The sequence below is a fragment of the Pseudomonas rubra genome (assembly GCF_028656935.1).
Lineage (GTDB): Bacteria > Pseudomonadota > Gammaproteobacteria > Pseudomonadales > Pseudomonadaceae > Aquipseudomonas > Aquipseudomonas rubra.
This window is the reverse complement of record NZ_JAMDGZ010000031.1, coordinates 1-56,847: the sequence shown is the minus strand read 5'-3', so window position 1 is coordinate 56,847 and position 56,847 is coordinate 1. Positions and strand designations below refer to the sequence as shown.

The window sequence follows — 56,847 nt, the reverse complement described above, 5'->3', positions numbered from 1 at the left end:
AGCACCGCGAACAGCTCGACCAAGCCCATAGCCCAGCCGCTGTGGCGCACGGCCAGCAGCAGCGCCAGGGTCAGCAGCAGCCAACCGGCCACCCGCAAAGCCTTGAGCTGTGCACTGCCGGGCTTATGCCCAAGCAGGTCCTTGTAGTGTTTTTCCATGGCCAGGCACAGGGCGGCGAAACCGGCGAAACCAAACAGGGCAATGGCCAGCATCAGTTCACCTCGCTTTCGATCAGCTTGCCGGGCGCAGCCTTGGGCGCACGCTTGGCCGCAACCACCGGCGCCCGCCACATCTTGCTGGCAGCCCAGGCCAGGAACAGGCCGCTGGCCAGTGCGGTGAGGTCGAAGCCGGCCATGGCCCAGTCACCCACGGCAATCGAGTGGTTCAAGCCCTGGCCGGTGGTCAGGCCGTTGAGCAGCGGCAAGGCCGCCCACATCAGCGCGCCCAGGCCCAGTTGCTCGGCCCAGGCACGGCGGCCCGGGCGCAGCATGGCGTGCAGCAGCGACAACGCCCAGAGCAGGAAGAAGCTGTTGATCTCCCAGTCGGCGCGGCCTTCAACACCGATTGGCAGCAGGCGGTTGGCCCAGAAGAACGCCGCCACGCCGATCAGCAGGCCGCTCATGCTGGCGATATTGAGCACCTCGACCAGGCGCAACTCGAACGGCTGGGTGCCGCTCTTGGCATGCTTGAGCTGACGCTTGCCCAGCCACATCACCAGGCCAGTACCGATCACCGCCGTACCGGCCAGGCCGAAGAAGAAGTACAGCCAGCGCAGCCAGGGCCCAGCGAAAATGCCCATGTGCAGGCCGTACATGCCACCGGAAATCAGCATCGGCGTGGCCTCGATCTGGCTACCGCCCTCGAGCGTGCCATTGACCCCGTCGAACAGCCAGCCACCGCCACGCTGGTGAGCGATGCGGTCACCGGCATGGCGGGCGAAACGTACCCGGGCGTTCTGGTCACCGGGGTTCTGTACCTCGACCCACGCAAGATTGGCCCCGGGCGCCTGCTCCTGGACCTTGGCGTACAACTGCGGCAAAGGCAGCAGCGGCGCCGGGGTGCCAGCGGCCTGTACCTGGCTCTGGCCGCCGAACAGATCATTGAAAAAGCCACGGGTGTTGTCGCCATAGCTGGCGATGATGCTGGCCGGCATGACCATGGCCATGAAGATCACCAGGCTGCTGTAGCTGATCATCAGATGAAACGGCAGCACCAGCACGCCAATGGCGTTATGCCCGTCGAGCCAGGAACGCTGGCCCTTGCCCGGGCGGAAGGTGAAGAACTCCTTGAAGATCTTCTTGTGGGTAATGATCCCGGTCACCAGGCCCAGGAGCATGATGAACGCGGCAAAGGTCGACAGCCAGCGGCCCCAGGGATGAGGCATCTCCAGCTGGAAATGGAAGCGGTAGAAGAACTCGCCGCCACGGGTTTCGCGCGCCTGCAGTTCGGTGCCGGTGGCAGGGTCGAGGGTCTTGGAGATGAAGTCTCGGCGCCCGCCACCCGCCTTGGGCCAGCTCACGCTCAACGCCGGTTCACGGGCGTTGGGCAACTGGATAAACCAGCTGCCTGCGGTCGGCGCATGCTCCTGCAAGTAGCGCTGGGCCAGGTCCAGGCTTGCCGCCGGGTCCAGCGCCCGGCTGGGCACTTCCGGCTGGGTCCAGTGGCTGATTTCTTCCTTGAAATAGGACATTGTCCCGGTCAGGAAAATCGCAAACAGCAACCAGCCGAAGATCAGCCCGGTCCAGGTGTGCAGCCAGGCCATGGCCTGGCGAAAGCCCTCTTTCATGGGTTTTTCATCCAGTAGACCAGTCCGTTGATCATACCCAGCACCAGGCTTGGCAGCAGTACACCCAGCCAGGCCTGCCAGGCGCTACGACAGGCGAAGCACCAGAGAAAGGCCACCAGGTAAAACAGGAACGACAGCATCATGCCGCTGATCACCGCCTCGGCACGGGGCACCGGCAACAGCAGGGTGATGCAGACGCTGGCCATGGCCGCCAGCAGGTAACCACCGAACACGGCAGCCAGGCTGCGGGAGGTCACGGCCAGGCGATAGCTGATGGGTAGCCTGGCGGCTTTGCTTTTCATGGCATCCGTCCATTACGAGAAGCGCACAATAGTAATGATTTATATTCTCACAAGCAAAGCCGCAGGCCAGACGGATCAGAACGACAGGTCTACGCCCATGGTGTAGCGGCGGCCGTCCAGTACGGTCTGGTAGTTGTCGTAGTCCACTTCCTTGTTGAAGACGTTGTACACACCGGCCAGCAGCTTGACGTTCTTGGTCACCCGGTAGGTGCCGCCAAAATCGACGAAGGTGTACGACGGCGTGCCGTCGGACATGGTGGTACGGCCCAGGTAGTCCGAGGTCTTGCCGCGGTAGTTCAGGCGCGCCCAGGTGCCCAGCTGATCAGTGGCCTGCCAGTCGAGGGTGGCGTTGAACATGTGCCGTGGCATCTGGTTCAGGGCCTTGCCCTTTTGCGGGCCGCTCTTCTGCTCGGAGGCGGTGAAGGTGTAGTTGGTGGCCAGCGATACGGTTTGGGTGATGTCCCAGTCCAGGGTCGCTTCAACGCCGCGCATCTGTGCTTCGTCAACGTTGACCCGGTCACTGATGAACTTGTACGAGGTACCGCCGATCTGGCACTGGCCCGAGGCATTGCCGGTGCTGTCGGTGCAACGGCGGGTCTCGGTGATCTTGTCCTTGAAGTCGGTATTGAACAGGGTCAGGCCGGTGGAGAAACCTTCGAGGTTGTCCCAGATGAAGCCGATTTCCTGGCTCAGGCTCTTCTCCGGCTTGAGGCTGGAGTTGCCGACGATGATTGCTGGGTCGCCGCCGCCACCGGTGATCTGGCCCCAGTCATCCACGGCCGCACGGATGTCCGGCGAGCGATAACCACTGGAAACACCACCCTTGATGGTCCACTGCTCGGTCGGGTGGTAAACCCCGTACAGCCGTGGCGACCAGTGGGTGCCGTAGTTCTCGTCACGGTCCATGCGCAGGCCGCCGGTCAGGGCAAAGGCCTCCGTCAGGCGCCATTCGTCTTCGGCAAACAGCGCCCAGGACCAGCGGGTCAGCTGGTTGACGCTGGCCGCCGAGGCCAGTTGGTTGCCTTCATCGCTAAGATCTTCGTACTTGTACTGGCCACCGAAGGTGGTGATGTGCGAATCGCTGAAGAACGACACCTGCGAGTTGAGCACGGTGTTTTCCAGCTCCATGCGTCGGCCCGGGTTCTCGATCTTCTCGCGCTGCAGGTAGCTCTCGCTGGTGATGCCGTCCCAGCGCCCGGAGTGGGTCACCGAGAAGTTGGTGCGGTCGTAGTCGTTGCGGCTGTCGGATCTGCTCGCCGAACGGCCTTTGTGCGAATTGCGTTCCTGCTCGGACTTGCCCGCTTCCAGGGTGATGTCGTTGTGCTCATCCGGAGTGAACGACAGCTTGGCTGTTGCGCTGTCGGTGCTCTGCTCGTTGAAGCCGTTGACGATATGGTCTTCGTCGCGGCGCGAGCGCTGACCGTACAGTTGCAGGCCGACCAGGTTGTCGACCAGCGGCCCGGAGATGAAGGCGTTGGTGCTGTTGTAGTCACCCGAGTCGGAGCGGTCCTGGAAGGTCGTTTCAGTACGGATGCCGCCGTACCACTGCGGAGTGACCTTACGGGTGATGATGTTGATCACCCCGCCCATGGCATCGGAGCCGTACAGCGACGACATCGGCCCGCGCACCACTTCGATGCGCTCGATGGCTTCCAGCGGCGGCATCCAGCCCTGCTCGATACCGGCGCCATCGCTGTTGGGGCGGGTGGCGCGCGAGTCCTGGCGTTTGCCGTCGACCAGCATCAGGGTGTACTTGGAGGCCATGCCGCGAATGCTGATATCGCTGGAGCTGGCACCGCCGGTGACCACCACGCCTGGCACATCGCGCAGGGCATCAGTGACGTCGCGGTAGGACTTGTTCTCGATCTGCTCGCGGGTAATGACCGAAATCGATGCCGGTGCATCCTTGATCTGCTGGGAGAAACCCGACGCGGTCACCACCATGTTGTCCAGCTCCAGCGGCTGGGTCTGGGCGGTGGCGTGGGCGCTGTACAACGAGCAGAGGGTGAGCGCGAGGCAGGATTTGCTGAAAGTCGGGGACACGAGGACCTCTCCCTGAGAAATGTAAATGTTGCGTAAATTCATCTAGGGAGTGAATGCTATTTATTCTCAAATGAGAGTAAAGCGTATTTACGTTTTTTACATTTTCCCGATCCTCTGCTACGCCCGTCAGTCAGGCGCCGATTGCCGAGGGGCAGCACCTTTCACTACAATGCGAACAATTCTTATTCTGTTGCGCATCCTGGCGCCGGAGTGTTCACGGTGCCCAGCGCTCCCTCTTCCTCGCTCGAAGGCCTCTACGTCGACCATCACAACTGGCTGACCGGCTGGTTGCGCCGGCGCCTGGGCTGCCCCGACAGCGCCGCAGACCTGGCCCAGGACACCTTCATGCGCCTGCTCCAGGCCCGCGACACGCCGCTGCTCAACGAGCCGCGGGCGTTCCTCACCACCGTGGCCAAACGGGTATTGTGCAACCACTACCGTCGTCAGGACCTGGAGCGTGCCTACCTGCAGGCCCTGGCGCAGTTGCCTGAAGCACTGGCGCCGTCGGAAGAGCACCGGGCAATCATTTTCGAAACCCTGCTGGAGCTCGACCGCCTGCTCGACGGCCTGCCCCTGCCGGTTAAACGGGCCTTCCTGATGGCCCAGGTCGACGGCCTGAGCTACAGCGAGATCGCTGCGCAACTGGGCATTTCCCTGGCCACGGTCAAGCGCTACCTGAACAAGGCGGCCATGCGCTGTTACTTTGCCCTGTGAACGGCCATCAGGAGTTTTCCCCGCAGGTGGCCGAACAGGCTGTGCACTGGTTGATCGAGATGCAAGGCGGCGCCCTCGATGCGCGTCAGCAGCAGGCCATGCAGCAATGGTTGCAGGCCGATGACAACCATCGTCGCGCCTGGGAGCACATTGAGCGGATCAACCAGCGTTTGCGCGGCCTGTCCTCACCCCTGGCCCATGCGGCCTTGCAGGCGCCACGTTCGGCCAGCCGCCGACGGGCGCTGAAAACCCTGCTGATCCTCGGCGTCGGCAGTGCCAGCGGCCTGGCCTTGCATCAGCACAGCCCGCTGCCAACCCTGCTCGCCGATTACCGCAGCCCGGTGGGCGAACGCCGGCGCCTGGACCTGGACGACGGCAGTCTGTTGCAACTGAACACCCGCAGCGCCGCCGACGTGCGTTTCGATGCCAGCCAGCGCCTGGTGCGTCTGCTCGAAGGTGAACTGCAACTGACCGTGGCCGGTGATACGCGACCACTGCAGTTGCTCACCGAACATGGCCTGGTGAACCTGAGCAACGGTCGCTACAACCTGCGCCAGTTCCCGCAGTACAGCCAGTTGGCGGTGTTTGAAGGCAGCGCCAGCCTGGCCGGCAAGGTCCTGCAAAGCGGTCAGCAAGCGCGCTTCAACGGCCCGCAATGGCAGGCCAGCCAAGCCCTGGACAGCAATGCCGGAGCTTGGGTCGACGGCATGCTGATGGCCGCGCACATGCCCTTGGGCGCATTCCTCGAGGAACTGGGCCGCTACCGTCGCGGCCAGCTCAACTGCGCGCCCGAGGTGGCCAACCTGCTGATCTCCGGCAGTTATCCGCTGGCCGACAGCGAGCGCATTCTCGACCTGCTCGAAGTAGCGCTGCCGGTGCGCGTGCGGCGCTTTACCCGCTACTGGGTGACGGTCGAAGCGCGGGCCTGAATCTTTTTTCAACTGACCTGAGCCGTTTTTGAATCTCGCGTGACAGAGAAGGCAGAACCCTTTGCTTCGACCTTCTCAAGGACCTCCCGCATGCCCCTTCGACCGAGTCCACTTGCCCAGGCCCTGCGCACCCTGCTGCTGGGTGCCAGCCTGAGTTTCACCACGCTTGCCGCCCTGGCGGCCGAGGCCCCGGCGCGCACCTACCAGATCGCCCCGAGCAGTCTGGAAAACGCCCTGAATCAGTTCGGTCGCGAAAGCGGTGTATTGATTTCCTTCGGCTCGCAGGTCACCAGTGGCGTGCAAAGCCCCGGCCTGCAAGGCCAGTACAGCCCGCAGCAAGGCCTCGACGCATTGCTGCAGGGCACCGGCCTGCAAGCGCGCGCCGAGGGCGAGAATGCCTTCAGCCTGCAACCGCTCGCCGGCGCCAACGCGCCGGTCGAGCTCGGCGCCTCCACCGTGGTTGGCGACTGGCTGGGCGCGGCGCAGCAGGACAACGTCTTCGAACACGCCGGTGCCCGTGACGTGATCCGCCGTGAAGAATTCGAACGCAGTGGCGCCACCACCGCCCGTGAAGTGCTCAACCGCATCCCTGGTGTCAACGCCCCGGAAAACAACGGCACCGGCAGCCATGACATGGCAATGAACTTCGGTATTCGCGGGCTCAACCCACGCCTGGCCTCACGCTCCACCGTGCTGATGGACGGCATCCCGGTACCATTCGCCCCCTACGGCCAGCCACAGCTGTCGTTCGCCCCGGTCAGCATGGGCAACATGGACGCGGTGGACGTGGTCCGCGGCGGCGGCGCCGTGCGGTACGGCCCGCAGAACGTCGGCGGCATCGTCAACTTCGTGACCAGGGCGATCCCCGACGAACCAACGGTCAAGGCCGGCTTCCAGACCCAGACCAGCCCCTCGTCCAGCCATGACGGTTTCAAAACCAGCGCCAACCTGCTGGCCGGCGGCACCAACGCCAACGGCCTGGGCGGCGCCCTGCTCTACTCCGGCACCCGTGGCGGCGACTGGCGCGAACACAGCGATACGCAGATCGACGACCTGATCCTCAAAGGCAAGTACCAGCTCGACGAAGCCAACAGCCTGCACGCCATGGCCCAGTACTACGAGGGCGAGGCGCAGATGCCCGGCGGCCTGAGCGTTGCCGACTACGATGCCGACCCGTACCAGTCGACCCGACTGCAAGACAAGTTCTGGGGCCGCCGGACCATGTTCAACTTCGGCTACGACTACAAGGAAGACGCCCGCCAGTTCAGCGTCAACAGCTTCTTCACCAAGACCCTGCGCAGCGGTTACCTGGACCAAGGCACTTTCGTCTCGCTGTCGCCGCGCGAGTACTGGGTACGCGGCATCGAAACACGCTTCTCCCAGGGCTTTGCCCTCGGTGAAAGCTGGCATGAAGTCGGCGTCGGTTACCGCTACATCAACGAAGCCGGCCATGAACTGCGCTACCGCGAGCCGATCGCCGCCAACCAGCTGCCAACCACCGCCAGCCGCAACGACCGCGACACCCGTGGCGGCACCCAAGCCCATGCGATTTTCCTCGATGACCGCATCGACATCGGCCAATGGACCATCACCCCGGGCATCCGCTACGAGATGATCGACTCCGAGCAGTCCAACAAGCTCACCGGCCAGCGCTACCAGGGCGACTACAACACCGCCCTGCCGGCGCTTAACGTGATGTATCACCTGAGTGACAGCTGGAACCTGTACGCCAACACCGAAGGCTCGTTCGGCAGCGTGCAGTACAGCCAGATGCCCAACCGGGTCAGCAGCGGCGAAGTGAAACCGGAAAAAGCCCGCACCTGGGAGCTGGGTACCCGCTACGACAATGGCAACCTGCAAGCCGAAATCGGCGCGTTTTTGATCAATTTCGACAGCCAGTACGAAAGCAATCAGACCAACGATTCGGTGATCGCCCGCGGGGAAACCCGCCACCAAGGCATCGAGACCAGCGTCAAGTACGCCCTCGAAGGCCTGAACCCGGTACTGGCAGGTTTCGACGTGTACGCCACCTACGCCTTTGTCGACGCTAAAATCCGTGAAGATGGGCCGAACAAGGGCAATCGCGTGCCCTTCTCGTCCCGCCACAAAGGTACCCTGGGCATCGGTTACACCGAGGGCCAGTGGAAGCTCAACCTCGACAGCACCTACCAGAGTGACCAGTTCGCCGACAACGCCAACACCTCGGCCGAAAGCGCCGATGGCAGCACCGGACGGATCCCCGGCTACATGCTGTTCAGCAGCCGCGCGGCCTACGACTTCGGCCCGCAACTGTCGAACCTCAACGTCGCCGTGGGGGTGAAAAACATCTTCAATCACCAGTACTACACCCGCTCGTTCGACGACAACAACAAGGGCAAGTACGTGGGAGAACCTCGTACGGTATACCTGCAGACCTCCGTCGCGTTCTGATCCAGCGCATGCAAAAGCCCGGCCGCCGCCGGGCTTTTTGCTACAAGATATTTTTATTTCAAAAGGGCTTGAATTGTTCCGCCAACTGCCTGACCTTGTAGTCAAGAGGCGATGGTTCTCACAGGCCGCCAAGGCCCCATCGATTCTCTTGCGAGCTAGCTGAATAAGGGATTGAACTATGCAAATCCAAGTCAATAGCGACAACCATATTCAAGGCAACATCCGGCTGGAAGAGTGGGTCCGCAGCACGGTAGAAAGCACGCTCGAACGTTTTGAAGAAGACCTCACCCGCATCGAGGTCCACCTGCGCGACGAGAATGGCGACAAGCCAGGTCCGCATGACAAACGCTGCCAGATGGAGGCACGCCCAAAAGGCCATCAACCGATTTCCGTAAGCCATAAATCCGCATCCCTCGACCAGGCTGTCGAAGGCGCCGCAACCAAACTGGACCACGCCCTGGAGCACTTCTACGGCAAGCTGCGCAGCAAACGCGCGGTCGCCCAGCAAAGCATTGACGGTGCCCCGAATGACGGGCTGTTGCAGGAAGAATTCCTGGAGAACGAGCAAGCTCGACTCAACGGATAAGCCGTAACGCAGACGGTAAAAAGGCGAGCCCAAGGGCTCGCCTTTTTTGTAGGAGCGGGCTTGTGGGAGCTGGCGTTGCCAGCGATCGAGCGCGAAGCGGTCGTCACTCAGGCAACACATGATGTGCTGGCTGTACCGGCCTCATCGCCGGCAACGCCGGCTCCCACAAAGCTCTATGTACACCGGACAATCATGGAATCTCCCACAGAGTCCTGCGCCTGTTACTTCGCTTCCTCGATTTCCTTGCCATTGGCATCAATAGCCTTGGTCGACGGATAGCGGTACGAGGCATAACGCACCACCAGGATCGCGAACGCCAGCAGCAGAATGCCGCCACACACGTACAACAACCCCACGTCAGGCGCCTTGTGGTGCGAGACATCGCCAATCAGCAGGCGGGTCAGTGCAGTAATGGCCACATAGAGCAGGAAGCGGATCGGCATGTGGTTGGTCTTGAAGTAGATCCCCACCATGGCGCCGAGTTCGAGGTAGATGAACAGCAGCAGGATGTCGTCGACGCTGACGCCCTTGCCGAGCATCTCGATGAAGGTGACCACGGCCGCGTAGGCGGTAATGCCACCGATGCCGAACAGGGCCAGGTAATGGAACGACTCGACGCACAGGTTGCCCAGCGAGTCGGCAGAGCCATGCAGGCGCTTGCGCAGTTTGTCAGCCCAATTGATGCTCACGATACGGTTTCCTTGATACGGCTGGAAGGATGATGCGCCAGGCGCATGACGCTTTGTCGGTATGCAGTAAAGAGGCCAGGCCCCCTGCTTGAGAAGGCGACCGAATGCCGCAAGGCACAGCCATCGCTGGCGGTGCCTTCATCCTTTCAATTCGCGGTTACCGCAGCGCGTTCATTCCAGGGCCGACGCCGGGCCGAAGAACTCGTAACGGCTCTGTTGCTCGGGCACGCCCAGGCCCTTGAGGTGGCGCTTGATGCTGGCCATGAAGGCTTTGGGGCCGAGGAAGTAGGCATCCACATCACGCTCTTGCGGCAGCCACTGACCGAGTTGATCGGCGCTGAGCAGGCCCAGCGCATCCGCCGGCTGGCTTTGGCCATCGTCTTCGGCATAGCAGTAGAAGCGCTTGACCTGCGGGTGGCGCGCCGCCAGTTCATCGACCCAGTCACGGAAGGCGTGCACCGCACCGTTGCGCGCACAGTGAATGAAGTGCACCAGGCGCCCGCTGGCCAGCGCAGCTTCGAGCATCGGCAGGGTCGGAGTGATGCCAACGCCACCGCTGATCAGCACCAGGGGCTTGTCGCTGGCGCTCAGGGTGAACTCGCCCGATGGCGGGAACAGGTTGATGGTATCGCCCACGACGAACTGCTCGTGCAGGTAGCTGGAGACCTTGCCACTGGCTTCGCGCTTGACGCTGATGCGGTACTGGCCGGCATTGCTCAGGGCCGACAGCGAGTAGTTGCGGCGTTGCTCCTGGCCATCGATGACCAGTTGCAGGCCGATGTACTGACCAGGCTCGGCCTGCAGGATCGCCCCGCCGTCGACCGGGGCGAAGTAGAAGGAGACGATTTCACTGCTCTCCTCGACCCGCTCGACCAGCGTGAATTCGCGCGCACCACGCCAGCCGCCAGGGGCCGCGGCTTTTTGCGTGTAGATATCGCCTTCAGCACCGATGAGGATATCGGCCAGTTGCTGATAGGCCGCGCCCCAAGCGGCAATCACTTCGGGGGTGGCGATGTCTTTGCCGAGGACTTCTTCAATGGCGCGCAGCAGGCAGCTGCCGACAATCGGGTAATGTTCCGGGAGGATCTGCAAGGCCACATGCTTGTTGATGATCTGCCCGACCAGGCCACCGAGCTGCTCAAGCTGGTCGATGTGCCGGGCATACATCAGTACGCCATTGGCCAGCGCCCGGGGCTGGTCGCCACTGGCCTGGTGCGCCTGGTTGAACAGCGGACGCACTTGCGGGTACTCGCTGAGCATCAGTTTGTAAAAATGAGTGGTCAGCGCTTCACCGCCGCTTTCCAGCAGGGGTACGGTGGCTTTGACGATTGCACGATCCTGGGCATTGAGCATGGATGACTCCTGAGCCTGTGGCTTCTTGATGAATGCCTGAGCTATTACAGCTTTCGTGCCAACTATTAAGTAGTTATAAATCAATGACTTATAAAGTAATGAGTCATAAAGACAACAACTGCGATATAGTCATTTAGACTTACAGGAGTCTTTATGACCGCAAAATCCTTGCTCACCGCCTTGCTGCCGCTGGTCAGCGACCTGTCCCGCGAGTTGCCCGAGCGCGAGCGCTACCGGCGCCTGCTCGAAGCCATGCGCAGCCTGCTGCCGTGCGATGCCGCCGCCCTGCTGCGCCTGGACGGTGAATGGCTGGTGCCGCTGGCGGTGAACGGCTTGAGTACCGACACCCTCGGGCGACGCTTCAAGGTCGATGAGCATCCGCGATTTGCTGCGATTCTCAGCCGCAGCAAGCCGACCCGCTTTGCCAGCGACAGCACGCTGCCCGACCCTTACGACGGCCTGGTCGAAGGCCTGCACCAGCACCTTGAGGTGCACGACTGCATGGGTTGCCCGCTGTTTGTCGATGAACGACCCTGGGGCCTGATCACCCTCGATGCGCTGGACCCGGAGCAGTTCCAGCAGGTCGAGCTTGATGCCCTGCAGGCCTTTGCCAGCCTGGCGGCGGCCACAGTCAATGTTGCTGAACGCATCGAGCGCCTGGCCTTGCGCGTCGAAGACGAACACCAGCGCGCCGAGGTTTACCGCCAGGCCAGCGGTCAGCAGCACAAGGAGCTGATCGGCCAGAGCAAGGCGCACAAACGCCTGCTGGAAGAAATCCGCCTGGTCGGCAGCAGCGACCTGACGGTGTTGGTCACCGGCGAAACCGGGGTTGGCAAGGAGCTGGTGGCCCAGGCCATCCACCAGGCTTCGAGCCGCGCAGCCAGGCCGATGATCAGCCTCAACTGCGCGGCGCTGCCGGACACCCTGGTCGAGAGCGAGCTGTTTGGCCATGTGCGCGGCGCCTTTACCGGCGCAGTGGGCGAGCGGCGCGGCAAGTTCGAGCTGGCCAATGGTGGCACGCTGTTTCTCGATGAAGTCGGCGAGTTGTCGCTGAGTGTGCAAGCCAAGCTGCTGCGCGTGTTGCAGAGCGGGCAGTTGCAGCGCCTGGGCTCGGACCAGGAGCACCGGGTGGATGTGCGCCTGATCGCCGCGACCAACCGCGACCTGGCCGAAGAGGTGCGCGCCGGGCGCTACCGCGCCGACTTCTACCATCGCCTAAGCGTGTACCCGCTGCTGGTGCCGTCACTGCGTGAGCGTGGCCGTGATGTGCTGCTGCTCAGCGGCTACTTTCTGGAGCAGAACCGATCGCGCATGGGCCTGGGCAGCCTGCGCCTGAGTGCTGAAGCCCAGGCCGCGCTGAGCGGCTACAACTGGCCGGGCAATGTCCGGGAGCTGGAACACCTGATCGGCCGCTCGGCGCTCAAGGCCCTGGGGCAACACGCGCAACGGCCGAAAATCCTCACCCTGGAGGCTGCCGACCTGGATTTGCGCCCGGTCCAGGCCTTCCCGACACAAGCCCAAACCACCGCGTTGGCTGATCAGCCACTGCCCAGCGGCGACCTGCGCCAGGCTCTGGACGACTACCAGCGCCAGTTGATCCAGGCTTGCCTTGAGCGCCACCAGCAGAACTGGGCCAGCACCGCCCGCGAGCTGGGACTGGACCGGGCCAATCTCAGTCGCCTGGCGCGGCGCTTGGGTCTACGCTGATTGCACCGAGTGATTAAAGCCACGGGCTGCCGGGTCGATAACCTGGCATCTCCCTCAATTACTCTGCCCTGAAGGTGCCTATGGCGTCGCAAAATGCCCGCGCGGACTCGCTGTCGCTGCTGCTGTTCACCCTGCGCAGCGGCAAGCTGATGGCGATCAACCTGCTCAAGGTCAGTGAAATCATCCCCTGCCCGCCGCTGACCAAGCTGCCGGAGTCGCACCCTCACGTCCAGGGCGTGGCCACCTTGCGCGGCAACTCGCTGTCGGTCATCGACCTGTCGCGGGCCATCGGCGAGCGGCCACTGGCAGATCCGCCGGGTGGCTGCCTGATCGTCACCGACATCAGCCGCTCCAAGCAGGGCCTGCACGTGCAGGCGGTGAGCAAGATCGTCCACTGCCTGAGCACCGACATCAAGCCGCCACCTTTCGGTTCGGGCAGCAAGTCGTTCATTACCGGCGTAACCCGGGTCGATAACACCCTGGTGCAGGTACTGGATATCGAAAAGGTTATCCACGGCATCGCCCCGCCGCCCCGCGAAGTGGCCACCTCGCAGCTCAGTGCCGAAGACGCCGCCGTGCTGGGCGCCACCAATATCCTGGTGGTCGATGACAGCCAGGTGGCCCTGCAGCAATCGGTGCATACCTTGCGCAACCTCGGTATCGAATGCCACACCGCGCGCAGCGCCAAGGATGCGATCAATACCTTGCTGGAGCTGCAAGGTACCGAGCGCGAGATCAACGTGGTGGTGTCGGACATCGAGATGTCCGAGATGGACGGCTACGCCTTCACCCGCACCCTGCGTGAGACGCCTGACTTCCAGCACCTGTATGTATTGCTGCACACCTCGCTGGACAGCGCCATGAACAGCGATAAAGCCAAGGACGCCGGGGCCAACGCGGTGCTGACCAAGTTCTCTTCGCCGGAACTGACCGACTGCCTGATCGTCGCCGCACGCGCCGTGGCCTTCGCAGAGCGCTAAAACAAAGCAGGCTTACGCTGCACTTGAATGTGCCTGACGCTCAGGCACAATGAGGCGCCCGACGTTCCGAGTATCCGCCACCAACATGGCTGCGCTATCCACTGTCCATTTCGACTGCACCGGCTGTGGCAAATGCTGCACCGGGCACCATGTACCCCTGACCCTCAGCGAAACCCGCCAGTGGCTCGATGCTGGCGGCCAGCTCATTGTCCTGGCCGAAGCCTTCCTGGCCGACGGCCCGGGCCTGCCCGAAGCACAGCGTGAACACGCCATGCGCCGCGCCTGGCCCGTGCCCTGCGGTAGCAGCGAGGTTTGGGTAAGCATCACCTTCGCCGCCTTCAATCCGGGGCGTTGCCGCCATCTGGGTGAGGACAATCGCTGCGGCATCTACGAGACCCGCCCGCTGGTGTGTCGGATTTATCCGATGGAAATCAATCCACACATCCCACTGCGCCCCGAGACCAAGGACTGCCCCAGCGAAGCCTGGCACAGTGGCCCGCCGTTGATTCATGGCGAGTACCTGGTCGACCGGCGCCTGGCCGAACTGATCGAGCGCTCGCGCCAGGCCGACCGCGACGATATCCGCGCCAAGGTCGCCATCTGCCAGGCCCTGGGCATCAATGTCAGCGCGCTAAAGGGCAATGGCTTTACCGCCTACCTACCCGCTGTTGCGGCGCTGGCTCAAGCGCTTGAGCAACCGCCACTCGACCAGCCGATTGCGCCCTGGAGCCTGCACGTCGTAGACCCGGCCTTGTGCGCAGAGCTTGAGGCCTGCGCCGTCCAGGTCTGCAGCGAGCAAGGGGCCCATTACAGCTTCATCGGCTTCTGAATCGCGCGATTGGCTATCGGTAGGTAATGGTGAAGTTGACCGCCGCATTGGCGATCCCTCCCGTAGGCCCGGCATCGCCGACCTGGATGTAGCGTGCGGCCATTGGCAAGGTGATGCTGCCGTTCTGCAAACGCCGGATGGGGACATCCTCGTTCAAGGCCAGCGGGCTCAAATCATCCTTGAGTACCTGCACGGCCACGCCCGTGGCCGTGGAATCAGCTGTCAGGCCCACGATCCCGCGCGGCCCATCGACCACACTGGAGCCATTGCGCGGGTCCAGACGGATGTGGGCAAAGTGGTTGTTGGCCGCACCACTGCCGTTGCTGCAGCCACTGAGCGGAATGTAGAACGCCATGGCATCGCTTGAGGCCCCCTCGCCGTTGAAGTCGCTCTGGTTCCAGCTCCCCAGATCGACCCTGATCTGCTTGCCCGGCTTAGACGGCAAACTGCATTGCGCGACGGTCAAGGTACCGCTGTTGATCTTGATGTCGATCATCGGGCCGATGAGGTTGCTCGAGTATCGGGCCAGTGTAAGGCCAGACAGCGAATACGGGCCATTGCCCGGCTCGATGGGGCCGGTCTTGATGATCCGGTAGCCCAGCGTTACGTGCGCAATTCTGTCGTAGCTCCCACCGACAACTCCCAGATTGTGTGCAACGTAAGGCACGCCGGAGCGGTTGGCCCCTGTACCTGGCACATAATTCCACCAGGGCATATCCCATGACGCCGGTGACAGTCGGGTGTCGACCACCACGGCAACACCCGGGATGTCCGAATGCAGCAGCACTTCACCCGCGCTAACCAACGGCGAGCCATTTTCAGCACGCAGTGGTGAGCTGACCGTATACACCGCAGCGCTGCTACACAATTGGCCGGGATTGAGGGCATGCACTGAGACCTCGCGATCCCTGATCACCGTGCCGGGTGGGGCATCCCTGGGTACGTAAAGCGCGCCCGCACTCAGGTTGACGTTAAGAAAATAACCCGGAGCGAAGTCACAGGACCAAGCGCTAAAGGGCGCGCCAAACAGCAACGCGGCCAACAGCCGGCGGCCGTTGTTCAAGCGGTGAGAACTCATCTGATTTTGCCTCTCGTATTCTTGAAAGTACCGCCACACTTGAGCCGCGGTGATCTGCTGAGGATGTCACGCTCATTTGTAGGTAATGGTGAACCCCGCTGCCGCGTTGGCAGTACCCGCATCAGGCCGGTCAGCCCCTGCCTGGATGTAACGCGCGGCAAGATCAAGCCAGGTTGTGCCAAAGCCAACCCTTTCTATGGGCAGCTCTTCCAGTAGCGCCAGCGGCGTAAGATCTGACTTGAGCACCTGAACACCGACTCCACTGGCCGTGGAGTCGCTACTCAGTCCGAGAATGCCCCTTGGCGCATCAATGACCGTCGAGCCGTTTCGCGGGTCAAGACGCATATGGGCATAGACGCCAGGCGCATGTGGGTCACTCACTCCGTAGGTGCAATCATTGAGTGCAATGCGAAACGCCCGGTGCTGGGTCCCTGCCCCTTCTCCAGCAAAGTCACTTGGCGTCCAGGTCCCCATCGGTACCCTAATCTGATTGCCGGGTGCCGCTGGCAGGCTGCATTGGGCAACACCCACCGAGCCTTGTGAAATCACCACATCCATAAGGGGTCCGTTACGGTCACTGGCGATCTGCATCACCGTCGTGCCGTTCAGAAAATGATGGCCCGGTTGCACAGGCCCGATCTTTATCAAGCGGATTCCATAGTCAAGATCGCGCATGGATACCAAGCGGTCGCTGCGGATGTGGCTGACCGTATGAGGGACGCCGCTGCCCAGTCGCCCTGTGCCCGGGGTGTAGACCAACGAACCATCAGCGGAAAGACGTGCGTTCATCACCAGGCCAATTCCGGGAATCGGGGTCCGCAGCAGCACTTCGCCTGGATCGACCAGCGGCGAGCCATGGATCGGAGCCAAAGGGGTAGTGACCTGGAAGGTCACAGGTCCACGGCAATCAATCCAGTTACTACTGAAGTTCACCAACTGCTGCGGCCTGTCCCAGAATACCGTGCCGTCCGGTGTATCCCGGCCGACATTGTTGTAACCCGCGCTGATGTTCAGGGTTTTGAAGAACCCCTCCGGAAAACAGGCGTGCACTTGCGAGGAAAAACACGCGCTCAGAAGCAGCAAGCAACGACCGAACCATCCGGTTACTTTTTTCACGGTGTCACTCCTGCATCATCGGCAATGGGCTGACAGGTCGCTTGCACCTGGCGATAGGTATCACTGACAGGTTCCAGACCTGCGGCCTCAAGCGACGCCCAGCATTGCTGATGCGCCGCCTTGCCCCACCGGACCCGGACCTGGTTACTGGCCTCCGGCAGGGTCAGCAGCACTTGCCCGCCCGGCCCGACCACACCGACCGACTGTTGCTCGCCGTCGAGCACCTGGGCACCGAACGGTGGATGGCCACCGTCGACCAAGCGCAAGTTGAGCAGAATCTTCTCGGACCGTTTGGCCTCGAACGAAGCCTTGACCACCGCACCCCGGCGCGGCACCACCTGGGCTACGCCATTGTCGATGTCGACGTTGTGGTCCAGATCCTGGGTATCCAGGCTCACCCGGTTCTTACGGTACGGCGTCATGTAAGGGATGACCGAATAGCCATCGGCATTGGTGCGGGTACCCGGCGCGTTGAGCACGCCGACATCGGCCGTATCGGCCACATGCACCAGGCCCATGGTCTCGCCCAGGGTATGCCCTAGCGCCAGGCCGTCGGCATGGGCAATCAGTGAGCCGGCCAGGTTGATGCTGGCCTGCTCGTAGCGCTCGCCGCCACTGAGCCCTGCCCCTAACTGGGCGAAGGGTGCCAGGTAGTTGACCGACGCCGAACCGGACGAGCCGCTGCGCTCGCTGTGACTGGCGTCGATGTTGTAAGACAGGTGCCCATCACGGCCGGCCCGCCCGCGGAACCCGGCCCGTTCGTCATAGCTGCCATCATCGTTGCGTGTCAGTGCCAGATTGGCGCTGCTGCCACCGCCCAAGGGCAAGGAAACGCTCAAGGCAATCTGACTGGATTGGCCAAACGAGTCGACCAGGCTCTTGCTCGCATACAGGCCGTAGCTGACGCTGCGGTACTGGGTGTTAACGCCCAACTGCAACTGCCGCTCCCGCCGTGAGGTGTTCCAGTAGTCCTGCTGGCTGAGGTTCAGGTAAAAAGCGGTGCTGGCAAAATTGTGGGCCACGCTGGCCTGCACCCGGCTGCGCTTGGTGGCGCGATCGAAGGTGGCATTGTCGTGCTGCCAGACGGCCTCGGCAAAATCCCGATAGCCTTCGGTGGAGTAGCGGTAGCCGGCAAAGCGTACCGAGGTACCGGTAGCGAACGCCTTGCCGTAGCGCAGACCATAGCTCTGGCCGGTGTCGCGGCGGCTGTCGGCGCCGTCGGTGCGGGCCTGGGTCGCATCCAGCGAAACCGCGCCGAAATGCCCGAGGTTCTTACCCAGCCCCAGCAGCGTGGCCTGATAGAAATCGTTGCCGAGCACACCGCCATACACCGTGTAGTCGGCAGGCAGGCCATAGGCCAGGGTTGCCTGGCCGAGTTTGGGCCGGTCGCCTTCGTCGGCGGCGTTGTATTCGCCCAGGGTCAGGCTGTAGCGCCAGGCCTTTTCGCGCATCAGGTTACCCAGCGTCGCATAGGGCTGGGTAAAGCGTCGCTCACGCCCATCGGCCTCGGTGATGATCACTTCCAGATCACCACTGCCGCCTGCGGCGTTGAGGTCATCGATCTCGAACGGCCCTGGGGGCACGTAGGTCGAGTACAGCGAATAACCGTTGTGCAGCACCTCTACCTTCGCCCGGGTTTCGGCTACGCCGCGTACCACAGGGGCATAGCCCTGCAGCGAGTCCGGCCACATACCCATGTCGGTTGCCAGTTGTACGCCGCGAAACGGCAGGCTGTCGAAAACATCGCCCACAGTAAAGCTGTCGCCCAAGGTCAAAGTGCCAAAGGTTGCTGGCAAGTCGGTCTGGGCATAGGTATTGGAGCGTTGCCACTGACGCCCCAGCACCGAATCCTGGCTCAGGTAAGCATTGGAGCGCAGGCGCCAGCCGCCGAGATTGAGGCCACCGTTCAGGTACAGGTTGTACTGGCTGTTGCTGCCCTGGTCATCGCTGTGGCCTTGGGCTGCGACGAACTGATAATTGAGCATGCCGGCATTGATGCCATCGTCCCATTCGCTGGGCGAGACATAACCGACCGCATCGCGCTGCAGGGCAATTTGCGGAACGATGATATCCACGGCCAGGTAGGCCGCATCGAAGCTGACGGCGGCGCCTTCGATCACTGCGGCCAAGTCCACGCAGTCGAGCGTGGTCAGCTGTGCCTTGTCGAGCAAGGCTTCGAGCTTCACGCCCATGTCCAGCAATAGCGCTGGTGTCAGGCAGGCCGCAACCTCACCGGCGCCCTGGTCATCGAAACGCAATTCGCGCCGATCGAAAAAACTCTGGTTCAAGCGAATCGACACCGAATACAGACCGGGGCCAATCTGGGTGCTCTGCGCTATCGCTTCCAGATCAAGGTTCGGACCAGCCGATCCGCCGCCAAAAGACTGCATGAAACTGCTGTCGAACGTAGCCGAGTGGGCGCTGCCAGGGCCTGCCACTGCTGCCAGGGTAAAAACCACGGCCAGCGGCAGGCCGCCGGCAGAACGAGGGGCTCGCCAGGGGCACGGTAACTCAAACATTGCACTTACTCGATTCCAAGCCTGCGCAAGCGGGCTCTGCGATAGTCCGGGCCAGCCCTCAGCGTGCGTCGCTCAGGCTAACCTGCTCGGGGTCGGTGAAACCGCCATGGTCGTTGATCACCGAAAACACCACGCTCTGGGGCGTCCAGTTCAAGCCGGGCTCAATCTCGTAAACCCGGCGTGAACGCGGCGCCACCATGACGGGCTTGTCGATCTCGCTCTCACGCTCGCCGGCAGCGACCTTGATGTGAATGAACGAGATATGAAAAGGCGATGGGTTGTGCACTTCCAACAGCGCTTTACCCTGGTCCCGACGCAATACCCATTGCAGCCCGGGCAGCGCCTCAAGCAACGAACCCTCAAGGCCCTTGGGCCGGTAGAACAGTTTGATTCGGGTGCGCAGCGCTATCTTCAGCGTGCCGTCCTCCTCACTGTTGGCGGCGGGAATTTCCTGGGCATTGAAGTAGAAGACCGACTCGCGATCACTGGGCAGGTCATTTGCGGTGGGCACGATGCGCACCATTTGCTCCTTCATCGAGTCCAGGCGAAACAGCGGCGGCGTGGCAATAAAGGGCGCAGCGATGACATTGTCATCGGCCTCGGTATTGACCCAGACCTGCACCGCGTAAGGTTTGTCGGTGGCATTGCCAGCCGTGACAGACACATCACGCTTGTTGGCATCGAACACCACCCGGGTATTGCTCAGAATGATCCCGGCCTGGGCACTCATTACCGGCAGCATGGCCAGCACGCCTGCCAGGCAGAGGCGCAAACCCAGTTCATATCGAAAAAACCGATGCATGACTGCTTCCTCGATGCTGCCACCGGTGCGTACCGGAGTACGCACCGGCGGTGTGGGTTACTGGATGTTTACAGTGAACAGCGCCTTGGCATTGGCCGGCCCTGGTGTTGCGGTCCCGGTGGCGATGTAGTTGGCGGTGAAACGCATCGGTTGGGTCAGGTCGACGTACTCTTCCGACGCTTCGGACATCGGCAGCTCAATACCACGACGATCACGTAGCTGCACGGCGACATTGGTTGCCGCCCCTGCAACGTTTTCCAGCGCCAGCCACTGGCCGCTCGGCCCTACCGAACCACTGACCGGCAGGAAGGTCACGGTGGCCGATTTACCCGAGACATCACAGCCGGGGTCGGAACTGTTGACCTGCAGATTGAAATACCCGCCACCAGCGACCATGCCAGCGCTCGACAGGCTGCTGGTCGGCACTTCATCACCTAGTTTGACAACACCGCGAACGCCGCCGGCGCTGTCACCAATCTCGATGGCGCAGGTGCTGTTGACGATGAAACCTTCGAAGCTGATTTCGCCATCAGCGGCCTGGGCGAGCTGAGTGACACCGGCGAGGGTCAAGGCGGCGAACAGGCCGCTGAACGTGAGCTTTTTCATTGCAACTCCAGATAGGTTGTGCGCGTCTTGCGCTGGATATTGGCGACGTGCAACAGCAACCCGCAGGTCAGCGTCCGACCTGCTTCCCCTGCTGCACACGACGGGGGCCACTATGCCTTCACCGCCCTTGGGCAAAGACCTGGAGAAGTCCGAGTGAAATAGCTATGTTTCCTAAAGAAGATCGGGAAAATTCTGGTGGGTGCGACGATTCGACTTGCTCCGCGATTGCGTTCTGTCAGCCACATCGCATCGCGGGGCAAGCCCGCTCCCACCACAGCCCCTTGCCGCGACAGCTGTCAGTGCTGTCAGTTTGCAGTCACGCTGTTGACCTGATTGAGCGGCTATAACCGTCAGTATCGACCTCATGTCCGCGGTGCCCTGCAAGCATGCCAATCAAGCCTCGTTCCCTTGCTCTCTGCACCCTGCTGGTGGCCATGGCCGGCACCTCGCTGTGGCTGTTCAACCGCCCGGGCCAGGAAAAACCCGTCACCAGCAGCGCTATCCCGGTACGCGTGGTCAGCGTCAAGCAACAGGACGTACCCCGCTTTGTCAGCGCCATCGGTTCGGTGCTATCGCTGCACAGCGTGGTGATTCGCCCGCAGGTCGAGGGGCTGTTGACCCAGTTGCTGGTCAAGGAAGGCCAGGCGGTCAAGCAAGGCGACCTGCTGGCGACCATCGATGATCGCGCGATCCGTGCCAGCCTCGAACAGGCCAAGGCCCAGCTGGGCCAGAGCCAGGCGCAATTGCAGGTGGCCGAAGTCGACCTCAAGCGCTACCGCCTGCTGAGCAGCGACAATAGCGTGTCGCGTCAGACCCTCGACCAGCAGCAGGCGCTGTTCAACCAGCTCAAGGCCACGGTGCTGGGCAACCAGGCGGCGATTGCTGCAGCCCAGGTGCAGCTTTCCTATACCCAGATCCACTCCCCGGTCAGTGGCCGGGTGGGCATTCGCAATGTCGATGAAGGCAACTTCCTGCGCGTCGCCGATGCCCAGGGGCTATTCAGCGTGACCCAGATCGACCCCATCGGCGTCGAGTTCTCGCTGCCGCAGCAGTTGTTGCCAACCCTGCAAGGCCTGCTCGCCGCGTCAACCCCGGCCGTGGTCCAGGCCTACCTGGAAGGCGACGGCGACAGCGGTGGCACCCTGCTCGGCGAAGGGCGGCTGACCCTGATCGACAATCAGATAGCGGCAAACACCGGCACCCTCCGGGTCAAGGCCGAGTTCGCCAACCCCGATGCACGCCTCTGGCCCGGGCAACTGGTGACCCTGAAGCTGCAGACCGCGCTGGAGCAGAAAGCCCTGGTAGTCCCGCCGCAAGTAGTGCAACGCGGCATCGACGGCCACTTTGTGTACCGTATCAATGGCGACAAGGTCGACAGCGTGCCGGTCAAGGTGCTGTACCAGGACAGTGTGCTGAACATCATTGCCGGGGTCGGGGCCGGTGATCGCCTGGTGTCCGATGGCCAGTCGCGGCTCAAGCCCGGCGCCCAGGTCGAAGTGGCCGCCGATGCACCGCCGGTAGAAGACGTGGCCAGCGGCAAGGTGCAACCATGAACCCGCGCGGCTCGATCAGCGCCTGGTGCATCGACCGGCCGATCGCCACCGTGCTGCTGACCTTCGCCCTGGTGCTGCTCGGGGCCATCGCCTTTGGCCGCTTGCCGGTGGCGCCGCTGCCCGAAGCCGACTTCCCGACCATCCAGGTCACGGCGCAATTACCCGGTGCTAGCCCGGAAACCATGGCCTCATCAGTGGCCACGCCCCTGGAAGTGCAGTTCAGCGCCATCCCCGGCATGACCCAGATGACCTCCAGCAGCGCCCTGGGCTCGACCAACCTGATCCTGCAATTCAGCCTCGACAAGAGCATCGACACCGCCGCCCAGGAAGTCCAGGCGGCGATCAACACCGCCAGCGCCCGCCTGCCTCAGGATATGCCCAGCCCGCCGACCTGGCGCAAGGTCAACCCGGCCGACAGCCCGGTGCTGATCCTCACCGTAAGCTCGGCGCAGATGCCGGCCAACGAACTCAGCGACTACGCCGAAACCTTGCTGGCCCGCCAACTGAGCCAGATCGACGGCGTCGGCCTGATCAACATCACCGGGCAACAGCGCCCGGCCATCCGCGTACAGGCCCAGCCAGAAAAACTCGCCGCCCTTGGCCTGACCCTGGCCGACCTGCGCCAGGCCATCCAGCAAACCAGCCTGAACCTGGCCAAGGGCGCGCTGTACGGGCAAAACAGCGTGTCGACCCTCGCCACCAACGACCAGTTGTTTCACCCCGAGCAGTACGCGCAGTTGATCGTCTCCTACCGCAACGGTGCTCCGGTGCACCTGCAGGACGTCGCCACGGTCATCAACGGCGCCGAGAACGCCTACGTCAAGGCCTGGTCTGGCGAACAGCAGGGCCTGAACCTGGTGGTGTTCCGCCAGCCCGGGGCCAATATCGTCGACACCGTCGACCGGGTCATGGAGGCCTTGCCCGGCCTTGAACAGATGCTGCCGGCGGCGGTGCAGGTGTCGGTACTCAACGACCGCACCCAGACCATCCGCGCCTCGCTGCACGAGGTCGAGATCACCCTGATGATCGCCGTGTTGCTGGTGATCGGGGTGATGGCGCTGTTCCTGCGCCAGTGGTCGGCGACCCTGATCGTTTCCAGCGTGCTTGGCGTGTCGCTGACGGCAAGTTTTGCGCTGATGTACCTGTTCGGTTTCAGCCTCAACAACCTGACCCTGGTGGCCATCGTCATCGCCGTGGGCTTTGTGGTCGACGACGCGATCGTGGTGGTGGAGAACATCCATCGGCACCTGGAGGCCGGCGATAACAGCCGCGAGGCGGCGCTCAAGGGCTCTGCCGAGATCGGCTTCACTGTGGTCTCGATCAGCTTCTCGCTGGTTGCCGCGTTCATTCCACTGCTGTTCATGGGCGGCGTGGTCGGGCGCTTGTTCAAGGAATTCGCCCTGACCGCCACCTCGACCATCCTGGTGTCGGTGGTGGTGTCGCTGACCCTGGCGCCGACCCTCTGCGCCCTGTTCATGCGTCGCCCCCAGCAGCACCCGCAAGACACCTCCGGCCGCCTGCTCGGCTGGTACCAGCGCGGGCTGCTCAAGGCCCTGGTGCACCAGCGGCTGATGCTGGGCCTGTTCGGCCTGACCCTGGCCTTGGCGGTGGCCGGCTACGTGGCGATCCCCAAGGGCTTCTTCCCGGTACAGGACACCGGCTTCGTGCTCGGCACCAGTGAAGCGGCGGCCGATGTGTCGTACCCGGACATGCTCGCCAAACACCAGGCACTGGCGAAAATCGTCGAGGCCGACCCGGCGGTGCGCGCTTTTTCGCATGCGGTCGGGGTTACCGGCAGCAACCAGACCATCGCCAATGGCCGCTTCTGGATTGCCCTCAAGGATCGCGGCGATCGCGATGTCTCGGCCAGTGAGTTCATCGACCGGCTGCGGCCACAACTGGCCAAGGTGCCGGGCGTGGTCCTGTACCTGCGCGCCGGCCAGGACATCAACTTGAGTTCCGGGCCGAGCCGCAGCCAGTACCAATACGTGCTCAAGAGCAACGACGGCGCGGCGCTGAACCTGTGGACCCAGCGCCTGACCGAACGGCTGAAGGCCAACCCGGCCTTTCGCGACCTGTCCAACGACCTGCAACTGGGCGCCAGCGTCACCCGCATCGACATCGACCGCAAGGCGGCAGCGCGTTTCGGCCTGACCACCAGCGACATCGACCAGGCGCTCTACGACGCTTTCGGCCAGCGGCAGATCAGCGAATTCCAGACCGAGACCAACCAGTACAAGGTGATCCTCGAACTCGACGCCCGCCAGCGCGGCAAGGCCGAAAGCCTCAATTACTTTTACCTGCGCTCACCGTTGAGCGGCGAGATGGTGCCGCTGTCGGTGCTGGCCAAGGTTGCAGCGCCGAGCACCGGGCCGCTGTCGATCGCCCATGACGGCCTGTTCCCGGCGGCCAACCTGTCGTTCAACCTGGCGCCCGGTGTCGCCCTCGGCGATGCGGTGCAGATCCTCGAACGCACCCAGCGCGAACTGGGCATGCCCGACGCGATCATCGGTACTTTCCAGGGCGCGGCCCAGGCTTTCCAGAGTTCCCTGGCGAGCCAGCCGTGGCTGATCCTCGCCGCGCTGGTGGCGGTGTACATCATCCTCGGCGTGCTCTACGAGAGCTTCGTCCATCCACTGACCATCATCTCCACCCTGCCCTCGGCCGGGCTCGGGGCCCTGGCGCTGCTGTGGCTGTCGGGCCAGGACTTCAGCATCATGGGCCTGATCGGCATCGTGCTGTTGATCGGCATCGTCAAGAAGAACGGCATTCTGCTTGTCGACTTCGCCCTCGATGCCCAGCGGCACCAAGGGCTGAGCCCCGAAGAGGCGATCTACCAGGCCTGCCTGACACGCTTTCGGCCGATCATGATGACCACCCTCGCCGCCCTGCTGGGCGCGGTGCCGCTGATGTTCGGCATGGGCGCCGGCGCCGAGCTGCGCCAGCCGCTGGGTATCGCCGTGGTCGGCGGGCTGCTGGTCAGCCAGGCCCTGACACTGTTCACCACACCGGTCATATACTTGGCCCTGGAGCGCCTGTTCCACCGGCGCCAGCAGGCCGTGCCCCTGGCGCAAACCGATGCCCGTTGAGAGCCGATCATGCGTGTGCTGATTATCGAAGATGAAGAGAAAACCGCCGACTACCTGCACCGCGGCCTCAGCGAGCAGGGCTTTACCGTGGACCTGGCACGCGACGGTATCGATGGCCTGCACATGGCCCTGGAAGGCGACTATGCGGTGATCGTCCTCGACGTGATGCTCCCCGGCCTGGACGGTTTCGGCGTGCTGCGGGCCCTGCGCGCGCGCAAACAGACGCCGGTGATCATGCTCACCGCCCGCGAGCGGGTCGAAGACCGCATCCATGGCCTGCGCGAAGGCGCCGACGACTACCTGGGCAAGCCGTTTTCCTTCCTTGAGCTGGTGGCCCGCCTGCAGGCTCTGACCCGCCGCGGTGGCGCCCACGAACCGGTGCAGATCCAGGTCGCCGACCTCTGGGTCGACCTGATCAGCCGCAAGGCCAGCCGTGCCGGGCAGCGCCTGGACCTGACCGCCAAGGAATTCTCGCTGCTCAGCGTGCTGGCCCGGCGTCACGGAGAAATTCTCTCCAAGACCGCCATCGCCGAACTGGTCTGGGACATCAATTTCGACAGCGATGCCAACGTCGTCGAGGTGGCGATCAAGCGCCTGCGCGCGAAGCTCGACGGCCCATTCGAAAGCAAACTGCTGCACACCATTCGAGGCATGGGCTATGTTCTGGAAAACCGTGCCGACTAATTCGATTGCCTTGCGCCTGAGCGCGCTGTTCGCCCTGGTGGCGCTGGGCGTGTTCCTGGTGATTGGTACAGCGCTGTACAAGCAGGTCGACCGCAGCCTCGACCTGCTGCCCACCGCAGAGCTCGAAGCGCGCTTGAGTGTGCTGGAGTCATCGCTGACCCGCTACGACACCCGCGAGCACTGGCAGAAGATCACCAACAAGCTCAACCTGCTCAGCGAAGAAGACCGGCGCATCCGCTTCTGGGTGGTCAGCGGCGCCAGCCCGTTCGAATACGGCCAACCTGACACCACTATTCGCACCTTTGCCCAGGGCCGCCTGGGCATGCGTGACCTGCACCTGGCCGGCAGTCCCTCCCCGTACAAGGTACTGGTCAGCGAACTGCCCGCCATGGGCACGCGCCCGGCCCTGCGTTTTCTGATCGGCATCGACACCCAGACCTTCTGGCAAACCCAGCACACCTTGCTGGTGGCGATCATCAGCCTGTCGGCATTCGGCGTCGTGCTGGCCTCGCTGCTGGGCTATTGGGTAGCGCGCGTGGGCCTGCGCCCACTGCTGGCGCTCTCGGCTGAAGCACAGAAACTGGCCCCGCCACGCTTGAGCGGGCGCCTGCAACTGGCTGACCTGGCGCCGGAACTGGCGCAGTTTGCCCGCGCGTTCAACTCGACCCTGGAGCGCGTCGACCAGGCTTACAGCCGCCTGGAAGCATTCAACGCCGACGTCGCCCATGAACTGCGCTCGCCCCTGACCAACTTGATCGGCCAGACCCAGGTGGCCCTGACCCGCGGGCGTAGCGCCGAGCATTACTTCGAGGTGCTGCAATCGAACCTGGAAGAGCTGGAGCGGCTACGCAGCATCATCAACGACATGCTGTTCCTCGCCAGTGCCGACCAGGGTAGCAAGGCCACGGCCCTGACCTGCAGCTCGCTGGCCGAGGAAGTGGCGACCACCCTCGACTACCTGGATTACATCCTCGAAGACGCGCACATTCGCGTGCAGGTCAGTGGCGATGCCCAGGCGCGGATCGAAAAGGCCCAATTGCGCCGGGCGCTGATCAACCTGCTGAACAACGCCGTGCAGCACACCCTGCCCGAGCAGGTAATCCAGGTGCGCATCGAGGCGCAGGACGGCCAGGTCAGCATAGCCGTGAGCAACCCGGGGCCGGCGATTGGCGAGGAACACCTGGCGATGCTGTTCGAGCGCTTCTACCGGGTGGATGCGGCGCGCAGCAACAGCGGCAGTGGCAATCACGGGCTGGGGCTGGCAATCGTCAAGGCGATTGCCCTGATGCATGGCGGCAGCGTGTTTGTGCGCAGCCAGGCGGGGGCCAATACCTTCGGGATCTTGTTGCCGGCTTGAGGGCCTGTGGGAGCTGGCCTTGCCGGCGATGGGCTGCAAAGCAGCCCCAATCCAGTCAATATCCATCGGATGACTATTACCTTTGACGCAACAGTTCATATCCTAAAAGTAACTGTTTCTCCCACCCATTTCCGACTAATTTACTCAGACCTACTTCACACTTGCCAAGCAAGAAGGTTGTTGCAAATGTCCAACAGTATGGGTGTTGCCAGCGTATTCGTCCTGTCGTCCCTGTTGCTGTCGCCACTGGCCATGGCGGAAGAATCCCAGGCCTTTGTTGCACGAAATGCCGAGCGTGCCACCGCTGTCCAGGAAGCCATCGCCGCACGCAACGCCGAGCAGGCCCAGGGCCTGGAGCAGACCGCTTCCAAGGCCGAGGCCAGTGACGATTCCGACAGCTGATCGGCCAAGGTTCCACCTCTTTGACTCCCTCGACGACAGCACAGGTGACTTGAGCGCCTGTGCGGTTGTCTTTCAAAGCCGCTGCCGATCAGCGGCTTTTTTTTCGTGTGTCGAAAAGTGCCAGCACGCTGGCTCGTCTGTTCATCACAAGAGCGTCTTTCACACAATAAAAACTGCCGTACATTCACCTCAAGGAGTCCACACCGGTGAACACTGCTTTACGCTTCACCCCGCTATTCGTTGCATTGGCTGCAACGATGCCCTTCACAGCCCAGGCCGACGAGGAAAAGGCCGAAGGCTTTATCGAAGGGTCGAGTCTCAATGTGCATGCCCGCAACTACTACCTGAACCGCAACCAGTTGCTGCCAGGTGTGCGTGACAACCGCGAATGGGGCCAGGGTTTTCTCGGCAAGTTCGAATCGGGTTACACCCCGGGCACGGTCGGTTTCGGCCTGGATGCCCACGCCATGCTCGGTCTTAAACTCGATGGCGGTGGCGGTACTTCCGGCTCCAGCATCCTGCCGATCAACACCAAGGGCGATGGCGAGCCGGGCAAGGCGCACGATTCGTTCTCTACCGCCGGTGCTGCGCTGAAGATGAAAGCCTTCGACACCGAGCTCAAGGCTGGCGACCTGTTCCTCACCAACCCGGTGATCGCCGGTGGCGAGTCGCGCATGCTGCCGCAGACCTTCCGCGGCGTCAGCGTGACCAACAACAGCTTTGATGGGGTGATGCTCGAAGCCGGCCAGGCCAGCTTCAACAAGCCCTACAACCAGAGCGGCCATCGGCGCATCGATACGTTCTACGGCCACCTGCCGGACGAGCGCGACAGCCGCCACCTGAACTGGGCCGGCGTGGCCTGGAGCGGCGTGCCGAACCTGACCTCGAGCCTGTACGCGGCCGAGCTCAAGGACATCTGGAACCAGTACTACTTCGACGTCGACTACACCTGGCAGCTCAACGACCTGGTCAGCCTCAACCCGGGCCTGCACTACTACCACACCCAGGAAACTGGCCAGGCGCTGCTGGGACACATCGACAACAACACCTACAGCCTGCACTTCACCGTCAACCTCGGCTACAACAGCCTCACTGCGGTGTACCAGCGGGTCAATGGCAACACCCCGTTCGACTACATCAACCAGGGCGACAGCGTGTTCCTGGACAACTCGCAGATCTACTCGGACTTCAACGGCCCCAACGAGCGCTCTTGGAAACTCAAGTACGCCTACGACTTCGCCGGTGCCGGCATTCCGGGCCTGACCTCGGTAGTGTCTTACTCGCGCGGTGAGCTGGACATGAGCAAGGTCGACCCCAACAGCGTCGGCTACGGCCACTGGTACAACGCCGACGGCGAGAACGCCCGGCACTGGGAACGTGACTTCGATCTGCAGTACGTGTTCCAGGAAGGCCAGCTGAAGGATCTTTCGGTGCTGCTGCGCTGGGCTTCGCACCGTGGCACCCAGGGTTACTCGCACATCGACAACGATGTCGACGAGTACCGGGTAATCGTTGACTACCCACTGAACATCTTCTGACCAACCCTGTAGGAGCGGGCTTGCCCCGCGATGCGATGTGACTGTCCCATTGCAATCGCGGGGCAAGCCCGCTCCCACAACCCAGCATATCGTCAGATAGATGCGATTAAATCCTTGTCCGACAATCCTCAGGCCCCTAGAATACGGCCGCCGCGCAGTAATACCGCACTTTCTAGACGGTCTTCGGCATCAGTGACCATGACGTTGCCCACCCGATCCCAGCGATCCGCCCTGTACAAGTCTCATCCGGAGCTGATCCTCAATCTGGGCAGTTGCCTTGCGGTGCTCGCCATCGTCGCCATCGTCACCTTCCTGTTGATGCGCGAACGCAGCAGCGTTGAACAGGCCGCCGCGCGCTCAGCCAGCAATATCGTGCAACTGATCGAAAGCGACATCGTGCGCAATGTCGAACTCTATGACCTGTCCCTGCAAGGCCTGATCTGGGCCACACAGCGCCCCGAACTGCTCGCCGTGCCGGTCGAGCTGCGCCAACAGATTCTCTTCAGTCAGGCTGTCACCGCCCCGGTTCGCGGCGATATCCTCTGGCTCGATGCCAAGGGCGACGTGGTCGCCGACTCCACCAGCGCCATCCCACGCCAGGCCAACTTCGCCAACAGTGCTGACTTCCAGCAGCACCGAGCAAACCCGGACCTGGGGCTGCTGATCGGCCAGCCGTTCAAGGCGCGGCTGGGCGACCTGGACTGGTGCATCAGTTTCAGCCGACGGATCTCCGGGCCCAAGGGCGAGTTCCTCGGGGTTGCCGCCGGGGCGTTGCGCCTGTCCTACTTCAGCGCGTTGTTCCAGCGCCTGGACATCGGCAGCGACAGCAGCATCAACCTGATGAACACCGAGGGCGTGCTGCTGGTGCGCCAGCCGGGCACCCCGGACGAGCCCAAAATCGGCAACAACTACAGCGACCGGCCGAACTTTCAGCGCATGCGTGCCGATGTCAGCGGCACCTTTTCCGGCATCTCCACGCGTACGGGTAAAGAACGCCTGTTCACCTTTGCCCGGGTTGGCGACTTGCCGCTGATCGTCATCGTCGCCCACTCCGCCGACGAAGTCTTCGAGTCGTGGCAGCGCACCGCCGTGCTGGTCAGCGTGGCCACCGGTGTATTGTGCACCGGCATCCTCTGGCTGACCTTGCTGCTGGGCCGTGAACTGCGCCGCCGGCAGAGCGCCGAACAAGGCCTGGCCGCCCTCGCCGCCACCGACAGCCTGACCGGCCTGGCCAACCGCCGGCGCCTGGACCAGGTACTGCGCCAGGAGTGGGCACGCAGCCTGCGCAATGCGCGGCCACTGGCGGTACTGATGGTCGATGTCGACCACTTCAAGGCCTTCAACGACCGTCATGGCCACCCCGGCGGGGATGCCGCCTTGCGCCAGGTGGCCACGGCCATCGCCAACAGCATCCGTCGCCCAGCTGACCTGGCTGCGCGCTACGGTGGCGAGGAGTTTCTGGTGGTACTGCCGGAGACTGAACTGCCCGGCGCCCGCTTGCTGGCCGAGCGTATCCGCGCGGCCATCGAAGCACTGCCGCCGTTTGGCGATGACAGTGCGCCCATCACGGTCAGCATCGGCATCGGTTGCCACACGCCAGGCGCCCAGCAAGACCTGCAGACCTTGCTGGGCGATGCCGACGAGGCGCTCTACCGGGCCAAAGGCAACGGTCGCAACCGGGTCGAAGCCGCCGTTTAAAAGCGCGCACACTCTGTGCTGGACCTTGACCTGGTCATGACTGGAATGGGTCATGACATTGCGCCTTTGGTCTTCATGCCAATTGCCTGTATGTTGCGCTGATCAATCTTCAGAAGACCTGGTCATGAACCCCGAAGCCCTCGTCCTGCTGGTCACCCGTGAAATGCCTTACGGCAAATACCAGGGCCGACTGATCGCCGACCTGCCTGGTCACTACCTCAACTGGTTCGCCCGCCAGGGCTTTCCCAAGGGCGAATTGGGCGCCTTGCTGGCGCTGATGCACGAGGTCGATCACAACGGCCTGAGCGACCTGCTGGTGCCCTTGCGCAAGAAGCACCCGCGGCCGCGCAGTTGATCAGGCCTTGGCGGGCTGTACCGCCAGCTCCACTCCTTCACCGCGTTTGAGCACGGCATAGACCAGCGCCGTCAGCAGGCTGCCGGCAACGATCGCCAACAAGTACAGCAAGGCATGGTTGATCGCATTGGGGATCAGCATGACGAACAGGCCGCCATGGGGCGCCATCAGCTTGCAGCCGAAATACATCGACAAGGCGCCGGTCAGCGCGCCGCCAGCGACACTGGCCGGGATCACCCGCAACGGGTCCTTGGCAGCAAACGGAATCGCCCCCTCGGAGATAAAACACAGGCCCAGCACCAACGCCGCCTTGCCGGCTTCACGCTCGCTCCGGGCGAACTTGCGCCGGGCAATGAAGCTGGCGACCCCCAGGCCGATCGGCGGCACCATGCCGGCAGCCATGGTCGCAGCCATCGGCGCGTAGCTCTGCGAAGCCAACAACCCCACGGAAAAAGCATAAGCCGCCTTGTTGATCGGCCCGCCGAGGTCGACGCACATCATCCCGCCCAGTAACACCCCGAGCAGAATCGCGTTGGTGGTGCCCATGCTGTCGAGAAAATGGGTCAGGCCTTCGAGCATGCCGGCCACCGGTTTGCCGACCACATAAATCATCACAAGGCCGGTGAACAGGCTGGCCAGCAGCGGGATGATCAGGATCGGCTTGAGCGCTTCCAGGCTGCTGGGCAGGCGTGCCCAGCGGCTGATGGCCTTGGCGCTGTAACCGGCGAGAAAGCCTGCGACGATACCGCCGATAAAACCCGCGCCCAGGGTGCTGGCCAGAAGGCCGCCAATCATCCCTGGCGCAAGCCCCGGGCGGTCGGCAATCGAATAGGCGATGTAACCGGCCAGCAGCGGCACCATCAGTTTGAACGCCGCCTCGCCACCGATCTGCATCAAAGCGGCAGGCAGTGTGCCGGGCTCCTTGTAGGCCTCGATACCGAACACGAACGACAGCGCGATCAACAAACCACCGGCCACCACCATCGGCAGCATGAACGACACACCGGTGAGCAGGTGCTTGTAGACCCCGGTTTTCTCGCTGCCGGCCGGGGCTGCGTTTGTACCTTGCGCCGCCGACTCTTCACGGCCTTCGGCCAGGGCTTTGTTCAGCGTCGCTTGGGCCTGCTTGAGGGCCACGCCGGTACCGCAGCGATAGATGCGCTTGCCGGCAAAGCGCGCGGTGGGCACCTCTATATCGGCGGCCAGCAACACCACATCGGCCTCGGCAATGGCCGCTGCCGACAACGGATTGCGCGCCCCCACCGAACCTTGGGTTTCAACACTGAGCTGGTAGCCCAGTTGCTGCGCTGCCTGCTGTAAGGCCTCGGCGGCCATAAAGGTGTGCGCCACGCCGGTCGGGCAAGCGGTGATCGCGACGATCTTCGCACTGCGCGCTTGAGGCGTTGCCACCTGCTCGGCTTCAGGCTGATAAGCCACCGCCTTGTCGGCCGCTTCGCGCAGAAAAGTTTCCACATCCGCCAGCGCTTGCGCCGGCGTGCTCTGGTACAGGCGCTTGCCGGCAAAACGGCGCAGGTCCAATGGGCCGGTGTTGATCACCAGCACCCAGTCGGCTGCGGCAATCGCCGCCTGCGACAACTGACGCTCGGGTTGCTGCGGGTCGTGCACTTCGACGCAGGTGTTCCAGCCCAAGCGCTGCGCGGCCGCTTCCAGCAGGCGCGCACTGAGCACACTGGAGACCTGGCCATTGGGGCAGGCGGTGACGATGGCAATGTTCATCTGCAAGCCTCTTGTTGTTCTTCGCTCAGTTGCACCTGGCTTTCCAACTGCGCCAGTTGCGCCCGGTCGTTGATGCCAAAACCGATCTGGGTCACCGCCTGGGCGGCAATCGCCGTGGCCCGGCGCAGGGTTTGCCCAGGGCTGTCGGCGCTGAGCAGGCCATGAACCATGCCCGCCAGCAACGAGTCGCCAGCGCCGACGGTGCTGGCCACCGTGACCTTGGGCGGCACGGCGCTCAAGGCGCAGCCCTGGCGGAACCAGTTGACGCCCTGCTCGCCCAGGGACACCACCACATGCTCGATGCCCTGGCCGATCAGTTGGGTTGCCGCACGTTGTTGCTGGGCAAAGTCATGCACGGCGCTGCCGAGCACTTCGCCCAGCTCATCGGTGTTGGGCTTGACCAGCCAGGGCCCGCACACAAGCCCGGCACGCAAGGCTTCGCCGCTGCTGTCCAGGGCCACCTTCAGGCCCATGGCCTTGAGCCGGGCCAGGAGCATCTGCAACCACTGCGGGCTGATGCCACGCGGCAAGCTACCGGCGACCACCACCGCATCATGGCCGGGGGCGATCTGCTCAAGACGAGTCAGCAGTGTCAGCCGCGCCTGTTCATCGACCAGCGGGCCAGGGCCATTGATATCGGTGACTTGGCCACCCGCTTCGACCAGCTTGATGTTGCAGCGGGTCTCGCCCGCCACCCGTACGAAGCAATCGGCAAAGCCACGGCGGGCGATCAGGGCTTCGAACGGCGCCAGGTTGTCGCGGCCCAGAAAGCCGCCAACCGTCACGCTGTGGCCCAGGTCGGCCAGCACCTGGGCAACGTTCAGGCCCTTGCCTGCCGCATGGCTGTGCTGCGCCTGGCTGCGGTTGACCTGCCCTGCCTGCAGGCTGTCGAGGCTGACGGTAAGGTCCAGCGCCGGGTTCAGGGTCAGGGTCAGTATCTTGGCCATCAATGGGTCTCCAGCAGTGCCCGCACTGCGCTGGCACTACCCAGCTGCAAGGCTTGGCGCGCAAGCTGCTGGGCATGTTCAAAGTTCAGTTCGCGTACTTCGGCTTTCACCTCGGCAATGCTGCGCGCCGCAACGCTCAGCTCATCGACACCCAGGCCGAGCAACAGCGCCACCGCCTGCGGGTCGGCCGCCAGCTCGCCGCACACGCCGACCCATTTGCCATGAGCATGGGCGGCGCGCACGGTGATATCGATCAGTTGCAGCACCGCCGGGTGCAGGCCGTCGGCTTGCGCCGAAAGGCTCGGGTGGCCACGGTCGATGGCCAGGGTGTACTGGGTCAGGTCGTTGGTGCCGATGCTGAAGAAGTCCACTTCCTTGGCCAGCACCGGCGCCAGCAAGGCGGCCGACGGCACCTCGATCATGATCCCCATCTGCAGGTCGCTGACGCTGATTTCCTCGCGCAGGCGCTCGACCATGGCCCGGGCCTGGCGCCACTCTTCAAGCTGGCCGACCATCGGAAACATGATTCGCAGCGGGCGGTCGCCGGCGGCCCGCAGCAAGGCTCGCAACTGGCTTTCCATCACCTGCGGGCGTTGCAGGGTCAGGCGAACGCCGCGCACGCCAAGGAAGGGGTTTTCTTCCTTGGCAATCGGCCAGTAAGGCAAGGGTTTGTCGCCGCCAACATCCAGGGTGCGCACCACCAGCGGGCGCCCAGCAAGGCCATCGAGCACACGGCGGTATTCGGCCTCTTGCACGGCTTCGTCCGGGGCTTGCGGATGGGCCATGAAAATCAGTTCGGTGCGCAGCAGGCCGACGCCTTCGGCGCCCTGATCGACCACCGCTTCGATACCCGCGCTTTCACCGATATTGGCGAATACCTCGATGGCATGGCCGTCGCGGGTGATCGCCGGCTCCAGGCGCCGGGCCTTGGCGGCTTGCAGGCGTTGATCGCGGCGGTCACGTTCGGCCAGGGCGCGTTCGAGTTCGTCAGCAGCCGGCGCGACGCTCAGGCGACCGCGCTGGCCGTCGAGCAATAGTGGCGTGCCCGGCGCAATCAGCAGGACGGCATCGCCTGCGCCAACAACGGCGGGGATGCCCAAGGCGCGGGCGACGATTGCGCTGTGGGCGGTGGCGCCACCCCGGGCGGTGAGGATCCCGGCCACGCATTGCGGGTCGAGCCGCGCCACATCCGAGGGGCCGACTTCCTCCATCACCAATACATAAGGTTGCGCAGGCGCCGGCACTTCGGTCTCGCCACACAACTGGGCCAGCACCCGCCGACCGATATCACGCAGGTCGGCGGCGCGCTCGGCCAGCAGGGCGTCGTGCAAGGCTTCCTGCTGGCGCGCGGCGGCATCGATCACCGCCATCCACGCCGCCGCCGCGCTCTCGCCCTGGCGCAGGCGCTGGTCGACTTCGTCGGTGAGGTCCGGGTCGGCGAGCATCTCCTGATGGGTGATGAAAATCTCGCGGATGGCCTTGGCCGGGCTGCGCTGGGTCAGCGCTTCGATTTCATGGTTCACATTGGCCAGGGCTTGCTGCAGGCGTTGCCGTTCGATCGGCAGCGACTCACCGCGCAGCGGGTAGTCGAACTCGCGCAGCACCTGAATATGCGCCGGGCCGCTGGCAATGCCGGGTGCAGCTGCAACGCCCTGGATCTGCGCGCCGGCTGTGGGCGCCACAAGCTCAGGCTCGGCCATCACTTCAATGACCGCCTCGACGACGGGCAGCAGTGCCTCGACCTCTTCGCCCAGGCCCGCCTCGATGGCGGCCAACAGCGCGGGCAAGGCATCGTTGGCGATGCTCGGTTCGGCGATGATTTCCAGCACCTGCCCACGCCGCGCGCCGAGGCTGAGCAGCTTGCTCAGGCTCTTGGCCGAGACCGCAGGCTGGCCGCTGTCGACCAGGCGCAGGCGAATCTCGCCATCAAAGTTTTTCGCCAGTTGCGCCAGCTCCTTGGCCGGACGCGCATGCAGGCCGTGGGCGTTGGCCAGGCCGATGCGCGCACTCGGCCAGTCGCTGGGCAACTCGCCGCCGAGCACTTCCAGCACCGTGCGGCTGTTGGTGGCGCGGCACAGCTCCTGGCCGCGGCCTTCGATCAACAGCGTGCACAGGCGCTCCAGCAAGGCCTGATGCGCAGCACCGAGGCTGGCCAGGCAGAACAGCCCCAGCAACGGCTGGCCGTTATGGCGCAGCGGCTGTTGCGGGGTGACAAAGGCCAGGCCCGGCTGGCGTACCGCCTGCTCGCTGTGCAGCCACCAAAGGCCCTCGCCCAGCGGCAGCGGCTCGACCTGTTGCAACACCCCGGCAAAACCCGGGCTGACGCATTCGGCGCGGGTCAGCAGGCGCGCGGCACGCCACACCAGTTCATCGAAATCTTCGGCGGGCACGCCCAGGCCGATCATCTGCGCATCCAGCGCCAGCGCTTGCGGCGCGCCCTGCAACAACTTGAGCAAGGCGTCGGCGGAGCTGGCGCGGCGCAAGGCCTCGGCCAAATCCGTCTCGCCCAGGGCGCGGGTCAGCAGTTGCAGCAGGCGCAGGTGTTCATCGGAACGGGCGGCAATGCCGATGGCCAGGTAGACGATCTGCCCGTCACCCCAGTCCACACCCTCGGGAAACTGCAACAGGCGCACACCGGTGGCATGCACCAGCTCGCGGGTTTCGGGGGTGCCATGGGGGATGGCAATACCTTGGCCGAGAAAGGTCGAGCCTTGCGCTTCACGGGCTTGCAGCCCGGCCAGATAGCCTTCGGCAACCAGGCCATCACTGACCAGGCGCTCGGCCAACAAGTGCAGCGCTGCCGACTTATCCACAGCCGACTGGCCCATGGATATCTGCTCCACGGTGAGCTCGAGCATGACCTTCTCCTTTGCAGCACCAGGTGGGTGCTGAGGTATTGTTGTGAATTGTTCAGCCCGGGGCCAGTGGCAATGACCCGGAGCAGGCGAGTGGATCGGCAGAAAAATCGCCTGCTGAAACGTTTAATCTAGATTCATGAGCACGTTACTCGATAATGTGCGATCTATGAAGCCCTGCTTGTCGTATTGCTGACTGCTGGCCTTATCGCGGGTCAAGCCCGCTCCCACAGGTGCACCTACTGTGAACAACATTGCCCATCTTGTAGGACAATTGCGACAATGGTCGTCTGCGCCTTCCTCACTGGATCGGCGACAATACCCGGTCAGGCTTTGCAGCCAGCCTCGGTAATAACAAGGAAAATGCGGTGAAACTCAGCGATATCGCGCGTCTGGCCGGTGTGTCCGTGACCACGGCCAGTTACGTCATCAATGGCAAGGCCGAACAGCAACGCATCAGCAACAGCACTGTCGAGCGGGTGCGGGCGGTGGTCGAAGCCCATGGCTTCACCCCCAACCCCCAGGCTGCCGGTTTGCGCAGCCGGCACACGCGTACCCTGGGCTTTATCCTCCCCGACCTGGAAAACCCCAGCTACGCACGCATTGCCAAGCAACTGGAGCAACGCGCCCGCGCCCAGGGTTACCAACTGCTGATCGCCAGCAGCGACGACCAGCCCGAGAGCGAGCGTCAGTTGCAGCAACTGTTCCGCGCCCGCCGTTGCGATGCGCTGTTCGTTGCCAGTTGCCTGCCCCCCGAAGACAACAGCTACCGCGAACTGCAAGCCAAGGGCCTGCCGATCATCGCCATCGACCGCAGCCTGGACCCGGCGCATTTCTGCTCGATCGTCAGCGACGACCGCAACGCCAGCCAACAGTTGACCCGCAGCCTGCTGGCCACCCAGCCTGCGCACATCGCCCTGATCGGCGCCCGCCCCGAGCTGAGTGTAAGCCAGGCCCGTGCCGGCGGTTTCGACCAGGCCCTGAAAGGCTTCAGCGGCAAGGTCAGCCGCCTGCAGGGCGAAGCCTTCAGCCGCGAGTGCGGCCAGCGCCTGATGAACCAGTTGATCGACGAACTGGGCCGCCTGCCCGACGCCCTGGTGACCACCTCCTACGTGTTGCTTCAAGGCGTGTTCGACGTGCTGCAGGCACGCCCGGCCGACTCGCGCAGCCTGCAACTGGGCACCTTCGGTGATAACCAGTTGCTCGACTTTTTGCCGCTGCCGGTCAACGCCATGGCCCAGCAGCATGGCCTGATCGCCGAAACCGCACTCAAACTGGCGCTCGCCGCCGTCGAGCAGAAGCAGTACCAACCCGGCGTGCACGCCATCGGGCGAACCTTCAAACAGCGACTCTTCCCGGCCTGACCATGCGCCTGATCGACACCCACACCCATCTGGATTTTCCAGACTTCGACCCCGACCGCCTGGCCCTACTGGCCAACGCCCGGGCGGGCGGCGTCGAACGCATGGTGGTGCTGGGGGTGTATCAGGATAACTGGCAGCGGGTCTGGGACCTGGTGCGCAGCGATGCGCAACTGTACGGCGCATTCGGCCTGCACCCGGTCTACCTCGACCAGCACCGCCCGGAGCACTTGACTGAGCTGGGCGACTGGCTGACCCGCTTGCAGGGCGAGCGCCAGCTGTGCGCCGTGGGTGAATTCGGCCTGGACTACTACCTGCCCGAACTTGACCGCGAACGCCAGCAGGCGCTGTTCGAAGCCCAACTGCAACTGGCCGTGGACTTCAACCTGCCCGCCCTGCTGCACGTACGCCGCAGCCATGCCAGGGTGATTGCCACGCTCAAGCGCTACAAGCTCAAGCGCGGCGGCATCATCCATGCCTTTGCCGGCAGCGTCGAAGAGGCGCGCGAGTATCACAAGCTGGGGTTCAAGCTTGGCCTCGGCGGCGCCGCGACCTGGCCCCAGGCGCTGCGCCTGCACAAAGTGCTGCCGCAGTTGCCGCTCGATAGCGTGGTGCTGGAGACCGACGCGCCGGACATGGCGCCAGTGATGTTCCCGGGCATGCGCAACAGCCCGGCGCATCTGCCGCAGATTGCTCAGGCATTGGCTACGATCATGGGAATCGAAGTTGAGCGCTTGGCGCAGGTGAGTACGGGTAATGCCTGTGAGTTGTTTGGCTGGGAGTAATCCCTGTCAGCCAACACAGCGCAACTTGGGCCATTTGCTTAACCACGCTTTAGCCGCAATCCGCTCTTCATAGACCTGCCGTTTATCCACCACAAAGCGCCGGCTCGGCCTGAGCAACAGCTCGAACAGGTCATCAAGCCCCAAAGGCGCCGACACTTCACACACGCCTGCAGCGGTGCGCCGTACGGCAATGGCTGTGGCCGTTTCGCACCAGAAGGACATCGCTTGGGCTGATGAGCCGTAAGGTGAATCGCCGTTGCGGCTGTGCATACGCGCCTGGTTTTTTACCGACCAGTCGATGCCGGGGGCCAACGTGCGCAATGCCGCTTCCAGACGCTGGTCTTCACCATGGTCGGCTCGATCGGGATCAAACCAGATGACATCCACATCCCCTGTAAGCGGCGACGGCCTGCGCTCGTGGAGGTGGTCCCATACCGCATTGCGCACAAATCCGGCACCGATCCAACAGTCCGGAAGGTCCAGGCGCCGGACCACATCGAGCAACTGCCACCTGCGCGTATCGGTCGAGATAATCTGCTGTACTCTTGCTTCATAACTCATAACGCATCCTTGCTGAAATACCGACTCGGCGCCGCCCCCAGCGCTTTACGAAACACACTGGTGAACGCACTGGGGCTACTGTAGCCCAGGTCCATCGCCACCCGGGTTATCGACTCGCCATTGCCCAAGCGCACCACCGCCGCCAACAGGCACGCCTGCTGGCGCCATTCGACAAAGCTGATACCGGTCTGCTGACGAAACAATCGGGTGAAGGTACGCCGGCTCCTGCCCACCTGTTGGGCCATGTCATCGATGCTCACCTCAAGCGACGGTTGCTGCAACAGCCGCTGGCAAACCTGGGCCAACCGTGGATCATCCGGCAGCGGCGCATTCAGCGACAGCGGTGCCATGCGGGCGATTTCATGAAGCAGCAATGCCATCAAATGACCGTCGCGCTCTTCTTGCGCATACAGCGCCGGCACGTCCGCAGCCTGAATCAGCAACTGGCGCAAAAACGCCGACACCTCGAACACCTGACACAGCTGCGGCAGACCAAGACCTGCCGCAGCTTCGTTGCCGATGTAGGTGTTAAGCATGGTCACCGGCCCGCTCATGACCATCTCATGGGGTACCTGCGCCGGCACCCAGATGGCCCGTTGCGGCGGCACCACCCAGTTGCCCTGACGCGTGAACACGGTGATTACCCCACAGGCCGCATAGGCAAACTGCCCACGCTGATGGGTATGCAGGGCGAAGTGATGGCCATCGGCATAGTCAACGGCGGTCACCACTGCATCGCGAGGAATGGGCTCATCGGGGTCAATTTCAATCATGGCCCGAATCTAACGACCCGAGACCCGATAGCGCAAGCGGGCCAACACCTACATTGCGCATAGTTGCGCCCTGCCCGCCTGTGGATAACAACACCATGCAACGAAAACACCTGCTGCTCGCCGTATTCGTGACAGCCGTCTGGGGCCTGAACTTCCCCATCAGCACACTGGCCCTGGCCGAGATCGATCCGCTGTTGCTCACCGCCCTGCGCTTTACCCTGGCCGCCCTGCCCTGGGTATTCTTCATCAAACGCCCGCCCGTGGCCCTGGGCTGGCTGGCCGCCTACGGCCTGATCTTCGGCGTGGCGATGTGGGCGCTGATCAACCTGGGGATCACCTTGGGCGTGCCACCCGGCACCGCTGCCCTGCTGATCCAGTTCAGTGCCTTCTTCACCTTGGGTTGGGGTATGGTGCTATTTCGCGAAGGCATGAGCCTTGGCCAGTGCGTTGGCGTTGTACTCGCCGCCCTGGGTTTGATCTGCATTATTGCCAACAGCCCCGGCCAGGCGACGACTGTGGGTTACAGCGTCTTGCTGGTCAGCGCCTTCAGCTGGAGCCTGGGCAACGTCATCATCAAACGCTCGAAAGTACGTGAAATGTTTGCCTTTGTGGTGTGGGCAAGCCTGTTTCCGCCCGTTCCCTTGCTGCTGCTCACCTGGCTCAGCCATGGCACCGCGCCGTTCACCGCCCTGGCCAACCACGTTGACGGCATCGCGCTGTTATCGCTGTTGTTCCAGGTCTACGCGGCGACACACTTCTGTTACTGGGGCTGGAACCTGTTGTTGCGCGAGTATCCGGTTTCAACCATCGCGCCGCTGTCGTTGCTGATTCCGATATTCGGCATCGCCGGCTCAATAGTCATGCTCGGCCACCACATCGACCTGCCCGAGGGCATGGCCATCGCCTTGATTCTGGCGGCACTTGCAGCGGGGCTGGTCAAGACCCGCCCGCTGCTGCGCCGAGCCAACTAGAACCAGCCGCGATCATCCTCCAGCTCCTGGCGACATACCTTGAGCTGGGCACCGTAGACTCGGGACTGCGCCTCCACCTTGCGCGCCACCTGCATCAGCCACGGCTTGTTGCGATAGGTCCCACGACTGAAACCGCCGCGCCCTTCGTGGTAGGCCAGGTACTGGTTGTACACATCCCACTTGGAGATCCCCAACTGGCGCTGGGTACCGGCGGTGTACCAGCCGATGAACATGATCGCGTCATCGAAGTTGTCCCGCGAACCACCATTGCCGGTACCGCTCTTGTACTCGCCCCAGACCGGGTCCTGGGCCTGTGCATAACCGTAGGCGGAACTGACCCGACCCCAAGGGATTACCCACAGCAGGTAATCACGGGGCGGCAGCGCATCGGAGACGAAGCTGCTTTCCTGCTTCATGATCGCCATCGCCACATGCTGCGGCGTACCGAACTGCTGCTGCATCTTCAGCGAATCTTCGTACCAGTCCGGGTACTCACGGTAGATATTGCACAGATTGTTCTGATCCCGTGGTGGCGCGGTAGCACACCCGGCCAAGACTCCCACCGCCAGCATCAGCGCCCACACTCGCCCTTGTTTCATCCATCGCCCCAGCAAAAAAAGAGGGCTTGAAATGCCCTTCGTCTATAACGCAGCACCTGGACCGGCCAGGCTGCGCTGTCATCTTACGATGGATTGAACAGCAGTGGCCGGATCAGCCCTTCCCGGCTACCCGCCGAACCCGATGGCAATCAGCCGGCCCCAGCACTTGCCCGTTTGAGGAGCGCACCTGGAGCGGCATCAGCGGCTGGCCGCAGGTGTTGTCCAACAGCTGCGAGCGCGTCTCGCCGAGCTCGAACAGGTAGCGCTCGCCCCACTGGCGCAGGCTGATCACCAGCGGGAAAATTTCACGGCCTTTGTCCGTCAGGACGTATTCCTTGTAGGCGCTGCCATCGGACGCCGGCTGCACGTCGAACACCCCCACTTCAACCAGAGCCTTGAGCCGGGAGGCAAGAATGTTCTTGGCCACCCCGAGGCTCTTCTGGAACTCGCTGAAGCGGCGAGTATCGTCAAATGCGTCGCGAACGATCATCAATGACCAACGATCGCCAATAACCTCCAATGCTCTTGCCACCGGGCATTCGCGGTTTTGCGCTGCAGTGTCTTCCACCATGGTATGGGCCTCTTGAATGACGACGGTGAAATCTGGTTGCAATTTGAAACCTTATTCGACAACAATCGAAACAAGTTTTTAATTGAAACCAGTTTAACCCACAGAGGCTCACATGACAGCAGATGCCGAGTCAGCCGCCCAAGCGTTGCCCAGGCATGGGCGCACTGCAGCGCGCACCCCAGGGCTTTCGCCTTCCCTCACGTTATTGCTCTCGATCACCTGCGCCCTGGCCGTCGCCAACGTCTACTTCGCCCAACCCCTGCTCGATTCCATGGCCCACAGCCTGAACGTGGACGCGTCGATGATCGGCGTGGTGGTGACGGCGACCCAGGTGGGTTACGCCATCGGCTTACTGTTCATCGTGCCGCTTGGCGACTTGTTGAACCGCAAATGGCTGGTGTTGACTCAGGTGCTGTTGTCGGCACTGGCCTTGGCCGCGGTTGGCGCCGCGCAGCAGTGGCTGACCCTGCTGAGCGCCATGGTCACCGTCGGCCTGCTGGCCGTGGTGGTGCAAGTGCTGGTGGCCTATGCCGCGGTGCTGGCAACGCCGTCGCAACGAGGGCAAGCGGTTGGCAGCGTGACCAGCGGGATTGTCCTGGGCATTTTGCTGGCGCGCTTTACCTCCGGGCTGATCGCCGACCTGGCGGGCTGGCGGGCGGTGTACTTCGTGTCTGCCGGGTTGATGCTGGTCATCGCTGCGGTGTTCTGCAAAGTGCTTCCTACTGCTGAATCATCACACCGCCAACACAGCTATCCGGCGCTGATTCGCTCGCTGTTCATGCTGTACCTCACGGAACCTGTATTGCGCCTCAGAGGCGTGCTGGCCTTGCTGATCTTTGCTGCTTTTTCCGTGCTGTGGACCGCCATGGTCCTGCCCTTGAGCGCCCCGCCCCTGTCGCTTTCGCACACCGCCATCGGCCTGTTCGGCCTGGCCGGCGTCGCCGGGGCGCTGGCGGCCAGACGTTCCGGGCGCTGGGCCGACCAGGGCTTGGGGCAACGGGTGACAGGCATTTCGCTGCTGCTCCTGACCCTGTCGTGGCTGCCCATCAGCTATGCCCAGAGCTCGCTGCTCGCCCTGGTGTTCGGGGTCATCGTCCTCGACTTCGCGGTACAAGCGGTGCACGTAACCAACCAGAGCCTGATCTTTGCCGCCCGGCCCGATGCCCAAAGCCGCATGGTCGGCGCCTACATGTGCTTCTACTCGGTGGGCAGCGCCCTGGGCGCCGCTGCTGCGACCCAGGTTTATGCGCTGTGGGGCTGGAATGCGGTCAGCCTGCTGGGGGCGTTGATCAGCGCGACGGCGCTCCTGCTGTGGTTACTCTCGATGCGTGTCTCTACACCCGGTCAAGGAAGCGCCCGATGAAAACCCGCCACCTTCTACTCGCGATCTTTATCACCGCCATCTGGGGCGTGAACTTCTCGGTGATCAAACTGGGGCTGACCAGCGTCGACCCGCTGATACTCGCCGGCATCCGCTTCACCCTGTGCGCCCTGCCGGCAATCTTGTTCATCGCCAAACCTGATGTGCCGTGGCGCTACATCATCGGTTACGGGCTGGTGTTCGGCATCGGCTTATGGGGTGTGGTCAACCTGGGTATCCAGTCGGGCCTGTCTGCCGGCATCGCATCGCTGGTGCTGCAGTTCAGTGCGTTCTTCACCATTTTGCTCGGTGCATGGCTGTTCAAGGAAGCGCTGACCCGCTACCAGCTGGCAGGCATGGGCATTGCCCTGGGTGGCCTGCTGAGCATCCTCTCCATCGTCGATGGAACCGTCACCACCCTCGGCCTGGCCCTGGTGCTGCTGGGGGCCTTGGCCTGGAGCGTGGCCAACGTGATCATCAAAAAAGCCAGGACCACCCAGGTGTTCGCGTTTCTGGTGTGGTCCAGCGCCTTTTCGCCCATCCCCCTGTTCGCCCTCGACTACGCCGTGAACGGCGTGGCCGGTTACAGCGCCCTGGTCCACCAGCTCGACTACCGCGCCGTGCTGTCGATCCTGTTCCAGGTGTACCCCAACACCTTGTTCGGCTACTGGGTATGGAACTCACTGCTCAAACGCTACCCGGTGTCCACCGTCGCGCCCTTGTCGTTGCTGGTGCCGGTGTTCGGGCTGCTGGGTTCGGTGTTGATTTTCAACGAAAGCCTGTCACCCAACAAAATCCTCGCCGTGGTGCTGATCGTTTCGGGGTTGGCTGTCGGCCTGTATGGGCAGCGCATTGTTGCTGCGCTGATCAAAACACAAGACCGCCACCCACTATGACGCCAGCCCCGCGATACGATCTCTTGCCTTGCACCAAAGCTAACAACGCCGCTCTAACAGGCCATGGCACGTTGCAACAAATGTGGGAGCCGGCCTTGCCGGCGATCGAGCGCGCAGCGGTCGTAATCCAGGCAACACCTAATGTGCTGGCTGTACCGGCCTCATCGCCGGCAACGCCGGCTCCCACAAGGGATCTGTGTGCACCAAACAATCGAAAGTTATCTGAGGCCTTTCTATGAACCATCGAATCTCCCACTGCTCGTAATCAATAGGTAGCGCGCACAGTCAGGGTGAAATTGCGTGGTTCGCCGTAGAAGTTGCCATTGGCCGAGGTGCCGACGGTCTGGTAGTACTTCTTGTCGAAGAGGTTGTTGGCGTTGGCGATTGCCGACCAGTGCTTGTCGATCTGGTACTCCAGGCTCGAGGCCCAGATGGCATAACCCGCCTGGTTGAAGGTGAACGCTTCGGCATCGCCGTCGTAACGGCCAGTGGCCGGGTTGTACGGGTTCACCGTGCCGCTGCGGCCATTGTTGCTCTGGGCAGTGACGCCCAGGCCGACTTTCCATTTCTCCAGATCGCCCGGCAAGCGGTAGGTACCCCAGAATTTGAACAGGTGCTTGGGGGTAACCGCCGAGTAGATGGCGCGCGTCTCATCGTTGGCTTTGTCGACGGTGTGGTTGTAGGTGTAGCCGGTAAACAGGTCGAGGCCGGTGAGCAGTTCACCGCTGATTTCAGCATCAAAGCCTTCGCTGACAACTTCACCCTGGCTCAGGAAGCAGCAGTTGTTGGCTCCGTAGGTCTGCGGGTAACGCGGATCGGCAATGGCCGCGCCTTGCTGCTCAATACGGTAGATGGCGAAGCTGGTGTTGACCTTGTCGTCAAACAGCAAGCCCTTGAGGCCCACCTCGTAGTTTTTCGCCGTGGCGGCATCCAGTGCCTGGTTCGGATAGGCCACTTGCAGGAACTGCGGCTTGTAGGTCTCGGCATAGCTGACGTAGGTGCTCCAGTTCGGCGTCAGGTCGTAGATCAGGCCGGCATAGGGTGTGGTCACGCCCTGTTCCTTGAACCGGCGTTTGTAGGGTGCCGGGTCATCCAGGACATTGCCGAAGTCGTCGAAGAACACTTCCAGGTCGCGGTACTTGTAGGTAGACACCCGGGCGCCCAGGATCAACTTGGTGCGCTCGTTCAACGACAGCCGGGTCATGCCGTAGTAGCCATATTTTTCGGTGGTGTTGTCGTCGGTCTTGTTCGGCGTGCTGCCCGGGTCGAGCGGCTGCACCGGGTTGAAGATATCGAGCGCAGTGCCGTTGAGCAGGCCCCAGCGCTGCACCGTGTAGCCATCGGCGGTGGAATAGTCAGCCCCCACCAGCACGTCGTGGTGCAGGTCGAACAACTCGAAGCCGCCCTTGAGGTAGCTGTTTATGCCCTTGCGCTCAAGGCCGGTCTTGGCCGGGAAGTTCAACCAGGTCGTGCCCTTGTGGGTGATCGGGTCTACCGCGCCGTTGGCGAACAGCGAGTTGCCGTCGCGGTCCATGTCCATCCAGGTGAGGTCGGTGGTCCACAGCCAGTCTTCGTTGAAATTGTGGTCAAGCTTGAGGTACGCCTGCCTGGTTTTTTCCTGGACCGAGCCCCAGGAGGCGAGGTACGCCGTGTCACGCGACAGGCCGATATCATCACCGTTCTTGTAGCGCGGCAGGCCGCCGAAGTTGGGGATGCCTTCGTTCTCCTGGTAACTGGCGCCAACGGTGAGCAGGGTGTCCGGGCTCAGGTCGAACTCCAGCGAACCGTAGTACAGGTGCTTTTCCATGTTGGCCACATCGTAGAAGAACCTGTTGTTCTGATAGGCCATCCCTGCCCTGCCGCGGACGTTGCCGGCGTCATTGAGCGGGCCGGTGACGTCGAGTTCGCTGCGGTAGGTGTCCCAGCTGCCGGCAGAGGCGGAGAACTTCAGCTGGTTGTGGTCCAGGGCGCGCTTGCGCACCAGGTTGATGGTGCCGCCGGGGTTGCCGCTGCCCGAGTACAGGCCGTCGACACCGCGCAGAAATTCCACGTGGTCGTATTGGGCCAGGTCCAGCTGGCTGATCGACCCGTAGCCGGAGATCGAGGTGTCCATCGGCGCGCCGCCGTCGAACTGGATGTTCGACACCGCGAAGCCGCGGGAGAAGAAGTTGGTATCGTTGCCCAGCGACGAACCTGCGGCGCCGTTCTTCTGCAGGGTGACCCCGGTGGTCTTGTCCAGCGCGTCGGTCAGGGTGGTGAGGTTCTGGTCCTCGATACGCTGACGCGTCACCACCGACACCGAGTGCGGCACCTCTTTGAGCGATTGCGCGACCTTGCTGCCGACGCTAGTGGCACCGGTGATGTATGAACCGCTGTTCTCGCTGAGTGCGCCCAGGCCCTGGCCCTGAATGGTGGTGGCCCCCAACTCTACGGCAGCCTCGCCATCACGACGTTGCTGCAGGTAGGCGCGATTGCCCTCGGCAAGTACGAAGCTCAAGCCGGTGCCTGCCAGCAGCTGCTGCAGCGCAGCGCTGGCGGTGTACTCGCCGTGCACGGCGCTGCTGGTCTTGCCGCGGGTCAGCGCGCCATCGACGAACAGCTGAATACCGCTGCTGGCCGACCATTGCAGGATCGCGCTTTCCAGCGGCTGGGCGCCGATTGCGTAGGTGCGGGTCTGCGCCTGGCTGCTGCTGGCGGCCTGGGCCTGGGGCCAGGCACCGAGGGCAGATACGCAGCCAATGGCGCTGGCCAGCAGCAGGGGCTTGAGGCGCATGGCGCAAGGACGACTCGGGTGGGGACGTGCGAAAGGCGTGGGCATTCGATCTCTAATCCGTCGTGATGGCAGTATTCGCAACTCATTCGCGTTTGCGATCAAGACTTATGACGGACCAGTGAGCAAAGACAACGACGGCCTAGGTGAAATAATTTTCGATCACTGCGCCCGGGCCCGCACCAGCGTCAACCACGGGCCGATGCGGGTGACCCGGATCGGCAGGATGACCTGCAGGCTTTGCAGCGCTGCATCGACCTCGCGCGCCTGCACGGCAGCCGTTACCCGCAACTGGCCCAGGCTCGCGTCGCTCAGCAGCAACTGCGCGCGCGAGTACGGCTGCAGCCGTTCGAGCACCTGTGCCAGCGGCTCGTCACGAAAGGCCAGGCGCTGCTCGCGCCAGGCCAGTTGCTGGCCGAGGTCGACACTGCGCAGCGGGCCAACACCGCGGGCGTCGTAGTGCAGCGCCTGCCCCTCGCGCGCCTCGGCCTGCTGCCCGGCCTGGCTGACCCGCACCGCATGCTCGGTCACCGTCACCTCGGCGCCATCGCCCGCCAGGCGCACATCAAAGGCGGTGCCCAGCGCACGCACAGAGCCTTGCGCAGCCTCAACAACGAACGGCCGGGCCGGGTTGCTGGCCACCTTGAACCAGGCCTCGCCCCGGTACAGATAAATGCGCCGCTCGCCCTCGCTGAAACGCACATCCAGCGCCGACTGCGGCGCCAGTTGCACGATCGAGCCGTCTTCCAGCGTCCAGCTGCGCACCTGGGCCACCTCGGTGCGGTAATCCGCCCAGCGCGCTGGCGACAGCGTGAATACGGCCACCGCCATGAGGACCGCGGCGGCGCTCGCAAGGCTTACCCAGCGCCGCCGGGATGAACGGCGCCGGGGCACGCTGCGCGTGGCGACATAGGCCTGGCCCGCCGCACCTGATGCCTGCCACACCTGCTGCGCGCGCTGCCAGGCCGGCGGATGGCGGCGATCGGCGCCGAGCCAGCGGGCAAACGCCTCGCGCTCGGCCTCACTGACGCCGGCATCCTGCAGGCGCACGCACCATTCCAGCGCCTGGTCCAGGGGAGTCTGCGAGTCGGGTTCGGTCATTGCATTGCTTTCTCGATGCGCTGCATGGCCTTGACCATCTGCGAGACCACCGTGCTCTTGGAAATGTTCAAGCGCTCGGCAACCTGCTGGTGATCCAGGCCTTCGACCCGGCACAACAGGAACACTTCGCGACAGCGTGCCGGCAGCTCGGCCACCACCTGCATCAGGCGTTGCAGCTCACGGCTCATCTCGGCTTCACGCAGCGGATCGACCCTGGCGTCAGCGACCAGCTCGACCACCACCGGGTCGGCCTGCACCTCGATGCCCAGCGCCTCGCGGCGGCGCAGGTCCATGCCCAGGTTACGGGCGATGCGAAAGATATACGCGCGCGGATTGCCGATCTGCTCGCCCAGCTTGCGGCTGGCGACCCGCAGCCAGGTCTCCTGGGCCAGGTCTTCGGCCACGTTGGCATTGCCGAACTGGCGCACCAGGTAAGCCTGCAGCGCTTCGCGGTTTTCCATGAAGGTAGCCAAAAGATGTTCGCGATCGCGCGACATTCGCCAAGCATCCTGAACTGCGCGCAAAAGGGGTCGGCACAGTAGCATCAAATAGTAAATATTCTCAATAGCAGTCGGCGTGGGGCGCAGGTAGCTTGTGAATGGAGGAGCGTCTGACGATTATTTGAACAAATGTCAGAAACCATGATAAGTTTCTGACACAGTATCAACCCCAGTGCGTACCGCCATGCAAAAGCTTCCAGAAATGATCCTCCAACGCAGTCAGTCTTTGCCTGAGGGCGAAGTGCTGTCGCCCAAAGAGTTTCTGAGCGCGGGCAGTCGTGCAGCCGTTGACCAAGCGTTCTCGCGCCTGGCCCGGCGCGGAAAACTGCTGCGCATCTGTCGTGGAATGTACGTCGCCCCGGTAAAGAGCCGTTTCGGCACTCGAGCGCCAGAGCCCGAAAAGGTCATCCAGTCACTGGCGCAGAAATCCAGCGAGTCCCTGACATCCAGCGGTGCACGCGCTGCCAACGGTTTGGGTTTGACCCAGCAGGTTCCGGTGCGCCAGGTGTTTCTCACCAGCGGGCGTGCCCGTACATTGAGGCTTGGTAAGTCCGAGATTCAGCTCAATCACGCTCCACGCTGGATGCTCTCAACCTCGGCCGCTGGCGAAGCCGTTCGCGCCTTTGCCTGGCTGGGAGAAACGCAATCCAGAAGCGTGATCCACCAATTGCATAAGCGACTGCCGGAAGCGGAATGGGCGAAACTCATGGGGTTTCGCGCAGTGCTGCCTTCCTGGATGGCCAGAATGTTAGGTAGCGAGGCTCTCTGTGGCTGAAAACTTCTTCTCCCTGACTCCAGAAGACCAAAAAGAGGCACTGCTGCAGGCATCCTCGAACCTCGGTCGTCCAGCCTATTTGTTAGAAAAGGATCTTTGGGTTGTTTGGACCCTGGGCAAACTCTTTTCCGCCTCAACGGGTGACCACCTCACGTTCAAGGGCGGTACTTCACTCTCCAAGGTCTACCGGCTGATTGATCGATTCTCCGAGGATATCGACCTTACTTACGATATTCGGCAAATCCTGCCAGAAGCAGAAAGTGAGATTCCACCCAGTAGCAGCCAGGCCAGAAAATGGTCCTCCAAAGCTCGGGCCCTGCTCCCCGACTGGATTGACGAATCCGTTGCTGTCCGATGCACTCAGGGCCGACAACATGGCGGCAGAGCTGAGCCAGGATGAAGATAAGCTTTACCTGCACTATCGACCATGCACCCCGGCCAACGATTACGTCATGCCAAGGGTGCTACTGGAATTTGGGGCGCGTTCTAGCGGAGAACCGCATGGCCGCCAGCATGTTTGCTGTGACATGGCTGCAGCCCAACTAGATGGAGTGCTGTTTCCCGAGGCAACCCCCATCGTCATGGACGTGGCTCGAACCTTCTGGGAGAAAGCCACCGCTGCCCATGTGTACTGTGTACAGCAGCGGTTGAAGAGCGAACGGTTCGCCCGCCATTGGCACGACCTCAACGCCATTGTCCAAAACCAGAGGTTCGCAGAAGTCATCGACCGTCGAGATATCGCTGCGTTGGTGGCAGAGCACAAATCCTGGTTCTTTAGTGAAAAGGCCGCTGATGGCAGCAACGTGGACTACCACCATGCTGTTTCAGGCAACCTTCGGCTGGTACCGAGCGGCGAAGCAAGGGCTCATTTGGAAACTGACTACGCCAAAATGTTAGAGGGCGGGATGTTCGACAGCACCCCGCCATCGTTTGACGTACTGATGACAGCATGTGCCGAACTCGAAGAACGCCTGAACACTGCCGCCCATACACCTGCGCCAATCACGCTGAACTGATCACCAGCAAAGCCAACGCTTTGGATAGGCCAAGTCGCAATTACACGCCATGATTGCTGTGGCACTGGTAGTGACTTGTAACGAATAGTCGCCAATACCGGTACTTTTACGGCGGATATCTTCAGGATTTCCTGATTCCCTGTAGTCCATTTCCCAATCATACTTTTGCCGCTTTCAAAGCATTGCAGTGGTCCCGGCAGGACTCTAGTCTCGGCCGGTCGTTGCCAATTTCAACGACCGGTTTTGACAGGCCGACTACACCGTGGACATGTGCAAGCCATTATGGCGATTGTACGTGGGGCACCTTCGTGTGCGCCGAGTTCTCCGGTGTTCGGTCTGTCAACCCGCGTACAGTTGCCACCCATTTGTTTGACAGCAAATTCGTGGCGGCTCCACTCACCGGGAGACACCATGCTAAAAATCGTCCCAGACCCACCGCACCACCCCAACCAATCCCTCGAAGACCTCCTCGTCCAGACATCCGAGTACCTGGTCTGCGCCCTGACCATTGCCCAACAAACGGCACTGCTCCATACCAGACCACCCGGCCAGGTGCTGACCTTGGCGACCATGCATGAAATTGAACATGCCCGCAGCTTGGTGGAAGTGGCGTTGAGCAAAGTTCAGTCACAACACTAAGGCCTTTTTTCAAACGAGCACCAGCGTTGCCCAGGCAAGGCTGGTTGCTGAATGGCACGGCATGCCGTGGAGGTAGGGATGAGCGAGAACTCGATTGAAGGCCGCACTTCAGGTTTGCAAACAACAGGCGTCGGCGTATTCGGTGAAGGTCAGAGTGGAATGAGCACTGAACGACTGTTCCGGGTTGAGCCTGGGCATAGTGCGGATTTTGTACTGGAGCAGGCTGCCGTGTTGATCGGGTGCGTGGGCAAACTGACACACCTGGCGATGCTCGAAGGAGATGAAACCATGGTTTGTGCGGCTCATTACTTGAGCGGGATGGCCAAGGCATTGGTCGAGGATGTGACACACGCAATTGCTGAATCCAACCGTTAGCCAACTCAACTTAGGGTCGAAAGCCGCTGATGACTTCCGGCTGCTTTCAACCCAAATTCACCCGTCACGGTTGATTAAATCGCCCGCTGGAAAACGCCTGCATCCGCAAGCATTGCAATCAACCCCTCAGGCCATACCGTCTCTTGCGTGGAGCGCAATTCCTGCTCTGACCACCAGTGGTGATCCGTCATGACCTGCAGCTCGTGGGCCGTCCATTCAGCACGCGAAAGTTCGTGGTGCTCTACCTGCACAACGAAGTACTGCTCAACGGCGAACACCTCTTCGCCACTGGGCAGCAGCATTGGAAACTCTCTGCGATCCACAGGCGCCGCGACAGTGCTGACAACAATGCCAGTCTCCTCTCGCAACTCACGGATTGCCGCCGCCTCGAACGTCTCATCGCTCTCCAGCGCGCCACCTGGGGTGGCCCAGCAGCTCTCCCCTGCCAACGCACCGTCTGCATGATCGAAACGAAACAGCAGTACCTGGTTTGACGGGCTGATCACCAGCAACCGCGCCGACTTTCTTTCACGCATATAAAGCCCTCTCCCTGGAAGACCGCGCAGGATACTGACAAGCGAGCGCCATGTCTTGGCAGCGAGCGCCCGGCACGTCAGCCACCATTTGCTGCCTGCAACACCTCGGCTATTTGCCTGCGCAAATCACCGTGCAGAGACTCGTCATAGGGCGGCGCTGTTTTCCAGTCATAGAACCATGCCGGAATTCTGCGTTTGTCTTCAGGCTCGTGGGCGTAGCGAGGGAAGATATGGCAGTGCAGCTCAGGCTCTGAATTACCAAGGATTTCGTAGTTCATACGAAGCGCCCCGGTAACCTGCAACACCGCATCCCCGATTCGGGCCATGTCGAGCAGATAAAGTGCTCTGGCTTCGCTATCCAGATCATTCAGGCTCGGGACAACCGGGTCGGGCAGCAACAGGCAATAACCCTGCAAAAACTGCACATCCCCCATCACCGCCCAGCCTGAAGCCATCCGGCAGATAACTTTGTCATTTTCGCCATTGCGAGCGAGTGCAACGCGTTGTGTGATCAGCGACATAGGTATCAATCCACAATGAATAACTTGGCGCCGACAACAGTCGATGAACGATGCGCCTCGGCGTTATCGCCAACCTGGTAACTCATGCCGGCGGTGAGCGTAAAAGTACGAGCATCGTCCAGTTCAGTGTCGAGCTGGCCTTCCAGGCAAAACAGGATATGGCCCTTGCTGCACCAATGGTCGGCGAGATAACCCGGCGTGTACTCAACCAAGCGAACGCGAATGTTGCCGAACTGGCAGGTACGCCAGAAGGCGCTACCCGTTTCACCCGGATGCACAGTGGGCTCGATCTTCGACCAGTCGGTTGTTCCAAAAGGGATAGCAGTCAGTTCCATGGTTGCCCCAGGCTATGCAAAAGGTGCAAACCGTAACGGGGCGGCGCAATGGCGGAAAGATACAGACCCGGTTGATTTCTCTCATACAGCGCGAGCCGAGCACCAGACTTGACCACTACAGTATATGCCTAGAGACAGAACGAGACAGGCAGAAACAAGAAAGCCCGCACTTGGCGGGCTTTTCAGGGGATTCCGTATACAAGAGGTGACGTATCGGAACAGCTGGATGGTGCGGAGACAGACGGACGGTTATTGGTCGTGAGGGCCCGGTTTTCGCGGGGCTGGAATTTGGTGGATTTTTTGGTGTGCCTCAAAGGGTGTCTATAAAAAAATTAGCTAGTTATGGCTTTCGGTGGAATCGAATCGGGACTTGCAGAGGGTTCAGTGAGAACTACGCATACCCGCGTCAAATGCTAGATGAGGAACGGCAGAAAACGACCCGAAGCAGACGCTCGCAACGGATCGGTACTGTTCAGCGCAAGGCATCTCTGAATGAGCGGCGTTTAAATTAGTCTAGATCTTGCCTGATCGATACTAATGTTAAGCAAGACAACTTAATCGAGATCCGGAAAAACCCGAGAAAATACGAAAGCGGCTCTAGTCGCTTCTTATGGGCCTACAAAAGCCCCGCCCTGCCCTCATGTGGATTATTGGTGAATACGGCCAGATGCATATTTGACAAAGCTTCCTGTGGTGGGTGTTGGTTTTCGATTATTACTATCTGACTACCGCTTCCATGATGATGAATTAAGTATTCATAAAATTTTTCTTTTAAATTACTTCCTCTCAGAAGTAAATCATCGTCACCTTCCGGTGCAAAATAAGCAAGAAGCGGAGAATCAAGTACAAGGAAACCAGGGTGGGGCAGAGAATTTTCCTGCGCGTACTCAAGCAATCCTAGGCTAACCGCAGCATGCGTAATGGATCGCAACCCTTTTCCGCGACTCCCCCTAGGTTTACCATCGATAATAAAATCGCTCGACCCCTTATCAAACACCACTTTACACTCACCAGGAAAGTTCCAATCATCCAAAATTGAGGAAATCTTGTCTGATAAAGAATTACCAATGGTGTCGGGGATACTGACAACGGCAGTTGTCTTTCCACCAGCCGAACCCCCTTCTTTCTCAAGCGAAAACTTACGCTGAGTCAGTTGTTCGATACGCTCAAAACTACTAATTTTCTTTGACACATCTTGTCGAAACTCGATCAAGTCTTCATAGTTGATCTTTTCTTCATCTTTACGTGGAGAAAGCGCCTTCTGTAAAGAGACTTCAATCTCAGCATACTCTTTCTGCTGGGTTAAGTAGCCTTTGGAAAGCTCCCCACTTTCATTTTTTAGTTCATCAATAATTCTAACTAGATCTTTCTTGAGTTGTTCAATTTTTGCGATTTCAGCGGAGGCTGCCAGCACAGCCGAGCGCAGATCTGCTTCATCGTCATCTTCGAGATGCTGATTACAAGGTGCGGCACCGCACATAGGGCAGTCCACTTCATCCACATAGATCAGCATGGAGCCACTTTCTTTAATGGACTCTAAGCGTTCAAGGTCGACGTCATAATGGTCACGTAGGAGGTCAAATCGAGTGAAAAGGTCGGCGATTTCGTCAATTCGCTCAGAAACTAACTGCCGCTGAAACACGTTATTTTGACGTCGATTCATGAGTTCAGAAACCAATTCCTCATTAAGGGTAATTGATTTCCGATATCGTTCTAAAGTAACACCGATTTTTTCAAGCTGTGCTTCAAGTTCTTCGCGTTTGCTATCACCTACGTCATCGGCCAATTCGGATATCAAATCATCGAGCAACGCAATTTTTCCTGAATTATCGACTACTTTAACTATCGGGGTATTGATTGCCGAGTCATCCATCCCGGTCACAAGCAATTTAACGGTAGCTAATTCAGAGGTCTTCGTGGTGAATTGACCACTCCAAAACGGCGATCCTTTAGTAGCAATCTCTTCTTCTTGTACAATGACTAACCTTGCAATATTTCGGAATCCGAGACTCTGCAACGTGGATTTCGCGCTGCTTTTCAAAACCTTCTTGCCGAGCAGCCCAAGCTTGTCTAATAGGAACCCCGAAAGGTTGTCTGTAGCTCCGTGAGAGTGAGTAGCCTTTAGAACCGTAGATTCGTCCTGATCGCCCCCGGTCAGTTTGAAGCCTCCGCCATTTAGCGCGCGCTCCAAACGCCATTCTTCGCCGGAGCCAGACTCCAAAGACAAAGTAATCCGATCATATCCATCTAACTCATCAATTTTCCTGAGTTCGGAACCACCTAGCATATAATCGACTGTCTCAGCCAGATAGGATTTACCTGTATCCGACGAGCCACAAATTACGTTAAGACCATCAAATAAGTCTATATGTCGCTCACCACTTGGACCGGAGAATTGAACACGACGTAATTGAAAACCACACTCACTCATTATTCAACGCCCCTCTGTTCAAAAACCTGGAACTCACTGGTCCATTTGAATATCCGATGAGTAACTTTCCTAACTTCTTCAGTAGGTGTACTTCCATAAGTCTCATACGCCCACCTAGCCCTGTCCAACAACTTAATCGAATAGTTCGACGTGAGTGAGGATACGAAAGGCTGAGCGGAATCTGTAGCGATGTAACTGAAGCCATCATATGACGCAATCCGACTCAATAACCCACGCCTAACCATCAGCTTCAACCCTGACTCTATCAATCCTCTACGCACAAGAAGTTCACCGGCTCGCAACGGCAATGGTGCGTGTAGGCTACTTGGCCCCTTCGCATCTTCAGAATGCACTACTAAATAGTCCATCTCTACTAAACGCTGTAGATCCATCGCCATCGGAAAGGCCGCCGTCAGGATAGCCAAAGACCGCACACCAGTTTCCAGAGGACCGTTAAAAGGACTCTTTACTGTTGCCTCACTCATCTTCAGGCACCCACGCTAACCGGTCATCATTTGCCAGTTGATGGCATATACCTTGACGATCTTGGGTTTTGAAAGCCGAGGCCAAGGCATTTGCTGAAGCAGCAATGGTTGAAGAATGGGTAATAGTGGCCTTCATTCGTGCAAATCCGTCTGCATGGTCATCCTCACAAACATCGACAACCCCATAATAGATTTCATCTTGCAGGGCTGTGAAGGTACCTTCAGGTACTGTATCTCTTGCAAAATTCCTTAGGGACTCGGCGTGATAAAACCTCTCTCTCTGCCGCAGGTAATCTCTCTTGAGTGCGCCATGAGACTCAAGATCAGCCTCACCAGATATAGCCTTACCCAGATAATTCCCATAAGCATCGAATATTTGCCGAATATACCGACTTTCACTGCCTGCCGGAACTTCCGGAGGTTTCAATGAGTCAGGCCTGAATGGAAGACCACCACCAAACCTCACAGAATGAAACTGGGTTCGGCTATGGCCCTCTATTAATTCAACAACAGATTTTGAGGAAAATATGGAGAAATCGAATGCCTGAAAGTAATGGAGTAATTCGCCCGAAAGAAGTATTTCCGTGGTCGACGTTATTCCACTCTTACAGTTTTGATTCCAATTCTCCTCTGCCTTAAACTGCAACTCCTCAGGGTTATTCAGCAGCTGCTCTAAGGTCGTGCCGATGTCTTGAGACCCCGCAAAATAATGCCTGCGCGGGGGAATATAGTACTCTTTGAACGAATAATAAATTATCTTCCCAATTTCCACCCAGATATCACTAGGGATGCTCCGAACAAG

Annotated in this window: 52 protein-coding genes (1 of these 52 only partly in view); 25 read left to right on the top strand and 27 right to left on the bottom strand. The window is 61.6% G+C overall.

Annotated features, from left to right (window positions below; all coding sequences use genetic code 11):
• From M5G17_RS15140 to M5G17_RS15125, 4 genes are all read right to left on the bottom strand, one after another.
• A protein-coding gene (locus tag M5G17_RS15140; protein ID WP_273893706.1) for a DUF3325 domain-containing protein crosses the window boundary here: on the bottom strand, positions 1 to 212 show its 5' portion. It extends 115 nt beyond the left edge of the window; 212 of the gene's 327 nt are visible here — the first part of the coding sequence; the start codon lies at positions 210 to 212; its stop codon lies off the left edge, out of view.
• Complete coding sequence (locus M5G17_RS15135) at positions 212 to 1,786, bottom strand: PepSY-associated TM helix domain-containing protein (RefSeq protein WP_273893705.1); 1,575 nt, start codon at positions 1,784 to 1,786, stop codon at positions 212 to 214. Before M5G17_RS15135 ends, M5G17_RS15140 begins: the two co-directional genes overlap by 1 nt.
• Positions 1,783 to 2,088, bottom strand: coding sequence for a DUF3649 domain-containing protein (locus M5G17_RS15130; protein ID WP_130266248.1), 306 nt, complete (start codon positions 2,086 to 2,088; stop codon positions 1,783 to 1,785). Before M5G17_RS15130 ends, M5G17_RS15135 begins: the two co-directional genes overlap by 4 nt.
• Before the next feature lie 75 nt (positions 2,089 to 2,163).
• A complete protein-coding gene (locus M5G17_RS15125; protein WP_273893704.1) occupies positions 2,164 to 4,131 on the bottom strand; it encodes a ligand-gated channel protein in 1,968 nt (655 codons plus the stop codon).
• Between the two features lie 219 nt (positions 4,132 to 4,350).
• Between M5G17_RS15125 and M5G17_RS15120 the strand changes: the two genes are divergently transcribed.
• From M5G17_RS15120 to M5G17_RS15105, 4 genes are all read left to right on the top strand, one after another.
• Positions 4,351 to 4,845, top strand: a complete 495-nt coding sequence (locus M5G17_RS15120; RefSeq protein ID WP_273893703.1) for a sigma-70 family RNA polymerase sigma factor — start codon at positions 4,351 to 4,353, stop codon at positions 4,843 to 4,845.
• Between the two features lie 59 nt (positions 4,846 to 4,904).
• Positions 4,905 to 5,774: a FecR domain-containing protein gene (locus M5G17_RS15115; RefSeq protein ID WP_420793358.1), complete on the top strand. Its 870-nt coding sequence runs from the start codon at positions 4,905 to 4,907 to the stop codon at positions 5,772 to 5,774.
• Positions 5,775 to 5,864: 90 nt separating this feature from the next.
• Positions 5,865 to 8,204: a TonB-dependent Fe(3+) dicitrate receptor FecA gene (gene fecA / locus M5G17_RS15110; protein ID WP_273893701.1), complete on the top strand. Its 2,340-nt coding sequence runs from the start codon at positions 5,865 to 5,867 to the stop codon at positions 8,202 to 8,204.
• Between the two features lie 178 nt (positions 8,205 to 8,382).
• Positions 8,383 to 8,790, top strand: coding sequence for an HPF/RaiA family ribosome-associated protein (locus M5G17_RS15105; protein WP_273893700.1), 408 nt, complete (start codon positions 8,383 to 8,385; stop codon positions 8,788 to 8,790).
• A 221-nt stretch (positions 8,791 to 9,011) separates the two neighbouring features.
• Here the strand turns inward: M5G17_RS15105 and M5G17_RS15100 are convergent, their stop codons facing one another.
• A complete protein-coding gene (locus M5G17_RS15100; RefSeq protein WP_273893699.1) occupies positions 9,012 to 9,479 on the bottom strand; it encodes a phosphate-starvation-inducible protein PsiE in 468 nt (155 codons plus the stop codon).
• 171 nt (positions 9,480 to 9,650) lie between these two features.
• Positions 9,651 to 10,832: an NO-inducible flavohemoprotein gene (gene hmpA / locus M5G17_RS15095; RefSeq protein ID WP_273893698.1), complete on the bottom strand. Its 1,182-nt coding sequence runs from the start codon at positions 10,830 to 10,832 to the stop codon at positions 9,651 to 9,653.
• A gap of 153 nt (positions 10,833 to 10,985) precedes the next feature.
• On the opposite strand from hmpA, the gene norR reads away from it, so the two are divergent.
• From norR to M5G17_RS15080, 3 genes are all read left to right on the top strand, one after another.
• The gene (gene norR / locus M5G17_RS15090) at positions 10,986 to 12,539 is read left to right on the top strand and encodes a nitric oxide reductase transcriptional regulator NorR (RefSeq protein ID WP_273893697.1); all 1,554 of its coding nucleotides are present in this window, start codon (positions 10,986 to 10,988) and stop codon (positions 12,537 to 12,539) included.
• A gap of 80 nt (positions 12,540 to 12,619) precedes the next feature.
• On the top strand, positions 12,620 to 13,519 hold the full coding sequence (locus tag M5G17_RS15085; RefSeq protein WP_273893696.1) for a chemotaxis protein: 900 nt from the start codon (positions 12,620 to 12,622) through the stop codon (positions 13,517 to 13,519).
• An 85-nt stretch (positions 13,520 to 13,604) separates the two neighbouring features.
• Positions 13,605 to 14,348, top strand: coding sequence for a YkgJ family cysteine cluster protein (locus M5G17_RS15080; protein ID WP_273893694.1), 744 nt, complete (start codon positions 13,605 to 13,607; stop codon positions 14,346 to 14,348).
• Positions 14,349 to 14,361: 13 nt separating this feature from the next.
• Here M5G17_RS15080 and M5G17_RS15075 read toward each other — a convergent pair whose 3' ends face one another.
• From M5G17_RS15075 to M5G17_RS15055, 5 genes are all read right to left on the bottom strand, one after another.
• The gene (locus tag M5G17_RS15075) at positions 14,362 to 15,426 is read right to left on the bottom strand and encodes a fimbrial protein (RefSeq protein ID WP_273893693.1); all 1,065 of its coding nucleotides are present in this window, start codon (positions 15,424 to 15,426) and stop codon (positions 14,362 to 14,364) included.
• A gap of 72 nt (positions 15,427 to 15,498) precedes the next feature.
• Positions 15,499 to 16,542 carry a fimbrial protein gene (locus tag M5G17_RS15070; RefSeq protein WP_273893691.1) on the bottom strand — a complete coding sequence of 348 codons (1,044 nt, stop codon included), beginning with the start codon at positions 16,540 to 16,542 and terminating at the stop codon, positions 15,499 to 15,501.
• A complete protein-coding gene (locus M5G17_RS15065; protein WP_273893690.1) occupies positions 16,539 to 19,061 on the bottom strand; it encodes a fimbria/pilus outer membrane usher protein in 2,523 nt (840 codons plus the stop codon). Before M5G17_RS15065 ends, M5G17_RS15070 begins: the two co-directional genes overlap by 4 nt.
• Positions 19,062 to 19,119: 58 nt before the next feature.
• The gene (locus M5G17_RS15060; protein ID WP_273893689.1) at positions 19,120 to 19,863 is read right to left on the bottom strand and encodes a fimbrial biogenesis chaperone; all 744 of its coding nucleotides are present in this window, start codon (positions 19,861 to 19,863) and stop codon (positions 19,120 to 19,122) included.
• Between the two features lie 57 nt (positions 19,864 to 19,920).
• Complete coding sequence (locus M5G17_RS15055; RefSeq protein ID WP_273893688.1) at positions 19,921 to 20,469, bottom strand: fimbrial protein; 549 nt, start codon at positions 20,467 to 20,469, stop codon at positions 19,921 to 19,923.
• Between the two features lie 386 nt (positions 20,470 to 20,855).
• On the opposite strand from M5G17_RS15055, the gene M5G17_RS15050 reads away from it, so the two are divergent.
• From M5G17_RS15050 to M5G17_RS15015, 8 genes are all read left to right on the top strand, one after another.
• Positions 20,856 to 22,022: an efflux RND transporter periplasmic adaptor subunit gene (locus M5G17_RS15050; protein ID WP_273893687.1), complete on the top strand. Its 1,167-nt coding sequence runs from the start codon at positions 20,856 to 20,858 to the stop codon at positions 22,020 to 22,022.
• Positions 22,019 to 25,111 (top strand): multidrug efflux RND transporter permease subunit, encoded by a 3,093-nt coding sequence (locus M5G17_RS15045; RefSeq protein ID WP_273893686.1) that lies wholly within the window; start codon positions 22,019 to 22,021, stop codon positions 25,109 to 25,111. Before M5G17_RS15050 ends, M5G17_RS15045 begins: the two co-directional genes overlap by 4 nt.
• A 9-nt stretch (positions 25,112 to 25,120) precedes the next feature.
• Positions 25,121 to 25,795: a heavy metal response regulator transcription factor gene (locus tag M5G17_RS15040; protein ID WP_273893685.1), complete on the top strand. Its 675-nt coding sequence runs from the start codon at positions 25,121 to 25,123 to the stop codon at positions 25,793 to 25,795.
• Positions 25,770 to 27,152, top strand: coding sequence for a heavy metal sensor histidine kinase (locus M5G17_RS15035; protein WP_273893684.1), 1,383 nt, complete (start codon positions 25,770 to 25,772; stop codon positions 27,150 to 27,152). Before M5G17_RS15040 ends, M5G17_RS15035 begins: the two co-directional genes overlap by 26 nt.
• Before the next feature lie 186 nt (positions 27,153 to 27,338).
• On the top strand, positions 27,339 to 27,554 hold the full coding sequence (locus M5G17_RS15030) for a hypothetical protein (RefSeq protein WP_273893683.1): 216 nt from the start codon (positions 27,339 to 27,341) through the stop codon (positions 27,552 to 27,554).
• 206 nt (positions 27,555 to 27,760) lie between these two features.
• A complete protein-coding gene (locus M5G17_RS15025) occupies positions 27,761 to 29,092 on the top strand; it encodes an OprD family porin (RefSeq protein WP_273893682.1) in 1,332 nt (443 codons plus the stop codon).
• Positions 29,093 to 29,296: 204 nt separating this feature from the next.
• The gene (locus M5G17_RS15020; RefSeq protein WP_273893712.1) at positions 29,297 to 30,790 is read left to right on the top strand and encodes a GGDEF domain-containing protein; all 1,494 of its coding nucleotides are present in this window, start codon (positions 29,297 to 29,299) and stop codon (positions 30,788 to 30,790) included.
• Positions 30,791 to 30,914: 124 nt separating this feature from the next.
• Positions 30,915 to 31,145 carry a DUF3820 family protein gene (locus M5G17_RS15015; RefSeq protein ID WP_273893681.1) on the top strand — a complete coding sequence of 77 codons (231 nt, stop codon included), beginning with the start codon at positions 30,915 to 30,917 and terminating at the stop codon, positions 31,143 to 31,145.
• Here the strand turns inward: M5G17_RS15015 and M5G17_RS15010 are convergent, their stop codons facing one another.
• Genes M5G17_RS15010 through ptsP form a run of 3 tightly spaced genes read right to left on the bottom strand, consistent with a single transcriptional unit; the run spans position 31,146 to position 36,687 of the window.
• Complete coding sequence (locus M5G17_RS15010; RefSeq protein ID WP_273893680.1) at positions 31,146 to 32,882, bottom strand: PTS fructose-like transporter subunit IIB; 1,737 nt, start codon at positions 32,880 to 32,882, stop codon at positions 31,146 to 31,148.
• Positions 32,879 to 33,829 carry a 1-phosphofructokinase gene (pfkB, locus tag M5G17_RS15005; protein ID WP_273893679.1) on the bottom strand — a complete coding sequence of 317 codons (951 nt, stop codon included), beginning with the start codon at positions 33,827 to 33,829 and terminating at the stop codon, positions 32,879 to 32,881. Before pfkB ends, M5G17_RS15010 begins: the two co-directional genes overlap by 4 nt.
• The gene (gene ptsP / locus M5G17_RS15000; protein ID WP_273893678.1) at positions 33,829 to 36,687 is read right to left on the bottom strand and encodes a phosphoenolpyruvate--protein phosphotransferase; all 2,859 of its coding nucleotides are present in this window, start codon (positions 36,685 to 36,687) and stop codon (positions 33,829 to 33,831) included. The genes pfkB and ptsP overlap by 1 nt, the downstream gene beginning before the upstream one ends.
• A gap of 365 nt (positions 36,688 to 37,052) precedes the next feature.
• Between ptsP and cra the strand changes: the two genes are divergently transcribed.
• Both cra and M5G17_RS14990 read left to right on the top strand, forming a co-directional pair.
• The gene (gene cra, locus M5G17_RS14995; RefSeq protein WP_273893677.1) at positions 37,053 to 38,048 is read left to right on the top strand and encodes a catabolite repressor/activator; all 996 of its coding nucleotides are present in this window, start codon (positions 37,053 to 37,055) and stop codon (positions 38,046 to 38,048) included.
• 2 nt (positions 38,049 to 38,050) lie between these two features.
• Positions 38,051 to 38,830: a TatD family hydrolase gene (locus M5G17_RS14990; protein WP_273893676.1), complete on the top strand. Its 780-nt coding sequence runs from the start codon at positions 38,051 to 38,053 to the stop codon at positions 38,828 to 38,830.
• 6 nt (positions 38,831 to 38,836) lie between these two features.
• Here M5G17_RS14990 and M5G17_RS14985 read toward each other — a convergent pair whose 3' ends face one another.
• Both M5G17_RS14985 and M5G17_RS14980 read right to left on the bottom strand, forming a co-directional pair.
• Entirely contained in the window at positions 38,837 to 39,391 is a 555-nt protein-coding gene (locus tag M5G17_RS14985) for a nucleotidyltransferase family protein (protein ID WP_273893675.1), read from the bottom strand.
• Positions 39,388 to 40,164, bottom strand: coding sequence for an AraC family transcriptional regulator (locus M5G17_RS14980; protein ID WP_273893674.1), 777 nt, complete (start codon positions 40,162 to 40,164; stop codon positions 39,388 to 39,390). The genes M5G17_RS14985 and M5G17_RS14980 overlap by 4 nt, the downstream gene beginning before the upstream one ends.
• Positions 40,165 to 40,259: 95 nt before the next feature.
• On the opposite strand from M5G17_RS14980, the gene M5G17_RS14975 reads away from it, so the two are divergent.
• Positions 40,260 to 41,135 (top strand): EamA family transporter, encoded by an 876-nt coding sequence (locus M5G17_RS14975; protein WP_273893673.1) that lies wholly within the window; start codon positions 40,260 to 40,262, stop codon positions 41,133 to 41,135.
• On the opposite strand, the gene M5G17_RS14970 is transcribed toward M5G17_RS14975, so the two are convergent.
• Complete coding sequence (locus M5G17_RS14970) at positions 41,132 to 41,734, bottom strand: transglycosylase SLT domain-containing protein (RefSeq protein ID WP_273893672.1); 603 nt, start codon at positions 41,732 to 41,734, stop codon at positions 41,132 to 41,134. The genes M5G17_RS14975 and M5G17_RS14970 overlap by 4 nt on opposite strands.
• Before the next feature lie 112 nt (positions 41,735 to 41,846).
• Positions 41,847 to 42,305, bottom strand: coding sequence for a winged helix-turn-helix transcriptional regulator (locus tag M5G17_RS14965; protein ID WP_273893711.1), 459 nt, complete (start codon positions 42,303 to 42,305; stop codon positions 41,847 to 41,849).
• A 112-nt stretch (positions 42,306 to 42,417) separates the two neighbouring features.
• Here M5G17_RS14965 and M5G17_RS14960 point away from each other — a divergent pair, with 112 nt between their 5' ends.
• Both M5G17_RS14960 and M5G17_RS14955 read left to right on the top strand, forming a co-directional pair.
• On the top strand, positions 42,418 to 43,668 hold the full coding sequence (locus M5G17_RS14960; RefSeq protein WP_273893671.1) for an MFS transporter: 1,251 nt from the start codon (positions 42,418 to 42,420) through the stop codon (positions 43,666 to 43,668).
• Positions 43,665 to 44,561 (top strand): EamA family transporter, encoded by an 897-nt coding sequence (locus tag M5G17_RS14955; RefSeq protein ID WP_273893670.1) that lies wholly within the window; start codon positions 43,665 to 43,667, stop codon positions 44,559 to 44,561. The genes M5G17_RS14960 and M5G17_RS14955 overlap by 4 nt, the downstream gene beginning before the upstream one ends.
• A 265-nt stretch (positions 44,562 to 44,826) precedes the next feature.
• Here the strand turns inward: M5G17_RS14955 and M5G17_RS14950 are convergent, their stop codons facing one another.
• The 3 genes from M5G17_RS14950 to M5G17_RS14940 all read right to left on the bottom strand — a co-directional run bounded on the left by M5G17_RS14950 (position 44,827) and on the right by M5G17_RS14940 (position 48,929).
• Positions 44,827 to 47,379: a TonB-dependent siderophore receptor gene (locus M5G17_RS14950; RefSeq protein ID WP_273893669.1), complete on the bottom strand. Its 2,553-nt coding sequence runs from the start codon at positions 47,377 to 47,379 to the stop codon at positions 44,827 to 44,829.
• Between the two features lie 114 nt (positions 47,380 to 47,493).
• Positions 47,494 to 48,432 (bottom strand): FecR family protein, encoded by a 939-nt coding sequence (locus M5G17_RS14945; protein WP_273893668.1) that lies wholly within the window; start codon positions 48,430 to 48,432, stop codon positions 47,494 to 47,496.
• Positions 48,429 to 48,929, bottom strand: coding sequence for an RNA polymerase sigma factor (locus M5G17_RS14940; protein WP_165392256.1), 501 nt, complete (start codon positions 48,927 to 48,929; stop codon positions 48,429 to 48,431). The genes M5G17_RS14945 and M5G17_RS14940 overlap by 4 nt, the downstream gene beginning before the upstream one ends.
• 187 nt (positions 48,930 to 49,116) lie before the next feature.
• Between M5G17_RS14940 and M5G17_RS14935 the strand changes: the two genes are divergently transcribed.
• From M5G17_RS14935 to M5G17_RS14915, 5 genes are all read left to right on the top strand, one after another.
• The gene (locus M5G17_RS14935) at positions 49,117 to 49,707 is read left to right on the top strand and encodes a DUF6088 family protein (protein WP_273893667.1); all 591 of its coding nucleotides are present in this window, start codon (positions 49,117 to 49,119) and stop codon (positions 49,705 to 49,707) included.
• Positions 49,700 to 50,107, top strand: a complete 408-nt coding sequence (locus M5G17_RS14930; RefSeq protein ID WP_273893666.1) for a nucleotidyl transferase AbiEii/AbiGii toxin family protein — start codon at positions 49,700 to 49,702, stop codon at positions 50,105 to 50,107. Before M5G17_RS14935 ends, M5G17_RS14930 begins: the two co-directional genes overlap by 8 nt.
• Entirely contained in the window at positions 50,082 to 50,723 is a 642-nt protein-coding gene (locus M5G17_RS14925; RefSeq protein ID WP_273893665.1) for a nucleotidyl transferase AbiEii/AbiGii toxin family protein, read from the top strand. Before M5G17_RS14930 ends, M5G17_RS14925 begins: the two co-directional genes overlap by 26 nt.
• Positions 50,724 to 51,134: 411 nt before the next feature.
• Positions 51,135 to 51,362, top strand: coding sequence for a hypothetical protein (locus tag M5G17_RS14920; protein WP_273893663.1), 228 nt, complete (start codon positions 51,135 to 51,137; stop codon positions 51,360 to 51,362).
• A 78-nt stretch (positions 51,363 to 51,440) separates the two neighbouring features.
• Positions 51,441 to 51,737: a DUF3077 domain-containing protein gene (locus M5G17_RS14915; protein WP_273893662.1), complete on the top strand. Its 297-nt coding sequence runs from the start codon at positions 51,441 to 51,443 to the stop codon at positions 51,735 to 51,737.
• 74 nt (positions 51,738 to 51,811) lie between these two features.
• On the opposite strand, the gene M5G17_RS14910 is transcribed toward M5G17_RS14915, so the two are convergent.
• The 6 genes from M5G17_RS14910 to M5G17_RS14890 form a co-directional block, all read right to left on the bottom strand.
• Entirely contained in the window at positions 51,812 to 52,273 is a 462-nt protein-coding gene (locus tag M5G17_RS14910; protein WP_273893661.1) for an NUDIX hydrolase, read from the bottom strand.
• A 77-nt stretch (positions 52,274 to 52,350) separates the two neighbouring features.
• Positions 52,351 to 52,794, bottom strand: a complete 444-nt coding sequence (locus M5G17_RS14905; RefSeq protein WP_273893660.1) for an HIT family protein — start codon at positions 52,792 to 52,794, stop codon at positions 52,351 to 52,353.
• A gap of 5 nt (positions 52,795 to 52,799) precedes the next feature.
• On the bottom strand, positions 52,800 to 53,129 hold the full coding sequence (locus M5G17_RS14900) for a DHCW motif cupin fold protein (protein WP_273893659.1): 330 nt from the start codon (positions 53,127 to 53,129) through the stop codon (positions 52,800 to 52,802).
• 616 nt (positions 53,130 to 53,745) lie between these two features.
• Entirely contained in the window at positions 53,746 to 55,560 is a 1,815-nt protein-coding gene (locus M5G17_RS14895; RefSeq protein ID WP_273893658.1) for a coiled-coil domain-containing protein, read from the bottom strand.
• Entirely contained in the window at positions 55,560 to 56,045 is a 486-nt protein-coding gene (locus M5G17_RS27440; RefSeq protein ID WP_337993347.1) for an ABC-three component system middle component 2, read from the bottom strand. The genes M5G17_RS14895 and M5G17_RS27440 overlap by 1 nt, the downstream gene beginning before the upstream one ends.
• A partial coding sequence (locus M5G17_RS14890) for an ABC-three component system protein (RefSeq protein ID WP_273893657.1) occupies positions 56,038 to 56,847 on the bottom strand: 810 nt, incomplete at its 5' end. The genes M5G17_RS27440 and M5G17_RS14890, both read right to left, overlap by 8 nt.

What these genes read in the sequence shown, in the direction of transcription:
- M5G17_RS15135 (WP_273893705.1), bottom strand. Translation starts at nt 1,786, where the DNA reads ATGAAAGAGGGCTTTCGCCAGGCCATGGCCTGGCTGCACACCTGGACC.
- M5G17_RS15130 (WP_130266248.1), bottom strand. Translation starts at nt 2,088, where the DNA reads ATGAAAAGCAAAGCCGCCAGGCTACCCATCAGCTATCGCCTGGCCGTG.
- M5G17_RS15115 (WP_420793358.1), top strand. Translation starts at nt 4,905, where the DNA reads ATGCAAGGCGGCGCCCTCGATGCGCGTCAGCAGCAGGCCATGCAGCAA.
- fecA (WP_273893701.1), top strand. Translation starts at nt 5,865, where the DNA reads ATGCCCCTTCGACCGAGTCCACTTGCCCAGGCCCTGCGCACCCTGCTG.
- M5G17_RS15105 (WP_273893700.1), top strand. Translation starts at nt 8,383, where the DNA reads ATGCAAATCCAAGTCAATAGCGACAACCATATTCAAGGCAACATCCGG.
- hmpA (WP_273893698.1), bottom strand. Translation starts at nt 10,832, where the DNA reads ATGCTCAATGCCCAGGATCGTGCAATCGTCAAAGCCACCGTACCCCTG.
- norR (WP_273893697.1), top strand. Translation starts at nt 10,986, where the DNA reads ATGACCGCAAAATCCTTGCTCACCGCCTTGCTGCCGCTGGTCAGCGAC.
- M5G17_RS15085 (WP_273893696.1), top strand. Translation starts at nt 12,620, where the DNA reads ATGGCGTCGCAAAATGCCCGCGCGGACTCGCTGTCGCTGCTGCTGTTC.
- M5G17_RS15080 (WP_273893694.1), top strand. Translation starts at nt 13,605, where the DNA reads ATGGCTGCGCTATCCACTGTCCATTTCGACTGCACCGGCTGTGGCAAA.
- M5G17_RS15075 (WP_273893693.1), bottom strand. Translation starts at nt 15,426, where the DNA reads ATGAGTTCTCACCGCTTGAACAACGGCCGCCGGCTGTTGGCCGCGTTG.
- M5G17_RS15065 (WP_273893690.1), bottom strand. Translation starts at nt 19,061, where the DNA reads ATGTTTGAGTTACCGTGCCCCTGGCGAGCCCCTCGTTCTGCCGGCGGC.
- M5G17_RS15060 (WP_273893689.1), bottom strand. Translation starts at nt 19,863, where the DNA reads ATGCATCGGTTTTTTCGATATGAACTGGGTTTGCGCCTCTGCCTGGCA.
- M5G17_RS15055 (WP_273893688.1), bottom strand. Translation starts at nt 20,469, where the DNA reads ATGAAAAAGCTCACGTTCAGCGGCCTGTTCGCCGCCTTGACCCTCGCC.
- M5G17_RS15050 (WP_273893687.1), top strand. Translation starts at nt 20,856, where the DNA reads ATGCCAATCAAGCCTCGTTCCCTTGCTCTCTGCACCCTGCTGGTGGCC.
- M5G17_RS15045 (WP_273893686.1), top strand. Translation starts at nt 22,019, where the DNA reads ATGAACCCGCGCGGCTCGATCAGCGCCTGGTGCATCGACCGGCCGATC.
- M5G17_RS15040 (WP_273893685.1), top strand. Translation starts at nt 25,121, where the DNA reads ATGCGTGTGCTGATTATCGAAGATGAAGAGAAAACCGCCGACTACCTG.
- M5G17_RS15035 (WP_273893684.1), top strand. Translation starts at nt 25,770, where the DNA reads ATGTTCTGGAAAACCGTGCCGACTAATTCGATTGCCTTGCGCCTGAGC.
- M5G17_RS15030 (WP_273893683.1), top strand. Translation starts at nt 27,339, where the DNA reads ATGTCCAACAGTATGGGTGTTGCCAGCGTATTCGTCCTGTCGTCCCTG.
- M5G17_RS15015 (WP_273893681.1), top strand. Translation starts at nt 30,915, where the DNA reads ATGAACCCCGAAGCCCTCGTCCTGCTGGTCACCCGTGAAATGCCTTAC.
- M5G17_RS15010 (WP_273893680.1), bottom strand. Translation starts at nt 32,882, where the DNA reads ATGAACATTGCCATCGTCACCGCCTGCCCCAATGGCCAGGTCTCCAGT.
- pfkB (WP_273893679.1), bottom strand. Translation starts at nt 33,829, where the DNA reads ATGGCCAAGATACTGACCCTGACCCTGAACCCGGCGCTGGACCTTACC.
- ptsP (WP_273893678.1), bottom strand. Translation starts at nt 36,687, where the DNA reads ATGCTCGAGCTCACCGTGGAGCAGATATCCATGGGCCAGTCGGCTGTG.
- M5G17_RS14990 (WP_273893676.1), top strand. Translation starts at nt 38,051, where the DNA reads ATGCGCCTGATCGACACCCACACCCATCTGGATTTTCCAGACTTCGAC.
- M5G17_RS14985 (WP_273893675.1), bottom strand. Translation starts at nt 39,391, where the DNA reads ATGAGTTATGAAGCAAGAGTACAGCAGATTATCTCGACCGATACGCGC.
- M5G17_RS14980 (WP_273893674.1), bottom strand. Translation starts at nt 40,164, where the DNA reads ATGATTGAAATTGACCCCGATGAGCCCATTCCTCGCGATGCAGTGGTG.
- M5G17_RS14975 (WP_273893673.1), top strand. Translation starts at nt 40,260, where the DNA reads ATGCAACGAAAACACCTGCTGCTCGCCGTATTCGTGACAGCCGTCTGG.
- M5G17_RS14970 (WP_273893672.1), bottom strand. Translation starts at nt 41,734, where the DNA reads ATGAAACAAGGGCGAGTGTGGGCGCTGATGCTGGCGGTGGGAGTCTTG.
- M5G17_RS14965 (WP_273893711.1), bottom strand. Translation starts at nt 42,305, where the DNA reads ATGGTGGAAGACACTGCAGCGCAAAACCGCGAATGCCCGGTGGCAAGA.
- M5G17_RS14960 (WP_273893671.1), top strand. Translation starts at nt 42,418, where the DNA reads ATGACAGCAGATGCCGAGTCAGCCGCCCAAGCGTTGCCCAGGCATGGG.
- M5G17_RS14955 (WP_273893670.1), top strand. Translation starts at nt 43,665, where the DNA reads ATGAAAACCCGCCACCTTCTACTCGCGATCTTTATCACCGCCATCTGG.
- M5G17_RS14950 (WP_273893669.1), bottom strand. Translation starts at nt 47,379, where the DNA reads ATGCCCACGCCTTTCGCACGTCCCCACCCGAGTCGTCCTTGCGCCATG.
- M5G17_RS14945 (WP_273893668.1), bottom strand. Translation starts at nt 48,432, where the DNA reads ATGACCGAACCCGACTCGCAGACTCCCCTGGACCAGGCGCTGGAATGG.
- M5G17_RS14940 (WP_165392256.1), bottom strand. Translation starts at nt 48,929, where the DNA reads ATGTCGCGCGATCGCGAACATCTTTTGGCTACCTTCATGGAAAACCGC.
- M5G17_RS14935 (WP_273893667.1), top strand. Translation starts at nt 49,117, where the DNA reads ATGCAAAAGCTTCCAGAAATGATCCTCCAACGCAGTCAGTCTTTGCCT.
- M5G17_RS14925 (WP_273893665.1), top strand. Translation starts at nt 50,082, where the DNA reads ATGGCGGCAGAGCTGAGCCAGGATGAAGATAAGCTTTACCTGCACTAT.
- M5G17_RS14920 (WP_273893663.1), top strand. Translation starts at nt 51,135, where the DNA reads ATGCTAAAAATCGTCCCAGACCCACCGCACCACCCCAACCAATCCCTC.
- M5G17_RS14915 (WP_273893662.1), top strand. Translation starts at nt 51,441, where the DNA reads ATGAGCGAGAACTCGATTGAAGGCCGCACTTCAGGTTTGCAAACAACA.
- M5G17_RS14910 (WP_273893661.1), bottom strand. Translation starts at nt 52,273, where the DNA reads ATGCGTGAAAGAAAGTCGGCGCGGTTGCTGGTGATCAGCCCGTCAAAC.
- M5G17_RS14905 (WP_273893660.1), bottom strand. Translation starts at nt 52,794, where the DNA reads ATGTCGCTGATCACACAACGCGTTGCACTCGCTCGCAATGGCGAAAAT.
- M5G17_RS14900 (WP_273893659.1), bottom strand. Translation starts at nt 53,129, where the DNA reads ATGGAACTGACTGCTATCCCTTTTGGAACAACCGACTGGTCGAAGATC.
- M5G17_RS14895 (WP_273893658.1), bottom strand. Translation starts at nt 55,560, where the DNA reads ATGAGTGAGTGTGGTTTTCAATTACGTCGTGTTCAATTCTCCGGTCCA.
- M5G17_RS27440 (WP_337993347.1), bottom strand. Translation starts at nt 56,045, where the DNA reads ATGAGTGAGGCAACAGTAAAGAGTCCTTTTAACGGTCCTCTGGAAACT.